This window comes from Caulobacter sp. S45 (genome assembly GCF_009765965.1).
Taxonomy (GTDB): Bacteria; Pseudomonadota; Alphaproteobacteria; order Caulobacterales; family Caulobacteraceae; genus CAHJWH01.
This window is the reverse complement of sequence record NZ_LMUL01000002.1, coordinates 1-56,258: the sequence shown is the minus strand read 5'-3', so window position 1 is coordinate 56,258 and position 56,258 is coordinate 1. Positions and strand designations below refer to the sequence as shown.

The following is a 56,258-nucleotide window of genomic DNA, read 5'->3' as shown; positions in this document are numbered from 1 at the left end:
TACTTCTTCGATCACCTGCGCCGTCATCTGCGCCAGAAGCCGTATCTGGACGCCTGATGCTGTACTTGCGCGAGTACCGGCCGAAGGCCACCCGGCTGTTCGACCATCTGCCATGGGTGGCCCTGATCGCGCCGGGCGTGGTGCTCAACAAGGACGGCAGCTTCCAGACCTCGCTGCGCTTCCGTGGACCCGACCTCGCCAGCGCCACCGACAGCCAATTGGTGGCCGCGCGGGCCCAGATGAACAACGCCTTGCGGCGCCTTGGATCGCGTTGGTGCCTCCATGTCGAGGCTGTTCGCGAGCCATCGCAGCACTACCCCGACGGCCGCTTCCCCGATCCGGTCTCGGCGCTGGTCGACGAAGAACGCCGCGCCGCCTTTGAATCGGAGGAGCGGCACTTCGAGAGCCGGTTCTTCCTAACCCTGACCTATCTGCCGCCCGAGGATTCCATCGGCCGCGCCGAGAGCCTGGTGGTGGAGAATTTGCCAAACGGGCGCGGCGCCGACGCCCTCTACCGGGCCGCGCTCAACGACTTTCGCGCCACGGTGCGCCAGCTCGCCGACATCCTCGCGGGCGTCATGCCCGAGGTCGCGCCGCTCAGCGACGACGAGACCCTGACCTATCTGCATGCCTGCATCTCGACCAAGCGCCACTGGGTCAAGACGCCCGACACGCCGGCGTATCTCGACGCCTTCCTGACCGACGACGACTTCCAGGGCGGCCTCTACCCGCGGCTCGGCAGCCACTACATGCGCACCCTGTCGATCCGGGCCTATCCGTCGGCGTCCTCGCCTGGGATCCTCGATCGGCTCAACACGCTAGGCGTGGGCTATCGCTGGGTCTGCCGCTATCTGCCCCTCGACAAGGAGGATGCGCGGGCCACCCTCAACACCATCCGCAAGCGCTGGTTCGCCAAGCGCAAGGGCGTGATGGCCCTGATCAAGGAGGCCGTCACCCGCGAGCCGACCGTGCTTGAGGATTCCGACGCCATCGCGCGAACCGAGGACGCCGATGCGGCCCTCGCCATCCTCGGTGGCGACGCGGCCTCGATGGGCTATTTCACCCCGACGGTGACCTTGACCGACCCCGATCCTGACCGCCTGGCGGCCAAGGTGCGCGAGGTCGAGGCCGCCATCCATCGGGTCGGCTTCGTCACCAAGGTGGAGGACGTCAACGCCGTGGATTCTTGGCTCGGGTCCCTGCCCGGCCAGGCCTATGCCGACCTGCGCCGACCGCTGGTCAGCACCTTGAACCTTTGCGACATGCTGCCGATGAGCGCGGTGTGGCCGGGCCCTCGGCGCAACGGCCACCTCTCCGAGGAGCTGCCCAAGCGCGGCCATCCGGGCGACCAACCGCCCCTGATGCACGCGCGGACCGCCGGCACCACGCCCTTCCGGCTGGACCTGCACCAGGGCGACGTCGGCCACACCATGATCGTTGGACCCACGGGCTCGGGGAAGTCGGTGCTGCTCAACACCTTGGCCCTGCAATGGCGCCGCTATCCCGAGGCCCAGGTCGTCATCTTCGACAAGGGGGCGAGTTCCCGCGCGGCCACGCTGCTGGCCGGCGGCGCCTTCTTCGATCTCGGACCCGGCGGCGATCTCGCCTTCCAGCCGCTGGCCGACGTGGACCAGCGCGAGAGCCGCACCTGGGCTCAGGAATGGGTGCAGGACCTGGTCGCAGCCCAGGGTGCGCCCGTCACCCCGGCGGTCAAGGAGGAGGTCTGGACGGCGCTGAACAACCTGGCCGCCGCGCCGCGGACCCAGCGGACCCTGACCATGCTGGCGGCGACTATCCAGGACCACGCCGTCAAGGCGGCTCTGCAGCCCTATACGCTGAGCGGACCGCACGGCGTCCTGCTCGACGCCCAGGAGGACACCCTGTCGGCGGCGTCCTGGCAGGCGTTCGAAATGGCCGACCTGATGGCCAACCGCTCCGCGGTCGTCCCGGTGCTGACCTACATCTTCCGCGCCCTAGAGGGTCGGTTCGACGGCCGCCCGACCCTCCTGGTGCTCGACGAGGCTTGGCTATTCCTCGACCAGGGCGCGTTCGCGGGCAAGATCCGCGAGTGGCTGAAGACCCTGCGCAAGCTCAATGTGGCCGTAGTGTTCGCCACCCAGAGCCTGGCGGATGTGGCGCAGTCGTCGATCGCGCCGGCCCTGATCGAGAGCTGCCCGACTCGCATTTTCCTGCCCAATCCGGACGCCCAGACCCCGCAGGTGGCGCGCTTCTATGAAGGGTTCGGACTGAATGCCCAGCAGATCCGCATCATCAGCCAGGCCGCGCCCAAGCGGGAATACTACTACCAGTCGACGGCCGGGAACCGCCTGTTCGAACTGGGCCTGGGTCCGGTCGCCCTGGCCGCCGTCGCCAGCAGCTCGCCCGGCGACCAGCAGATGATCGACCGCGTCCTTGAGCCCCACGACGGGGGGTTCGCCGCACGGTTCTTTGCCGCCAAAGGCCTGCCGGAGGTGGCCGCCTTTCTGGAGGGCGGATGAGGCCGGCCGCGCTCTCCAGCCAGGACGCCCGGAGGCTCGGCCGCCTCGCCAGGTTGCCGCCCGCGCTGACGCGCACGCCGCGTCGGCGGCGGATCACGCTGGTCGCGGCGGCCTCGCTGGCGGCGGGGACGGTGGCGATAGGCGTTGCCGCACACCGGCCCGCAGGGTTAGCCTCGGGCCTGTTTCTGGGCTGCGCCGTCGCCTGCGCCCGGTTCATCACTGAGCCACAGTTCGTCCGCCTCGAAGGCATGGGTCTGTGGCCGCCCCCCTCATTTGAACCGGAGCCAAAGGCATGACCCGCCTGACCCATGTCCGTCGTCTGACGGCCCTGTCCCTGACCCTCGCCCTGATCGCCGCGCCGAACGCCCACGCGCAGCTGACGGTTTACGATCCCGCCACCTACGGCCAGATGCTGTCTCAGGTCTCCAACAGCCTGAAACAGATCTCGCAGATGGAGACCCAGATCACCCAGGCCGAGTCGATGCTCGCCTCGATCCCGGGCGACGTCACCGGCCCCTTCCTGCAGATCCGCAATCAGGCCCTGCAAATCATGCAGCAGGCGCAGGGGCTGGGCTACCAGACCGCCAACCTCGCGTCGGGGTTCAACACCGCCTACCCGACATCGATGACCGGGCAGAGCGCGACCCAGATCAACGCGGCCCTGGCCGACTGGCAGGCGCGCACCCGCCAGACCCTGCAGGACGCCATGGCCATGCAGAACCAGGTGGTGGCGGGCCAGGCCACGACCTCCTCGGCGGTGAGCTCGGCCGTGACGTTGTCCCAGGCCGCCGGCGGCCAGACCGCGGCGGTGCAGGCGACCAACCAGCTCCTGGCCACGGTCTCCACGCAGCTGACCCAGTTGCAGAACCTGTTGATGACCACGGCGCGGGCGGCCCAGACCGCTCAGGCGGAGCAGCAGGCTCAGACCGCCGCCGCCCAGGCGGAATCCACGCGGGCGCTGACCTACACCGCGCCGGCGAGCCGCATCACCAACGCTGGGCACCTGTGATGCGGCGGCTGATCCTCATGCTTGGCGCCGCTGTGGGCTTGCTGTCCGCCTGCGGCCAGCCACACCCGTCCCACGACGTGGCCTACTACCGGGCCAACGCCGACGCCCGCCAGGCCGAGGTGGCGGACTGTTCGTCCAACCCCGGCGGCGCCAGCGCGTCGGACTGCCTCGCCGCGCTAAAGGCGGCGGGCGAGGCGGAATCGCAAAGGGCCCTGCCCTACCAGCCGCCGGCCAGCCGCTTGAAGAACCCGGGCCAGCTCTGATGGGCGCGAGGGGGAGGCATCGACATGGCCACCGCTGACTCTGCGGCGCTCGACGACTTTCTCAACACGTTCCGCACCCAGGTCGACTCGGGGTTTGGCCTGATCTCAGGCGACGTGGGTTCGGTGTTCGGCGTCCTGGTGGTGATCAGTGTGGCGATCACCGCCCTGCTCTGGGCCATCGACGAGACCCAGAACGTCACGGCGGCCTTCATCCGCAAGATCCTGTTGGTCGGCTTCTTCGCCTGGCTGATCAGCAGTTGGCACAGCCTGTCGGTGACCGTTGTCGAGGGGTTCACCGCGCTCGGCCTGAAGGCCGGCTCCGGCTCGCTCTCGATCTCCGACTTCATGACCTCGCCGTCCAAGATCGTCGGCGACGGGTTCAAGGACGCCTTCGCCCTCGTCCAGTACATCGGGCAGCTCTCGCAGCAGGGCTACGGCCTCGGCTTCTTCAACCACTTCGACGTCATCCTGGTCGCCGCCGTGGCCGCGATCGGCATCATCATCGCCTTCATCATCCTGGGCGTCGAACTGGCGGTCACGATCATCGAATTCCACATCGTCACCTTGATCGCCTTCGTGACGGTGCCGTTCGGGATCCTCGCCCAGACGGCCTTCATGTCTGAACGCGCCATCGGCTACGTGGTCTCGGTCGGCATCAAGCTGATGGCCCTGGCCCTGGTAGTCTCCATCGGCGAGAGCGTCTTCACCAGCTACACCGTCTCCGCTCAACCGACCGTGCCCGAAGAGTGCGGCCTGCTGCTGGCCAGCGTGGTCATGCTCATGCTGGCCCTGAAGATTCCCGGCATCGCCGGCGCCCTGATCAGCGGCGGCCCCCAGCTCAGCGGCGGCTCGACCATCGCGGGGGCGGCCGCCCTGGCCGCCGGGGTCGGCGGCATGGCGCTGGCCGGCCGCATGGCCGGGGCCGTCGTCGCGCGCGGCGTCGCCCAGGGCTCCGAGGGCGCCTCCAAGGTCAGCGCCGCCAATGCGGCGGCGGGCGCCGGCAGCGAAAGGTCCGGCTCCGCGCCGCCCGGCGGCGGCGGCGGTCCCAGCGTCGGTGGCGGCGGCGGTGGCGACGGCGACGGCGGTGGAGGCGGCGGCGGCGGCGGAGGCGGCTCGGGCGGGGGCGACACCCCCGGCGGCGGGCCAGCACCTGTCAGTCCGGCCGAAACGATCGCCTCGATCCGGCGTGCGCCCGTCCAGTCCCTCGTCGCCGCGGGCGTTCGGGGCCTCTCGGGCGGGGCGCGCGGCGCCGCGGCCGACGAAGACGAAGCGCCCTCGCCCCCGCCGCCTGAGCCCGCGCAAACCGTGGCCAATTTGAAGGCGCGCCGCTCGAACCTGTCCGATGTCGTGGCCATGGAAGGCGCCCGGATGGCGACCCAGGCGCACGAAGACGGCGGCGGCGCCGGCATGACCCCGACTCTGCATCCCAACGATCCGAAGAGCGAGTAACGCCATGGGAGCTTCCCCCCAGCCATGAAGTCGGCCTTCTCGCGACCCCAGGAGCGCTATGGCGACTCCACCCCCGTCGATACGCCCTATCGGCGCGCCGCCCAGGAGTGGGACCAGCGCATCGGCTCGTCCGTCGTCAGCGCGCGCAACTGGCGCATGATGGCCTTCGGTCTTCTGGCCCTCGAGCTGGCCACCTTCGGCGGCTATGTCTACGAGCGCCAGAACACCCACATCGCCACCTACGTGATTCCGGTCGACAAGTACGGACGGCCCGGCCGGATCGAGGTCGCCGGCGCGGGCTACAGCCCCAGCCAGGCCGAGTTGGGTTACTTCGTCGCCGACTGGGTGCGCCTGGTTCGCTCCAAGAGCACAGACCCGATCATCGTCCGGCAGAACTGGACCAACGCCTATCACTTCGTCTCCGCCGAGGCCGGGGTCCAGCTGACCGCCTACGCGCGGACCAACGACCCCTTCGCCAAGGTCGGCCAGGAGGCCGTCGACGTCGAGGTCGTCTCAGTGCTGCCGCGCTCGCCCAAGACCTACCAAGTCCAGTGGCGCGAGACGGTTTACGACCAGGGCGGCCGGGGCGAGACCTCCAACTGGACGGGCCTTTTCACCACCACGCAGAAGCCGCCGCTGAACGAAGCGGAGCTACGGGCCAACCCGCTCGGTCTGCTCATCACCTCATTCCAATGGAGTCGGGAGCTCTAAGCATGGCGACGCCCAGCACACTTCTCAGGGTCGCCGCCGTCGCGAGCCTTGCCCTTGCCGTCTCGCCCGTGGCTGACGCCGCGCCGGGGCCTATCCCGCCAGCTTCGGCGCCCGCGCCCGCAAACCTGCCGCCCGCGCCGGTCCCCTACGCGCGGTTGGCGACCGCGCCGGCCGCAACCCCGCCGCCCGCCGTCCCGCCGATGGCCAAGCGCCGCCGTGAGGCGGTCACGCCGCAGATGCGGGCCATTCGCGCCGCCAACGCCGCCGCCTTGTCTGGTCCGGCGCCCAATGCCTTCGTCAACGCCGCGCTGATCTATGACTACGAGGCGGGACGTCTTTATCGGATCGACGCCAGTCCCCGCTTCTTGACCACCATCGTGCTTCGGCCGGGCGAGCATCTGATCTCTAAGGCCGCGGGCGACACCATCCGCTGGTCGGTGGGCGAGACCAGCCAAGGAGCCGGCGACCGGGCGCAGGTCGAGGTGGTGCTCAAGCCCGTGCGCGGCGGCCAGCGGACCAACCTGGTGCTGACGACCGACCAACGAACCTATTTCCTGGAGGCGGTCAGCCACGACGAGCCGATCTACACCAGCGTCATCTCCTGGAATTATCCGCTCGACGACATGCGCGAGGCTCAGGCCGCCGCCGCTCAGGCCAAGCTCCTGGCCGAGACCGCGGCCGCCGCCCACGCCGCGCCGGTCGTGCAGGCGAACCTGCCGATCGACCGCCTGAACTTTGGCTACCGCATCGAGCATCCGAAGGCCAAGCATGCGCCGCCCTGGGAACCCTCGCGGGTGTTCGACGACGGATCCAAGACCTATCTGCAGTTTCCCGCCACCATGGGCTCGAGCGCTGCGCCGCCTCTGTTCTTGGTCGGCCCCGGCGGTCAGGCCGAGCTGGTCAACTACAGGGTCAAAGGCGACTTCTACATCGTCGATCGACTGATCGACGTGGCCGAGCTGCGCTTGGGCGAGAAGCCGCAGACCATCGTGCGCATCACCCGCACGGGGAGCCGCGGATGAGCGATACCGCCTCCGTCGGCGGGCCGGAGCCCAAGGCGCCGGCGGCCGCCATTCTCGGCGTGCCCCGCAACCCGGTCACCCGCTATCGCCGCCAGGTGGTCGCGGCCATTGCCGTGACGGTCCTGGTCATCTTCGCCGTCGCCCTGATGATCGGCTTTCGGCCGAACAAGCCCGTGGCCAAGGGGCCGGGCGATGCCGACAAGACCGCCACGCCGGGCGGAAGCCTCGCCGGGCCGGACTTCGGGACCCTGGCCAAGAGCTACGGCGATCCGAACGGGCCAATCGGCCAGGCGCCGGCGGCATCGAGCCTGCCGAACGGGGAGACGACGGCGCCGGGGAACGCGGCCACGGGTGCGACGCGGGTCCAGGCCCCCTCCCCCGACCAGCAGCAGTCGATCGACATGGCGCGCAACGCCCGCACAGCCAGCCCGTTTTTCGCACACGGGTCCGATGGCGTCCCAGCGCCGACCCAGGCGCCGGCCTACTCGGGTTTTCCCCTCGCGGTCCCTGCGCTGGCGCCAGGCGCGACGCCGTCCGGCCCAGCTGGCGGCGCGGGTGCGGCCGACCGGATGCTTCCAGCCAGCGCCGTCCAGAACATGCAGGATCAAAAGCGCGCCTTTATCGAAAGCGCCGGCCAAAAGGCTGACTACGTGGCCGACGCCTATCAGCACCCCGTCTCGCCCTTCGAAGTGAAGGCCGGCAGCATCATCCCGGCCGCGCTCATCACGGCGCTCAACTCGGATTTGCCGGGCGAGATCATCGCCCAGGTGACCGAAGGCGTTTTTGACCACGCCACGGGCCGGACTCTTCTTATCCCCCAGGGCGCCCGGCTGGTCGGCAAGTACGACAGCCAGGTCGCCTATGGCCAGAACCGTGCCCTGATCGTGTGGAACCGCATCATCCTGCCGGATGGGCGGTCCATCGATCTTGGTGTCATGACGGGCGCCGACCTGTCCGGCGCCAGCGGTCTCGCCGACCAGGTCGACAGCCACATCAGTCCCATGATGCGCGCGATCGCGCTTTCAACCGCGATCACCGTGGGCGGCGCCATCGCCGAGAACTCGGCGGCGCGCTCCAGCGGCAACCTGGTGCTCAACGACGCCGCCGGCGGGGTCTCCTCGCAGGCGTCGCAGGTTGGGCAGCGTTTCGTCGATCGCGAGCTGAACCGGCAGCCGACCATCAAGGTCCGCCCGGGCTGGCCGCTCACCGTTCTAGTCAGCAAGGACCTGGTGCTCGAACCCTACTGACTAAAGTTTTCCATACCCTCAGAAAGGACCGCTTATGGCGCGCACGCGTGACCAGGCCCATGTCGCCCTGCCCAAGATCGAGATCGACGAACCCAAGCACCTTCGGCTCAGCCTCAAAGGCCGCCTCTGTCAGGAGCTGGAGGCCTACCGGGCCGCCTACAAGGAAGCTTATGGCGTCGAGGTGGAGCTGGAGGCCCTGATCCCGCACATGCTGGAGACCTATATCCAATCGGACCGCGCGTTTCGGACGTGGCGCAATGGTCGCCAGCAGGCGGCAGCGGAATAGCGCCCAAACCATATGGTAGCTAGTAGCTAGCGGTCTGAAGATGGCTTCACGCGCGCCATGTCCGCAGCGTATTGCCCGAACACAACCCAGGCTTCACCATGGCGCCAAATGCGGAGCCTGGAATCGGTTTAGATCGATGGCCCGACGCGATGCGGGAGGGCCTGGTGTACCTAGAGAAACTCGGGCTCAAAAACTTCCGCTCCTTCGAGCAGACGGAAATCCCACTGTGCAAGGACCTGACAATCCTTGTCGGTGAGAACAATGGCGGCAAAAGCAACGCCATCGACGCGATCCGGCTCTTAACCCAGCCTCTCGGGGGCCGCCGGGAGATTTACTGCGAAACCACAGATATTCGGTTCGGCAGCTCAAACAGGATGTTTGAACTCAGCGGGGCCTTCACGGACCTGAGCCCCGGACAACGAGGGCGCTTGATTACCGCCGCGACCGATACGGCCATCTCGGGTTGTGTCTTCGGCGTGAAATACGACGAGACCACGGGACGCTTCCCCGTCCGACCCCAGGTGTGGGCCGGCAGCCAACGGGGCAACCCCGAGCCCGGCTGTCATGAGTGCGTTCGTCACGTCTATCTGCCGCCGCTCCGCGACGCCAAACGCGCGCTGGCGTCCGGCAATCCGACCCGGATCTATGCCTTGCTCAACCACTTCCTGGACGGCGGTTCGCCAGAGGAAGTCGCCAAGGCGCTGCGTCGAGGCGCCGACGCTGACATTCTCGGCAAGGTCGGCGGCGCGGTTGAAATTGGCCTGTCGGCGCTGACGGCGGGCGTTCGGCGCCAAGCCGCCTCGCTCGGCTTTGCGAGCGAGGAGAAGCTGATCGATATCGCTCGCGATCTCAGGTTCAAGCTGGCCGATCACGGGATCGAGCCGGAAGATCTGCGCTACTCCGGCCACGGCTACGCCAACCTTCTCTACATGGCCACCATCGCGGTGGAGCTGGAGAAGGTGAATGACGCGGACCTGACCCTGTTTCTGGTCGAAGAGCCCGAGGCGCACCTGCACCCGCAACTTCAGGCCGCGGTGTTGAGCTTCTTGGATGAACAGGCGACCAAGTCGCGTATCCCGCGCGAAGGTCACCAAGGACCCGCAGGTGAACTTCAGATCATTGTGGCGACCCATTCGCCCAATCTGTCCGCCTGGGTCGAGAGCCGGAAGCTCGTGTTCTTCCGGTCCCATTTGCCGCCAGCCCCCGACCCTGTTCCCGAGGTGGCGGCTGCGACAGAGGAGCCGGCCCAGCCCTTGGCTGGCGTCCCGGCCGAGATCATGCCCGAGATCGAGCCGAACCCCGTTATTGCGGCCGGTCGGCCCCGGCGGGTCACCCGGTGTATCCCGCTCGCGAAGCTGGCGCTGACCGACATCGAGCGGCGCAAGATCGACCGCTATCTCGATGTGACGAAGTCGGCCTTCCTGTTCGGAGGGCGGGTGTTGCTGGTGGAGGGCATCGCCGAAGCCCTGTTGCTGCCGGTGATCGCCAAGAAAATCATCCTGAAGGACGATGTCGAAAAGCTGCGGCTGTTCCGCTCGGCGGTGTTCGTCCCAATCGACGGCGTCGATTTCGACCCCTATGCGAAGTTGTTGCTCACCGCCTACGAGGACGTGCGTATCGCCGACCGGCTGGTCGTTTTGACCGATGGGGACGGCGGGGATGTAGCGGCCGGGCAGGAGACGCCGGGGGCCGCGCGCAAGCGTAAGCTGACCGCGTTGGCCAAGGGGTTGGGCGCCGAGGCGCTGCTCGACGTCATCGTCAATGACTATTCGCTGGAAAGCGAGCTAGTGCGCGCCGGTAATGCGGCCACGATGAAGGCGGCCTACGAAGTCCTTCATCCGCAATCAGGGGCGAAGTGGGACGCTGCGGTGAGTCAGGCCGGGGCTGCGCAGGCGGCCGCAGTTCAGAAGCTGTTCGAGACCACCCGGAAGGGCGACTACGCCCAGGTGTTGGCCGATGCGATCAACCAGGACGCCGCCTTCACCGTGCCCGGCTATCTAAAGCTGGCCATCGAGGCCTTGGTGGTGTGATCACCAAGCCGTTCAAGCCCACGGACGAACAGGCCCGCGTCATCGCGCACGGCGGTTCGGCCTTCGTGGCGGCCTGCCCAGGGGCGGGCAAGACCCGGGTGATGGTTGAACGGGCGCGGCGCTGCATGTCCGCCCGGGGATCGGGCCGCGGGATCGCGTTTCTGTCCTTCACCATCGCGGCGGTTTCGGAGCTTGAAGACAGGCTCCGCCGGGAAGGGCTAATCGACACGCCAGCCTTCCCGCATTTCATCGGCACCTTCGACGCCTTCCTGTGGCAACTTTTCATCGCGCCGTTCGGGATCGACGGCTGCGCGGAACGACCAAGGTTGATCCCCGACAAGGATGCCCGGGACATCCAGCCCTATGACGGGGCGCAGGTCCTGAAGTTGGACTGTTTCGATCGGTCGACCGGCGCGGCGATCGCGGAGAAACTCACCCGCGCCGGCTTTCGCGGAAGCATCAAGGCCCATGAGACGGCGGCTCGGAACCTGCGCCAACGGCTCCTTGACCGCGGCGAGCTCGATTTCGCCGACGCCCGGGAGGTCGCCTTGAAGCGGCTTCGTGACCCGGCGTGCGGCGCGGCGCTGGGTCCAGCCTTGGCTGGCCGCTTCCAAGAGCTGATCGTCGACGAAGCCCAGGACTGCAATCCCGTCGACCTTGAGATCATCGACTGGTTCCGCAAGGCAGGCACGCCGGTGAAAGTCATTTGCGATCCCAACCAGGCGATCTACGGCTTCCGCGGCGGGGTGACCCACGAGCTGATCCAGTTCGCCCAGAGCTTCCCCGACGCCGAGCGCCTGCCGATGTCGGGCAACTTTCGGTCCAGCCGGCACATCGCGCGGGGGATCGTCGCCCTGCGCCCGGCCCCTCAACGAGCCCTGATCGATGAGGCGCTCGGAGTGCACCGGGATGAGCCGACCGCGGTGCGGATCCTGTCCTATTCCGGCCGCGGCGTGCCTGCCGCCATCGGGGTGACGTTCCGCGAGCTGACGCACGCCCTGGGCCTCGCCGCGGAGGACTGCCCCGTGGTGGCCGCCACACGGCGGACCGGGGCCAACGCCTTGGGGCATCCCCCTGATGATGGCGTTCGCGACCTCAGCTACCGGCTGGCCGTCGCCATCAGCGACTTCCATTTCTCGTTCGAGATGGGAGGGCGCAAGGAGGCCTTGGAGGCGATCCATCGGATCATGCTCCAGGTTGCCGGCCAGCTTGGGGTCAAGACCTACCATCAGCATCTGAGCGAGGCAGATATCGAGCCCGCAGACTGGCGCCCGAGCGCGCTCGCGATCGCCGACGCCTTGAAGTTCCGCGCCGAGCGGTTCGCGACGGCGCAGGCGTGGCTCGATGAAGCACGCCGCCTTTTCGAGCCCCTGCTCCCGCTCGGGGGCGGAACGATCAAGCAAAAGCTCCGATCGAACGATGACCTGGGCAAGGCCCTTGCCGCTGGACCCCCGAACGGCCACCCGGCGCGGACCATCCACAGCGTCAAGGGCATGGAGTTTCCCGCCGTTTGCGTCGTGATGACCACGACGGCCAAGGGGATCATCGATCATCTGACGGCCGGCGGCGCGGCCGCCGACAATGAGGAGGCGCGGAAAATCTATGTGGGCGCCTCGCGGGCGGAGCGGCTGTTGGTGATCGCCTTGCCGCGAACCCAGGCCGAACGGCTCCGGGCGCTGATAGCCGGCACGGGCGCCAGCGTCTCTGTGACCCAGATCTGACCGCGCCGGCCTACTCGGCGGCGGCGGCGCCCTTCGGAGACCGGTCATAGGCCAGCAGGGCTTGGATTTGGGCTCTGCTGTCAGCAGGGGACGGCGGAGATGGTCGCGGTAAAGTGGGGATGAGGGGGAAGGCGCCGTCGTCGTCCGGGACATCGAAATCGAGGTTCGCGAGAGCCCCCGCGCCGTCGTACCGACGATTGAACACGGCGACCGGATGTTTCAGGAAGTGCTGGTCGAACATCGTGGCCATTCCCGACGCCGACAATCGCGCAAGTTCCGCGCGGACGTCGGGACCGGTCTTCCAACCGATGGCGTACCGGCGCGTTTTGGAGCGCGCTTCCTCCAGCCGGGCGACCGCGGCATCAGTGAATCCGCCGCTGGTCCAGAACTCGAAGTGGATTTCAGAGCTGTTGAATCGATCCTCCGACTTGGTGGCCCGGTAGAGCCCGGGCACCGTGTCCGTCAGCCACTTATCGATCTCCTCGACATCTATCAGGTGATCGGGCTGGTAGCCCTTGCACTCGTAGATCCAGACCTCGCCGGCGACGATCCGGCGCACATCGATCTCGGCGCGGAAATCGTCGAGACGGACGAGGTGGTTGATGTCGATCGAGCCGCCGAAGCGCGCCTGTACGACGTGGCCGACGACGAGTTCGAACAAGGAGCCGCGCAGATTTCGATCGGCCCCATGGATGCTGCCCAGCTTGTCGAAGAGCTCGCCGATCACTTCCGGCTTGGCGACCGCGATCGCGGCAGCCTTGCTGAGGGTCTCAAGTAGCGTGGCCAAGCCGACGGCGACGTCCCGGCCGAACAGATTCTTCGGTGTCGCCAGCATCAGACCCTTTTGGCGGCCGAGATTGAACGCCTCCTGGGTGAAGCCGTCCGCCATCAGGATCGGCAGGAACGGGGGCAGGTTCTTCAGGTAGCTCGACAGGGTGAACTTGCGAACGAAGGCCGCGACGGCGTGTTCGTTGACGGCCGCCCCGGCGATCACATCGGCGACGAGAAATCCCGGCTGGGGAGCGCCGTCTTTTCGGCGGCGGACAATCGGCGTCATATAGGACGGTCCGCAGAGATCCCAGTTGAAGGTCCCGAAGGTGGGCAGGTGATCGGCCTCCCCGCGGATTTCGATCTTGTCGTAGCTGGCCACGCCGAGCCGCCTCGCCCAGTCCCGTAGCGCCAGCAGCAGCATCTTCTCGACCAGGATCCGAGCCCTCAGCCGCTGATAGTTCGGGTGGCCAAGGTATCCATCCGCCCGCAGCGAAACGACGGGGCCCAGACCCTGCAGTTCCCCTCGTTCGACGAGGTGAACCGCTTCGAGGCGCTGCAGGACCGTTTCGCTGGAGACCTGGCCCTTTTGCCGGATCGGCGATCCGCTGATGATCGAAAACTCGTCCAATGGGACGACACCATCGCGCGCCTGCAGCGCCGCCAAGGCCGGACCGTAGGCTGGGCTGGCCTCGTGGATGTCGCGCGCCAGCGAGCGCCAGTAGACTTCCTTGCCGTCGTGCTTGACGTGGTAGAGGAACCTTGCGTTTCGAGGAAACACCAATCCCATGAGACGATGAACATTGGGGCCCGCGCGGCTGATCCGCTGCCGCGCCACATCGGGGGACATGCCTTGCGCCACCAGCTTACGGGCGATGTCGGATGAGAGCCCGGGGCCTTCGTTCAGAAGGATCATTTCGACCGGATTCAAAGGAAGACCCTCCTTGTCACACTGCGCTATTTATAATGATACTACAGGGCGAGGCTTCCATTGTCGCGTCGGTCGCGCAAGTGGTATTAAGGCAATGAATTCAGATGCATAAAGTTCGGTGATGGCGGGCGTTCGGCCGCCCCGTGTCACGGTCGCTGTCACACGGGTGATAGCGAGCCCGGTTCGCGGTGGATTTTATGCCTCAACGACACCGGGCTATGCGCCGAGCTGATCCTCCTGGTGGACAAGTTCTTGGGCGAGCTTGACGACATGCCGGCGCAAGCGGCGGCTCTTCAACATGGTGAAGGCCTCAGCCAGATCGGCCCCTTCGTCGGTGGCGGCGAGGAGGTCGATCGCGGTCGGTGGCACGCCTTGGAGCGCGTCTCTTGAGAGTGTCAGGAAGTCGGTGATCGGCGCCTTCATGATAACCGCCAACTCCAGCAACTGAACGGCGGAGATCGCGGCGGCGCCGCGCTCGAAGGCGCCGATTCGGCGTTTGCTCAGCTGCAGCCGATCGGCGAGCGCCTGACGGGTCAGGCCGGCGGCGGTGCGGCAGGCCCGCAGCCGCGTCCCGAGTCTGAGCCGTTCCATGTTCAGCTGTTGCTGTTCCATCGTCTGCCCCGTGGAGCCGTGTCGCCCGGTCGGCGGGCCAGGATGCACCCATACCGAAGCTGACCGCAAAGACGCTAGAGATAAGTCACTATAGTGACTGGCGAAGATCGGCGTTCCGCCAGTCCGTGCGGTATGCGTCTGAGTAAAGCGTTCGGTCAGAACGTCCGACAGTTGAGGAAGAAGAAGGGCCTGTCGATCGAGGCGTTGGCGGATGATGTCCGCGTGGCCACCACCTATGTCGGCCAGCTGGAGCGCGGTCAGCGCAATCCCACCTTGGCGATGGTCGAGAAGTTCGCCGAGGTCCTGGGCGCGGAGCCTCTGGATCTGTTGAAGACGCCCGCCGTCGAGCCGGACGCGAAGGCTTAGGTCTTCGCCGGGCGGGCGGGCAGACTTACGTCTGCGCACGGTCTCGTGCGGGAGGACCCGCCATGGACCCGTCGGACTATCCTGAAGACTATGACGAACCTGATCAGAGCCCCGATTGGGCGGACGCCGCGACCTTGGATCCCGGCGCCTTTACCGCCGCCCTGCGGCAACTGACGATGCTGGGGAGCGACCCCTTCCTCAGCATGCAGGTGACCAATCTCGGCCTGGTCGACACCTTCATCAATCTGCTTGAGAGCCGGCTGATGCGCGAGCGGATGACGCAAGACGGGACCCCGCCCGACACCGCTTTCGTGCTTGCCCAGTCGCAGATGTGGATATTCGCGGCCTACGAGTTGCTGCGCACCTGGAAGCAGCGGGTGAAGGACACGATGAAGCTGATCAAGGAAGGCCGCGTCGAGGCGCGCCTCGCGCAGCTGGAAAAGCCCCTCTCCTACCGGCACACCGCCCGCGAGATGCGCGCAAGCCAGCTGCGGACCATCGCCGCGCTTCCCAACGCGCTGGACGTCCTCGATGCGGACCTACGGCGGATCCATGTGACCTTCGGTCTGATGGAGGCCCTGCGCATGGCGCTGGCCAAGCATGAGGTGCCCAAGCAGCGGGACTCAGTGGCGTTCGCACCGGGCTATGGCCGGATCAATCTGTGGAACGGGTCGATCGACTTCGAGCTGTCGACGGACGCGGGGATTTTGGGGACGACCAGTCACCGCGAATTGGCCGAAGGGCTTCGCGCCATGTTCCAGGAGCCGCCGCAGAGCTGGGACGAGCTTGCGGGGTTCGACGCCTACCTGAAGGGACCACCCGCCCCGCCGTTCTGACCCGCAGGCCTACGGGTTGCATCCCGCGCAGACCTGGTCTTTCGAGGGCTGGCGGCCTCTTGGCGCCGCTTCAGAACGAATAGGCCTGCAGCCGCACCATGGACGATGCGCCCACCCTTTTCGGTCTTGCCGTCATCGCCGCCTATATCGCCCATGAAGTGGTGTTGGTCTGGCTGATCTTCGATCGCCGGCAGGTCTTCGAGCGGCGCACCTTTCGCCTGTATCTTGGCTCTCAGGTCGTGATGGCCATCCTCGCGCTGGCGGCCTTCTGGTCTTTGATCATCCATTCGGCTGATCTGTTCTTCGCCTTGGGCGCGGTCTCGATCGGGCTCTACGTCACGCGCGAAGTCCTGCTGGGTGCGGCGGGGCGTGCGGAGGTGACGGCCAAGGGCCCCTCCCTGTTCAAGCGGCGACCCCGAGACTGACCTGGGACCCTGAAGCCTACGGGTGGCGGGCTCTGACGGACATGGTTTCCTGGTCTGACGCAGGCTGGAGGGGGAGGTCTCCCCCTGCGGCCGAGCCCCGTCTCGTCCGACCCCCTCTGCGGGCGGACCCGCAACGCCCCGGGAGCAGGAGGAAGGGACCTGGGTGGCGGACGTTTGAAGGAGGTCGCCAGCCATGTCCCTGGTTCAGATCGTGCGCGCGCTTGGAGGGGAGCTCTATGAGGGCGGCCGGCGGGCCAATGTGCCCGCGCCCGGCCACAGCCGGTTCGACCGCTCGGTGTCGCTGCTCTATGAAAACGAGCGGGTGGTGGCCCACTGCTTTGGCGACGGCGACTGGAAGGCCGTGCTGGACGACCTGCGCGGCCGCGGCCTGATCGACGGCGAGAACCGCCCGACCAGCCTGGTGATCGGCTCCGCCGCGCCCCGCATCAGCGCACCGCCCGCCTCGCGGACTCTGCGCGTCGCCACGGCCCAGCGCCTGTGGGAGACCGGCCGCCCGCTCGGCCGCTCGCCGGCGGCGCAGTATCTGCGCCGGCGCGGCGTGACCCGCGCCCTACCCGGCCCCGACGCCGCCCGCTATCTGGCCGAGGCGCCGACCGCGGCCTACGCCGCCAAGAGCCGCACCCGCCCCGCGCTGATGTTGGGCGTGCGAGGGCCGGACGGGGGTTTGAGCGCCATTGAGCTGACCTACCTGACCCCTGGCGGCCATCGCGCCACGGACCTGAAGCTCTCGCGCAAGACCGTTGGGGTCATGCCGCAGGCCAGCGCGGTGCGCTTCGATACGCCGGGTCCCAAGCTGCTGGTGGCCGAGGGCGGGGTGACCACGTTGGTGGCGAGCCAGCGCTTCGGCCTGCCGGCTTGGGCGCTGCTGTCCACCTCCAACCTGCGCGGCTGGATCGCCCCGGAGGGCGTGGAAGCGGTGCTGATCGCCGGCGACAACGGGTCCGACGGCGAGGCCTCAGCGGCGCGCTTGGCCGTTCGGCTGGAAGATCAGGGCGTGGCGGCGGAGATGGTCTTCCCGCCCGCGCCGCACGGGGACTGGCCCGACTTGGCCATGGCCGAGACAGGGGGCCGGCGGCTGCTCTGAAAGGAGAGAGGAAGGGATCGGTGGGGTGCGCCGAAGGGGCAGGATGACCCTCGCCCAGGCGCTGGAGCCTGATCCTGATGACCGACGTTGTGACCGACACCGCTTCCCCTGCCGCCGCGCCCGCCGCCATGGCCCGCATCCAGGTGCGCCTGGGCGACCTGGGCCTGGCCAAGGAGAATCTGCGCTTCCACGAACCGGCCGACGACGGCGTGCCGCAGCTGGCCGACACCATCGCCGCCGCCGGCGTGGTGATCCCGCCGATCGTTCGCCCTGGCAAGAAGTCCGAGCAGGCCTTCATGGCCCTGGATGGGCGTCGCCGCCGCTTCGCCCTGATCGTGCTGCGCGAGCGCGGCGAGATTGACGACGACTACCTGGTGGACTGCCTGCTGGCCGAAACCCCGGCTCAGCAGATGGCCGCCATCGTCCTGCCCAACACCGAGCACGCCCCGGTCCACATCGCCGACGTGATCGTCGCCATCGGCAAGCTGCGCAAGGCCAAGATGGACACTCGCGCCATCTCCGCCGCCCTGGGCTACGCCGAACTGGAGATCAAGCGGCTGGAGGCGCTGTCGGGCGTGCACATCAAGGTGCTGACGGCGCTGCGCGGCGGCAAGCTGACCTTGAAGCAGGTGCGCTTGTTCGCGCGCCTGCCCGACAAGAAGCAGCAGGCCGAGATTGCCCAGTCGGCGCTCGACGGCCACCTGCAGGACTACCAGCTGCGCGCCATGCTGCATCAGGACAAGGTCACGGTGGAGGACGCGAGGTTCGCCCTAGTGGGCATGGATCGTTACGTCGCCGCCGGCGGCCGGGTCTCTTCGGACCTGTTCGGCGAGTTTCCTGACGCCTTGCTCGATCCGGAGATCCTGCAGACCGTTTGGCGCGACCGGGTCCAGCCCCTCGTCGACCATCTGCAGGCCGAGGCCCTGGCCGTGTTCGTCGGCGCCGATGGCGGGTTCGGGGCGCCGGACGGGTTCAACCGGGTGCCCTACCTCTACGAGCACCGGCTGAGCGACGAAGAGACGACCGCCCTGGAGGAAGCGCGCTACCGGGTGACGCAGGTTTCCAGCGCCCTGCAGGATCTCGATCCCGAGGCCGATGACGCGCCGGTGGCGCTCGGCCCGCTTCTCATGGCGATGGCGGCCGAGGCCGGCGTGGGATTGGTTCACGCCAAGATCGGCGCAGTGCTGATCTCGCCAGCCGCCGAAGGCTATGGGGTAAAGGCGACCTTCTACGCCGAGCCCCTGCCGATAGACGACCTGGCGGACGAGACCGAGGAGGACGGCGACGACGAGCCGGACGCGACCGTCACGCGCTACGGCCGTCAGGCCTACGACGACGTCGAGGTGCCCAAGGCCGATGTCGAGGTGGAGGGCTCCAGCCACGTCCTGCATGAGACCCGCACCGACGTCGCCACCCGCGGTCTGATCCGCGACCTGGCCGATGATCCGGGCGCGGCTCTGACCGTGCTGGTGGCCCAGCTCTTCAAGCAACTGGCCCTGCACAGCGCGGGCAGCCTGGAGGGGTCGGCCGCCCACATCTCGGCGACAGCCTATCGGCGCGGGAACACCTCGCCGATTGCGGCTCTGGACGGCGAGGTGCGCGATCGATTGGACGCCCGGCGCGCCGCGTACCGCGCGTCGGGACTTCGCCCCATCGCCTGGGTGGAAACCCTGCCGCACGGGCAGAAGATGGCGCTGATGGCCGAGCTGGTGGCCGTATCGCTGAACCTGCGTGAAGACCGGACCACCTCGATTCGCCACGCCGCCCGGGCCGAGGCCGCCGAGATCGCCGCGCTGTGCGCCGCGGATATCTCGGCCCATTGGACCCCCGATCACCCGTACCTCGCCGTCCACTCCAAGAAGCAGCTGACCGCGCTCCTGGAAGAGATGGGGATAGAGGACGACCGGGCGAAGACCTTGAAGAAGGACGACCTGGTGACCTTCGTCGCCGAGGCGGCGGCCGAGCGGCAATGGGCGCCGGCGGCGTTGTCCTGGGAGACGCCGGTTGTGGAGCAGGCGGTTGAGGCGAGCGCCGAGGCCGATGCCGCTCCAGACGATGCCGAGGTGCTGGCGGTCGCGGCCTAACCGCTCGGGGCCTTCACCCTTGAGCCCCCGCTTCACGGTGTGGGCTCTTTTTTTGCCCCGGCTGATGGTCGTGACTCCATGCTGTCGCGGGACCTGACCCCCAATGGAGACCCCCATGACCAATCTTGACGGCCGAGAAGACGAAGACTTGGCGATCCTGTTCCGCATCGCGCGCCATCCCCTGCCCGCCCCGCGCGACCCGCAGCTGGCCGCCGGTTGGGCCCACCTTGGCGTGGGACCCGAGCAACAGGCGGGCGACGCCGTCGCCGCCCTGGCCCGTGCGGCCACGGACCCCCTCCGCTCGCCGGCCAATCGCGCGCGGGCCGAGACCTATCTGGAGCGCCTGGCCGCCGCGTAAGGGGAGGAGGAGGCAGGGAGGGGACGGGGCGAGCCCGTCGGGACTGGAGGGAGGCGCCCTCCGCCGCGGGTGATCTGGACCCCGGTCATGAACGCTCTGCTTCCGCTCTTCACCATAGCCGCCGCCGGCGCGGACCATCATGCCGCCAACCTTCTTGCCGCCGCCCGCGCGCTGACCCCTCACCTCAACCGGTCGCGCGCGCTGGACCGCAAACTGGTGGCCGGCGTCATGACCACCACCTTCGGCGGATCCGACGCCGAAGGCGCCTGGTTGTGGCGGGACGCCTATGACGCCATCGAGGCGGCCTTGGTGTTCCAGCTGCGCCGGTTGGCGCCGCAGATCGGCCGCCTGGAGGACGCGCCCGCCGACATCGTCGCGCTTCTGGCCAACCTGTCCGGCCTGACCCTCACCCACACCCGCCGCTCGGAGGAGCAGGTGGCGTTGGACCAGTTCTCCACCCCGCCCGAGCTGGGCGCGCTGGCGGTTCTGGCGGCCCAAGTGCGTGCGGGGGACCTGGTCCTGGAGCCGTCCGCCGGCACCGGCCTTCTGGCCATTCTGGCCGAGGCCTGTGGCGGGACGCTGAGCTTGAACGAACGTGCGGCGAGCCGCTACGCCCTGCTCGAAGGTCTCTTCCCCCTGGCTGACCGCTCCCAGCACGACGCCGTCCACCTGCCGGACCTCCTGAAGACCTCGGGTGCGTTCCACGTCGCCCTGGTCAATCCGCCCTTCCAGCATCTTGAGGCCCATCTGGACGCCGCCTTGAATGGCCTGGCCGACGGCGGCCGACTGGCGGCCATAGTGCCGGCGCGTCTGTTCGACGACGCGGCGGCGTTGCGCGCGCTCGCCGCCCGCGGCCGCGTCGTGCTTCGCCTGCGGTTTCCCGAGCGGGCCTACGCCAAGCACGGGACCTCGGTGGAGACGGGCCTGCTGGTGGTCGACCGGGGCGGCGAGGCCGAGCCGATGGCGCCGGTGATCTCGGCCGACACCCTGGCCGACGCGGCCAAGTCGGCGGCTGGGATCGTCGCGCGACCGAGCGCCCAGGCGCGGCAGTTCCGCTCGCTCAACACGGTGGCCATCCTGGCGCCCCGGGCCCGCGCCCTCGCCGCGCCGGCGGGCCGATTGGCGTTCCTCGCCGATACTGCTCCGGTCGCCTACGAGACCTGTCCCTGGTCAGGCGAAGGCCACGACGTCGGCCTCTACCAGGCTTACCGGCTGGGCAGGGTGGTGTTCGCGCATTGCGCGCCCCACCCCTCCCCGCTCGTGGAATCTGGACCGATGGCCTCGGTGGCGCCGCCGGCGCCGACCTACCGGCCCATCTTGCCGACTGGCCTGGTCGCGGAGTCCAAGGTCTCCGACGCCCAACTGGAGACAGTGATCTACGCCGGCGAGGCGCACAGCCAACTGCTGCCGGGGGCGTGGATCCTCGGCGAGGCTCCGCACCTGGTGGTGCTGACCGCCGACGACCATCCGGGCGCAGTGCGCTTCCGCAAGGGCCACTTCCTCGGCGACGGCACCGGGTGCGGCAAGGGCCGGGAGATCGCCGGCGTGATCGCCGACAACCTGGCCCAGGGCCGTCGCCGCGCGGTCTGGCTGTCGAAGAACGATCCCCTGCTGGAGGACGCGCGGCGCGACTGGATGGCCATCGGCGGGACCGCGGCGGACATCACCCCGCAGTCGGCCTGGAAGCAGGCGGACGCCATCCGCATGGACCAGGGCGTCCTTTACACCACCTACGCCACCCTTCGGCAGCCGGCCCGAGGCGATCGGCCCTCGCGGCTCGACCAGATCGTCACTTGGCTGGGCGCGGACTTCGACGGGGTGATCGTGTTCGACGAGGCCCACGCGATGGCCAACGCCGCCGGCGGCGGCAAGGGTGCGCGCGGGACCAAGAAGGCTTCCCAGCAAGGCATGGCGGGACTGGCGCTGCAGAACCGCCTGCCCAATGCGCGGATCCTCTATGTCTCGGCGACCGGGGCCACCACGGCCGAAAACCTAGCCTACGCAGCCCGGCTCGGCCTTTGGGGCGGCCCTGAGGCCCCCTTCCCCACCCGCGACGCCTTCATGAACGCGGTCGAAACCGGCGGGGTCGCGGTCATGGAGCTGATCGCGCGGGAGCTGAAGGCCATGGGCCTCTACATCGCCCGCTCTCTGTCGTTCGAGGGGGTCGAGTACGAGGCGCTTCGCCATCCCCTCTCGGAAAACGACATCGGCGTCTGGGACGCCTGGGCCGACGCTTACCAGCTGATCCACAGGAACCTGCGCGCCGCCCTGGACGCGGTCGGGGTCAGCGAGGACGGCAAGCCCAAGTCCGGCCAAGCGGCGTCGGCGGTGATGTCGGCGTTCGAGGGGGCGAAGCTCCGCTTCTTCGGCCATTTGCTCTCGGGCCTGAAGGCCCCGTCCCTAGTGGCCTCGATCCGGGAGGACCTGGCGGCCGGCCGTTCCGCCGTGGTCCAGGTGGTCTCGACCAACGAGGCGGTGATGGAGCGGCGCCTGGCGGAAATCCCGCCTGAGGAGTGGAACAACCTCGCCGTCGACCTGACGCCCAAGGACCAGGTGCTCGACTATCTCATGGGTGCCTTCCCCGTGATGGCGATGCAGGCCGTGGAGGATGACAGCGGCGCGGTGACCATGGTCCCGGTGACCGACGAGGCCGGGCGGCCGGTGGCCAGCCAGGAGGCCCTCCGGCTTCGCGACGAGCTTGTCACCAACCTCGCCTGTCTGCCGGCCGTGCCCGGGGTGCTGGACGCGGTGCTGGACCACCTCGGGACCGAACAGGTCGCCGAGATCACCGGACGCTCGCGCCGAGTGATCGTCCGCGACGGCCGGCGCGTGGTTGAGCGCCGTAGCGCCTCGGCCGCCAAGGCCGAGACCGACGCCTTCATGGCGGGCAAGAAGCGGGTGCTGGTGTTCTCCGACGCCGGCGGCACGGGACGCAGCTACCACGCCGACCTTGCTGCCCAGAACCAGCAACGCAGGGTCCACTATCTGGTCGAGCCGGGCTGGCGCGCCGACTCCGCGATCCAGGGCCTTGGCCGGTCGCACCGGACCAATCAGGCTTGTGCGCCGCTGTTTCGGCCGGTGACGACGGATATCCACGGCGAGAAGCGGTTCACCTCGACCATAGCTCGGCGTCTCGACAGCCTGGGCGCCCTGACCCGGGGCGAGCGGCGGACGGCGGGCAACGGCCTTTTCCGCGCCGAGGACAATCTGGAAAGCCCCTTCGCGCACCGCGCCCTGCAGGCCTTCTACGTCGGCCTGCACTTTGGCAACGTCGAGGCGATGTCTCGGCCAACCTTTGAGGAGAAGACCGGTCTGCGGTTGCTCGATCATGAGGGCAATCTCAAGGACGCCGACGACATGCCGCCAATGAACACCTTCCTCAATCGCCTGTTGGCGCTGAGGATCGCCGACCAGAACGCGCTGTTCGCGGCCTTTGACGCGATCCTGTCCTCGATCCTGGAGCGGGCCGCTCAGTCCGGTCTCCTGGACCGGGGGATGGAGGACATCGTCGCCGACGACGTGGCGATCTTGGACGAGGAAGTGGTTCGCACAGATGCCGTGACCGGGGCCCAGACCAAGCTTCTGCGCTTCCAGGTGCGCACCCGGCGCGAGCTGACCTCGCCCGACGAGGCCCTGGCGGGTCTCGAGCGCGACGGCGTTGTGTTCGCGGTGAACAGCAAGTCCGGCCGCGCCGCCCTCGTGGTCCAAGGCCTGACCACAACGGACGACCAGGACCACCTGATCCCGGCCGTGCGCCTGATCCGCCCCGAGAAGCGGACGATCGCGTCGTTGAAGGGGTTCGAGGAATCGGCCTGGGAGGCGACCGGCGAGGCCGCGTGGCGCGGGGCCTGGGACAAGGAGGTGGCGGAGGCCGATCCGTGGATCACCCGCGACCTGGTGTTGGTCTCGGGCCTGCTGCTGCCGATCTGGACCCACCTGCCGGACAAGGGGACCTCGGTGCGGCGGTTGAAGGCTCCGGATGGGCGCCGTTGGCTCGGCCGCTTGATCGATCCTGGGCAGGTCCCCGCCCTGAAGGTGGCGCTCGGACTGTCCGACGTCGCCAACGCTTACGGCGATCCGCACCAGGTCTCCCGGCTCATCCTCGAAGACGGCGTGGCGCTCTGCCTGGCCGGCGGCCTGTGGCTGCGCCGCGCCAAGGTGATGGACCGTATGCGGATCGAGGTGGTGGGGGCTGCGTCCCAGCGGTCGTCCTTCGCGGCGCTTGGCTGTTTCACCGAGATCATCGCCTACACGCCGCGGGTGTTCGTGCCGGTGGAGCAGGCGCAGGTGCTGGCGGCGGTGCTGGCCAAATGGCCGCCGCAGTCGGTGCTGCCGAAGGCGGCGTAGGGAGCTTGGAGGAAGGGGTCCGGGAGGCGAGCCGGGCTGGGGAATGGTCCCCGCCCGACGCGGACGCCGGCCATGCTCTACCCCTTCCCGCCCAAGCCTGGGAGCTCCTCGCCGTGGGGCCCGATCCAAACCGTCACCCCGCTGGGGCCTGAGGCGGTGTCTGTAACGACCGCCTCGCATGGGGGCCTGCGCGTGTCCCTGACCGCGCTGGCCCGGATGCCCGATCCGGTCCGCTCGACCGCCTACAGCTGCGACGGCTGGTTCGAGGAAGATTGCGACTGGGCCCTGCCTTACCTCGCGCTGGGTCTGGACGCCTTCGAGGTGGACGCGGCGCGCGCCGCGGAGGTGTGGGCGGCTGCGGTCCGCACGGTCCAGCGTTACCACCCGTACCACGCCCAGTTGCTCGGCGTCGCCGCCTCGGCCGGAGAGCGGGCCGATGACTGAGCAAGGCGACCTATTCGCGGGCGGCGTCGCCGAGGCGTCGTCCAGGCCCGCCTTCGGGGGGGTTATTGGCTGCATCGACCTGCAACAGCGCTTCGTCGCCAGCGGCGTCGAAGGGCTCGATGAAGGCGACACCCTCGCCTTGGTGCTCTCGCGGTGCCTTGCGCCCGGCGCCGATCCTATCTTGGCGGCGGATGCGCTGCTTGGCCGCTTCGGCGGCGTCGGGCGGATCCTCGGTGCGGCCGAGGCGGATTTGGCCAGGGTGATTGGCGTGGACGCGGCGCGTCAGCTCAGCTTGCTGCACGCTCTGCTCCAGCGCGCGCTGGAGTATCCCCTGCGCCAGCGCACGGTGCTGTCCTCGTTCGATGCGGTCAGGTCCTACCTGCGGGTGCGTCTTGCGGCCTTGCCGCGGGAGGTCTTCCACGTGCTGTTCCTGGACAAGCGCAATTGCCTGATCGCCGACGAGTGTTTGGGCGTCGGCAGCGTCGACCACGCTCCGGTCTATCCGCGCGAGGTGGTGCGCCGGGCGTTGGAGCTGTCGGCCAGTGCGATCCTGCTGGCCCATAATCATCCTTCGGGCGACCCCACGCCCTCCCGAGCCGACATCGACATGACCAAGCTGGTGGTGGAGGCCGCCAAGGCGCTGCAGATCGTCGTGCACGATCATCTCGTGGTCGCGGGCGGCCAGGTGGCGAGCCTGAGGTCCCTTGGGCTGATGTAGGCGGTCTCCTCCGCGGGGAGGTGGAGGAAGGGCGGGGCTGGGTGCGCTCGATCCGAGCGCGTCTGGAGGATTCTCCCATGTCCGACCTCGCCTGGTCCGACGACCGTGTCACTACCCTCTCGAAGCTCTGGCTCGACGGGCTGTCTGCCGCGCAGATCGCAAAGCAGCTGGGCGGAGTCACCCGCAACGCCGTCATCGGCAAGGTCCATCGTTTGGGGCTGGGCGGTCGCGCGGTTCCCTCACGCCCAACCAAGCCGGCCAAGGTCCGGTCGGCCAGGCCAGCGGCTCCCGTCAGACGGCGCCTCGAACCACGACCGGTGTCGCCGACGCCCGCACCGTCGATGGAGGGCCCGGGTCTGATCACGTCGATGACCGCGCTGGGCGCCCACACCTGCAAATGGCCGATCGGCGATCCGAAGGCGGACGACTTCAGCTTCTGCGGGCGGCTGGCCCACGGCCCCTACTGCCCGTCTCATCGCGCCCAGGGGGTACGGGCGGGCGCGGCCTGGCGGGCGGATCGCGACCCGGTGGTTCGTCGGGCCTTGGCGGGTCTCGTTTAGGGCGCGCCCGACTGTCGGGTGCGGCGAGGCAGGTCAGGCCTTTGGGTGAGGCGCAAGCCCTTTGGCTCGAATGACCTCGCCACCATCCGGCGCCCGCCACAAGGGACGCTGCGCTCAAAGCCCTTGTGGCGAACGCCGTCTGTCGGCGCGGGCGGTCACGAGCCGACGGGCTCCCCCTCCAACCGACAGGACGATCCCATGCCCCTTCTCTCCCCCCTCCCTACAGACGACCGCTTGACGCTCTTCGAGTCCCAAGCGCTCGAACTGGAGGATCCGCGACCCTATCCGCAGGAAGACGCCTTGCTGCAGCTGGGCCATGGCCTGATGAACGAGGTTCTGGACCTGGTGACCGAGACCGCCCTGGAGGATGTCGCGGGCGTCGTCTGCGAAGCGCTGATCGGCGCCTTCCACTCCGCGGCGCAGCGCATCGAGCGCGACGGCGACAAAGCGCGAGACACCCTCAATGGTCTGGTGCGGGATTTCGATGGGTCGGAAATCCTCGACGTCGAGATCCAGGAAGCGACCCGCCGGGCCCGCGCGGCCGATGTGGCCACCCTGGCCCTGGAGCTGATCCGCGATGCGGCTTCGGCGAGCTACACCACCACCACGGGCGAGGTCTGGAGCCCCTGGAAGGGCTCGGTGAAGGCGTCGCGTACCACGGCCGCCCAGATTGACGCGCGCGAGGCTCTGCGGGCCCAGAAGGCCCGCAAACACCAGATCGCCCACCCGGGCTCAACGATCGTCGCCTTTCGCGCCGCGCCACAGGCCGATACGGCCGAGGACGCCGGGCGCATCTTCGATGCTCTGAACTGGGCGCGCAGCCAATGGCCCGACATGGCGCTCGCCACCTCGGGCGCGCGAGGCGGCGAGAAGCTGGCCATCAAGTGGGCCAACCAGAAGGGCGTCACCTTGGTGCTGGCCAAGGCGGACTTCGACGGCAACGGCCGGGCGGCCCCGTTCCGGGCCAACGATCAGATGCTCGAGCTGGATCCGGTCTGCGTCCTCACCCTGGCCAATTCGGTCAACCCGGGTCGAAGCGAGGGCATGCATGACTTCGGACCTGCTTTGAACCTGGGTCAGAAGGCCAACGAACGGGGCATTCGTCACCATCCGGTTCGGGCCAAGGCCTGACACCCCGGCGAGGCGGCGGCCGAGAGGTCGCCGTTTTTCGCGTTTTCGAAGCCGGTTGGTGTTCCGCGAGGGGCCTACCAAGGCGCCGAGGTTTCTCCGGCCAGGGCGCGGGCTGACCGCGATCGACATGCAAACCTGGAACGGGGCCGTCCGGCCACAAGGCGACCTCGCTTGGCGAGGCGGCGTCGGCGGACCCTCCGGCCTTCCGTTGCTGCGCGCCGTGCAGGCCGGTTTCCGCCGCCGCCGACCTTGTGGCCGGCCCCTCTCCCCGCCCCGGCCGGTCGCATGATCGCGGGATGAGCCCGCAGATCCAGACGGGAGATGGACGATGGCGAGCATGGCGATGGCGCAGGCGGTGTTGGAACACGCCAATCAATTCTACGACGTTGACTGCTGGTACGTGGTCGCCGAGTGCTGGGACGTCTGGTCGGTGCTCGAGGAGCTGGACCGGCAGGAAGAGATCACCTGCACGATCTTTCAACTCGAGGCGGGCGCCATTTCGCATTTCGCCAAGCTGATCGCGGTCGATCGAACCCTTCACTGAGGGGGCGCGGACGGCTCTGATGGCGGCACTCTCGGGCGCCGCCGTCGTTGTGTTGTTGAACAGGCGGGGAACACTTTCCAACGGCTAGGGGGTCAGGCCGGGTGGGGCGCCGCCGGTTGAGGTTGGTGATTCGTTCTGTCGGCGGTTCAGTCCGCCGGGCTTTGCGCCGCCCGTTTCCCCGCCGGCGAGGATGGCAGGCGGTGGCGCGATGGGGCCGGCGTCGCCAGAAGGTGCCCGAGCTTGCGGGCTTCGGTGGAGGGTGGCCCCCCATATCCTGGCGGAATTCACGGCGGCCAAGTGGGTGGGGGCGTTGGTGAAGGTCTTCGGTGGAGCAGCCTTGGCCCGGTTAGGGGTCTGGGTTTCCTGCCCGGGGTGGCCGGTTCATCCCAGGTCCGGTCGGTTTGGCGTTGCGCCCTCCCCTTCCCTCTCGTGGCGCCTGTGCCTTTCGTCGCTGGATCGCCAGGGTGGCCTTGGCCGATTGCGGCTCTGATCTCGGGCGGCGAAGGTTCAGTGGGGCGTTGAGGCCCGCTTTCGCTCTTCCCCGGTCAGCCGCGGCGGCAGACGTTCCCGCGCGATCAATCACGTAAACCTAGGCCGGGTCGCTCGGGGTTGAAGCCGACCTCGCCAGCGAGGCGGCCGGCCCGGACCCTCCGGTCTTCGCAGCTAGCGCCGCTGCAGACCGGTTTCCAGCCCCGCCGAGCTTCATCCCCTCCCTTGTCCCCGTCCTGGGCGGTCTCGTGATCGCGGCAGGGACCGCGGGCCGCCCGGGCTCTTCTGGGCGGAAGATGGAGAAAGACGATGCTCAACAAGGTCCAACTGATCGGCTTCACCGGCGCCGAAGCTGAAGTCCGCACCACGGCGGGCGGCAAGAAGGTGGCGACCCTGCGGGTGGCGACGAGCCGCTACACCAAGAAGGAAGGGGCGAAGAAGGACTACACGACCTGGCACACCGTGGAGGTCTGGAACGCCGGCACCGTGAAGTGGCTGGAAGGCTGCAGCCTGCCGACCGGGACCAAGGTGTTCGTCGAAGGCGAGATCCGTCACGACCGCTACACCGACAAGGACGGCGTCGAGCGCTTCTTTTCCAAGGTGGTGGTGGCCACGCCGCAGCACGAGTTGAAGTCCCTCGACAAGCCCGACCAGAAAGAGGTCGTCGAAGCGGCATGAGCCCCCTGCCCTGCCCCGCCCGGCGTTCGCCGGGCGGGGTTTTCGGTGGCAAGCGAAGTCAAGTGGTCGGAATAGTAGCTACTAGATAGCTACCGGGAAGCGTCCTGTTAGGGGCTTCCGAGGGCGGGCCGAATCGTCTAGGGTCGTCAGGAGGTTATCAGCGTCTTTGCCGCTTGGAATGGGTCACCTTCTCGGGGCTATTAAACTGGTAGCTACCAGATAGCGGGCTTCCAGATAGCTTCTCGAAAGCTTCCGGTAACCTTTCCGAAAGCTTTCGAGTTGATAGGCTTCCTGGAAGCTATCGGTTGTCGAGGCAAGGTGGCGAGTGCCGCCGGGCTCAGAGAATCGGTGGATACTAGATAGCTACCTGGTAGCGACCAGGCGGCGGCGCGGAGGTCCTTATGCCAACGATCGCCTTCATCTCGCCCAAGGGCGGGGTCGGAAAAACCACAGCGGCCACCATCCTGGCGACCCAGCTGGCGCGCCGCGCCCCGGTCATCATGATCGATGCGGATCCCAACCAGCCCGTGGATTCCTGGGCCAAGCTCGGCAATACGCCCGAGAATCTGTCTGTGGTCACGAAGGTCACCCAGGAGACCATCCTCGACCAGATCGATGAGGCGGCCACCAAGGCCCCGTTCGTCATCGTCGACTGCGAGGGCACCTCGTCCCTGACTGTGGCCTATGCGATCAGTGCGGCGGACCTGGTGATCGTGCCGACCCAAGGCTCGCAGCTCGACGCCAAGGAAGCTGCGCGCGCGCTGTCGCTGGTCAAGAAGCAGGAACGCACGACGCGGCGCACCATCCTGCATGCGGTGTTGCTCACCCGCACGGCCGTGGCGGTGCGCTCGCGCAGCCTGGCCCACGTGCAGAGCGAACTGAAGAAGCATGGGGTGCGGATGTTCGAGTCCGAATTGAACGAGCGCGAAGCCTTCCGGGCGATGTTTTCGTTCGGCGGAGCCCTGGAGACGCTGGACCCGGCCGCAGTGCGCAACATCGAGAAGGCCGTGGCCAACGCGCGCACCTTCACCAACGAGGTCCTGAGGCTGCTTCGCGAAGCGGCGGAATCGGCGGAAGCCGAGGGTAGGGGAGGGCAGGCGGCATGACCGAGCGGGCATCGATCTTCAGCGACGACGAAGACGACCTGGACGTCGCCGGGTTCAAACCCGCCGCGGCGCCCCGTCCGCGCGACCCGCAAGCGGTCGCCGCCGTGCGCCAAACCGCCGAATCCAGGGGCTTCGTGAGCCGCGAGGCCGCGCCGGCTGCGGCACCTAGGCCGGTCGCCATCGCCGCGCCGGCCGCCGAGCCGATCGCGCAGGAGGCCCGTCTGCGCCGGCGGCGCACCGGGCGTGACAAGCAGTTGAACGTCAAGGTGACGGACGCCTGCCTCAATCAGTTCTACGCGCTGGCCGACGCCAATGGCTGGGGCCTGGGCGAGACGTTCGAGCGGGCCCTGGCCGCGCTCGAGGGCCAGATTACCGGCAAGACCGTCTGATGACGCAGCGCCAGGATCCGCATCCCATCCGCGACTTCTTCGTGGGCGACCTGGTCGACTATGCGCCCAAGGACAGCCGCGACATGATGGAGCGGCCGTTCTTCTCGCTGCAGAAGCGCAAGCGCAACATCCCGATCGAGTACGAGAGCGAGGACAAAAGCGTCTATGTGAAGGTCACGCCGAACCCCAACTACGGCATGGCGACGATCTGGGACGCCGACATCCTGATCTGGTGTATTTCCAAGATCATGGCCGACATCGACCGGGGTCGAAACGACATCGAGCGGACCATCTACACGACGCCTTACGAGCTGCTGAAGGGCATCGCTCGCGGCACCAGCGGGGCCGACTATCGCGACCTGATGAACGCGCTTCGGCGCCTGCGAAACACCGAAGTCGAAACCAACATCCGGCCCGGTCCGCGGCGCAAATACGCGGCCTTCAAGTGGATCGAGGACACCGAAGGGGAGGGGGCTGACCCCAACGATCCGACCCAGCTGCGATCCATCTCGCTCACCATCCCGCGCTGGCTGTTCAACGGCCTGCGCGAGTCCGGCGGCGTGCTCACCCTGGACCGCGAATATTTCCTCCTCACCGGGGGTCTGGAGAAGGCGGTTTACCGCATCGCCCGCAAGCACGCCGGCTCGCAGGAGCAGGGCTGGACGGTCAAGATCAAGACGCTGCAGCAGAAGACCGGCAGCGAGGAAGTCGTGCGCAATTTTGCCCTCAGGGTGCGCAAATTGGCCGCCAAGGAAGGCACCGAGCAGCAGCTCCCGCGCTATCGGATGACGATGACCAAGACCAACGATGGCAGTGAGGCGGTGCACTTCGTGGACCGCGACATCGCCGATGCCGTGGCCTTGATGAAACAGGAAAAAGCCCGCGAGGCGCGTCAGGCCCGCATCGCTCAAGAGGATGCGCGCGCTGCCTTAATCGACGGGGGAAAAAACCCGCGACAACTGACACTTACGGGAATTGATGAAGCTGCCGTGGCGACACGGCGGCGGCGCTGAGGGCGCCGAAAGAGGCTGAAAAAGCCGACGTGGTTTCGAGTGCAAGCAGCGCTCGAAAGGCGATTTCTCGTCAGGCGAAAGGTCAGGATACCGCCTTTGTCAGCCACGATTCTGGGCGGGAGTCCACGCCGGCAGGCCGGCCAGGGTCATTCCGACCGCCGAAATGGCGGTTTTCGCCTCCAACGGGGCCTAACCCCATCGTGGTATCGAGTGCAGGCCGCCGACAGCGCCCGCGCTGGCTCGGTCAGGCGCGCCGTCGTGGTTTCGAGTGCAGCCGATTCGCGACCTTGGACGGCCGGACACTCGTGGTTTCAGATGCAGCCATGGATTTCGGGGTGGGCGCGGACGCATCGTGGTTTCAGGTGCAGGGCATGTCGTGGTTTCGGATGCAGCCCCACTCGTGGGAACAGGTGCAGGACTATTCGTGGTTTCAGGTGCAGCCCGATTTTGAGATTTTGCCGTGTTATCGGATGCAGTTGAGCGCGTGGTTTCAGATGCGGGCGCTTCGTGTCTTCGAATGCAATAGCACGTGGTATCGAAGGCGCCCCCGTCGCCCAACCCGTTGATTTACGGGTAGAAAACGGCCTAGTTTCCGGGCTTAACCTTCTAACTTCCCTATATCTAACAGAATCTCTCTAACTGCGACCGCCTGTGGAAAACCCAGCCGAAGGACTCTTTTATCTCCGCCTCTTGGGGGCTACGCCCCCGCCGGCTCGCTCGCAAAGCTCGCCCCAGAACGCTTCGCGTTCTTCCCACCCGGCAACCCCCAGGATCGTAGAAAGACCCAAGACCAAAACCCAAAACCAGCAACCGACACAACCGTCGCAATTGCCTTCGAGGAAGGCAGCGTTTTCTGTCGGTGTGAGGCTGGGGAGGTCAGCGGCGGCGGAAACGGCGCTGTGGGTCGGAATCCGGGGCGTGCGCCCTGGTCGCCGTCTTTTTCGGGGTGGTGGTGAGGGCGGAGCATGAACCGGCCTCTACGACGCTTGTTTTCGACGGGCGATCTGGCCCGGCGCCGCAGAGGACACTCACCAACCCTGCATCTTGGCTTTGGCGATGGGATTCGGCCGCGCGAAAATCGTCTGTGGCTGGGGGCAGCCCTGACTGTCGGGGTTTTGACGGCCGCAAGCGGCCCATTGGCGGGTCCGGCGCCGCTGGTGCTGGTCAACATCACGCCGAGCGAGCCGCCCGGCCTCTATCTGCGGGCCGCGGGACCCGTGCGATTGGACGCGCTGATCGCCTTTGCGCCGCCTGCCGTGGCAAACCGGGTGGGCGACGGCCACCTCCGGCGATTTCATAGTTTTCTCAAGCGCGTGGCGGCCGTCGGCGGCGACCATGTGTGCTCGGATGGGCGGACCGCCCGGATAAACGGCGCCCTGGCCGGTCCTGTCGCGCAACAGGACGCGAGGGGCCAGCCGCTACCCCGTTGGATAGGGTGTCGCCGTCTTGCGCTGGGCGAGGTCTTCGTCCTCTCCACCCGCGTGCCCAACAGCTTCGACAGCCGATATTTCGGGCCCGTGCCGGTCGGCGCCGTGATCGGCGTCTACCGGCCGCTCTGGGTGCGCGCGTGAGGTTGCGGCCCCTCATGACGCTTGCCGTCGGCGCCGCCGCCGCGATGCTCGGCGCCTCGAACGCCATCGCCGCCACACCGTCCCTGACGTTGAGCCTAGAAGACCGCGACGCGCTGACGCGCGTCGCGGTGGCTGAGGCGGGCAACCAGGGCGACAGCGGGATCGCCGCCGTGGTGCAGACCATCCTCAATCGGCTCGTGTCGGGCGGATGGGGCGTGACTGTTGAGGCGGTCGTCGATGCGCCCCACCAGTTTGAACCGGTGGCGCGGGTCGGCGGAGATTGGCGGCGCCTACCGGCGCCCACGCAGGCCCAAAGCGCCCGTGTCGACACCATTCTGGCGCTGGTCGCCGACGGACGGATGCCGGACTTCGTCGGCGGCGCGCTCTACTTCCAGAACCCGAGGATCGTGGCGTCGCGTATCGCGGCGGGGACCACACCGGCGGACCGCTTGAATTTTGGCGGGCGAGCGCCGCTGGCCGTGGTGGGAGATCACGCATTTTACGGTGGCCCGGTCCCGCAGGATCGGATCGACAAGACCGTGGCGGCCGATCCGATCTTCATCGGCAAGCCGGCGCAGGCGATCCCACCCGCTGAGGCCCAGGACGCGACGACACAAGCGCCGCCGACCCCGCCCGAACGCGGGATTTTCATTCTTGCGAACGGTCGCCTGACGGAGGACCTACCGCGTCCGGCGAGCGATCACTGACGTTGTCCTTGGTGATCCGGAGCCCCTTGTAGTCAGGGTGGACGCGGCCTCCGCGGACCGTGGTCGAGCGCGCGGACTTAGGGATCAGAGTGTCGAAGTCGGGCAGGGCAGGGGGCTCGGCGCCTTGACCCGCTTCCTCGCGGACCGGCTGCAGATCGATCCCGAACGCTTCCAGAATAGCCAGCCGGTCCTGCGGCCGCTCGACCCGCCGATCGAGGATGTCGCGAAACCGGTCGAGTAGGTCCGCGTCGCCAAGGTCGCGCGCCTCCGCATAGAGCGCCGCGCCCATGACGATCTTGGCGCGGGTTTCTCGCTTGCGGTTGAGCTTGGAGAGTACGGCTTCGAGCCGTTCCACCCGCGCTTTCAGCACCTCCAGTCGGCGCTCCGGATCTTCGATCTGTGAGAGCGGGGTGATTGAGCCGTGGCGATTGCGCGGGAGCGAGCCGGTGGCGGCGGCGATCTCCTGGCGGGCCCGGCGTTCACGTTCGGCGAGTTGCACGGCCAGGCGGGCGAGGCGGCGTTGCCGCTGCTCTTCGGTCTCGCGGTCTTTGCGGCGTCTCGGCTCGGCGCCGATCTGGGGCAGGCTCAGCGGGCGGGCGGCGGTGTCAGCCATGCTTTGCGGACTCCAACGGCGGCGAGAATCCCCCCATGGTCGGACGGGTTCTGGCGTGCGGTGTTGACAATGGCGCAGTTACAGGTTGCTGTGCAACCCCTGCGGTCGGGCGATCCCGACACCCCTCGATCCCCGCCCGTTGGCGAGGTCGAGCCAAGGGGCGGGCCCCTTAGCGATCCAGAGCGGCGATAGGCGCCGTTCAAGCCAGGGAGCCGATCTCGCCGATGGCGCTCTATCGTCTGGAAGTGCAGGGGATTCAGCGCGCCCAGGGGCGCTCGGCGGTGGCGGCTGCGGCTTACCGCGCCGGCGCCGCCCTCTACGATCAGCGCCTGGAGATGGCCTTCGACTATTCGGCGCGGGGCGGCGTCGAGCACACCGAAATCATGGCCCCTGAAGGCGCCCCCGCCGCGCTGCTCGATCGCCAAGGCCTGTGGAACGCCGCAGAGCTCTCGGACAAGCGGTCGGATTCGCGGCCGGCGCGCGAGATCCTTCTGGCTCTGCCGCACGAGCTGGACGCTGAGCAACGCCTGGCCTTGGTTCGGGCGTTCGTGGCCGAGCATGTCGTCGCCCATGGCATGATCGCCGATGTCGCGTTGCATGGCCCGGACAAGGCGGGCGATCAGCGTAACCACCACGCCCACATCCTGGTCACGACCCGCGAGATGACGCCGGAGGGGTTCGGCCGGAAGGTCGAGGCCTGGACCAAACCGGAGTTGGTCCGCCACTGGCGTGAAGGCTGGGCGCGGGTGCAGAACGAGCACCTGCAAAGGGCGCTAGGCCGGACGGCGCCGCAGGTCACCGACAAGAGCCTGGCCGACCAGGGGATCGAGCGCGATCCAACCATCCATCTGGGTCCGTCCGCGTCGGGCATGGAGCGGCGCGGCGAGCGGTCGGATCGGGGCGATGTGAACCGCGCCATCCATGAGACTGCGGCCGAGCGCCAGAGCCTCGAGAAGGACCTCGGCAAGACCGAGGACGAAGTGGTCGGCAAGGCGCCGAAATCGGCCCGCGGCGCGCAGGCGCTCGCCGACGAGTTCGCCGCGCTGCATGGCGATCTTCTACGCGAGCATGGAAGACTGTCCCAGGCCCGCGAAGCTATCGTGGTATCGGGTGCGAAAAGCCCCCGCGCCGTGGCGGCCGAGGTGCTGCAGCCGGCGCGTCGGGAACAGGTGCTGGCCAAGGCCCGATTGGAGCGCGTGGAGGGCCGGGTCGGATCGGTACGGACGCGGCGAAATGCCCTGGCCCGATGGGTGCGAAATCCAGCCCGGATGATTTGGGCCAAGCACGCCGAGCTGAACGCGATTGCGGAGGCCAAAGCGGCCCTCCGGCTGGCCTCGGCGCGGCTCGCCGCTCGGCAGGCCTGGCTGCGGTCAGAGCCGGGGCAGATCTACGTCGCTAAAAACATCGCGCCGGCGGGTCTTTCGGCGCAGGACGCCTATCGCCAGAAGCGCACCTTGGAGCGACGGATGAAGCGCATCGCCAAGCGCGCCGAGGCGGTCGAGAACGTGAGGGTCAAGGCCCTGATCGCGCGCGAGCTGGGACACCACACCCTTGAGGTCCCCTCCAAGACGGGGGGGACCACCCAGTTCGTTCGGGCGATGGACGCCTCCACCCTGTCGGCGATCCGCCAGCATACCCCCGACGCCCAGCGCCGCGCCTACGACCGAGTGAAGGCCCAGCAGCGCGTCCGACCCCGCGGGCCCGTTCCCGACCTCTAGGGCGATCAAATCAAAGGCGTAGCGCGCGCTCCAGATCGGCGTGCTCGAAGGCGCTCGACATGCGCTTGATCTCGGCTTGCCGCGCGCCGCGCCCTTCGGCCGCTTTGCGCCACCCCGCCACGACACGCCCGACTTCGCCGACGATCGCATTTGCGTCGGCCGGCGCCAGGGCGAAGAACTCGGCCACCTGCAGCACCAGGTCGAGGTCACAGGTCCCATCGTCGACGTCGATGTTGGTGGTGAGAATCCGTGGCTTCAGGTCGGTCGGCGTGGGGTTGAGATCGTAGGCGGGGGAGAGCACCCAGCCGCCCGCGCCGCGCCACAGGAAGCCGTGGTTGCGCAGATGGTCGTCGACGTTGGAGACCAGCACGTTGAAGACCATCCGTCGGTAAAGCTGGGCAGCGTCGGCGCGGGCGTCGGCGCCGTGCTGCGTGAGCACGTCGACCAGCTCGGGATAGGAGGCGTGTTCGCCGTCCTTCAAGCCCATCATCGAAAGGGCCGACAGGAAGGGGATACGGGCCTCTCCCTCGCGGTCGAATCGGCGCGACAGCAGGACAGCGCGGCCGCCGACCTCGAGCAGCTCGTGTTCGGAGGTGCGGACGCCGGCAGCGCCCGCCAGATCGAGCGCGATCGCCTCCCAGCGCTCGACCGAATAGTCGTCGGTCTCCTTCGGGAATTTGGCGATGGCCAGACGACCATGCTGGTCGATCACCGAGGCCTTGGGCCGGGCGCCGCCGAGGGACGAGCCCGGGGCGAAGATCAGCTGGAGGTCCTCGTCGGTCTCTTCGTCGCGTAGAATGCGCTCCGTGACGCCCATCAGGCGGCCCAGATCGATCAGTCCCGGCACGCCGGCGGCGGTCGGCGCCTGGAACACGTCCTGGCCGACCTCGCGGAAGCGCAAGGCGCCGAGCCGAGAGACATCGGAGACTCCCAGCAGATAGTCGGCTTCGGCCAGGGTCCGAGGTGGGCGTCCCTCCTGGTCCGCGCGGCGCCGTTCGGCGCGCTGCATCAGGCGCCGGCCCCAGGTGTCGGGCGCCGAGTCGCCGATCGAACCGAAGAAGCTTTGGCCAGCGGCGGGCACGAAGGGGCCGGGGCCCATGGCTAGGGCCGGCTCGAGCGAGAAGCGCTGCGGGTCGGCCAGCCAGTCGGCGTGGTACTCGAAGACCACGCTCTCGCCGCCGCGCCGCGGCGTGCGACGCAGGGTCCCGACGCGCCTCGGGCCGCCGGGCAGTTCGATGTGGACCTCGATGTCGCTCATTGGGGGCTCGTCTTGGAGCGGCGGACCCGCACGCGTTCGGGCAGTTTGTCGGCCGAGAGTTGCTGGCCGACAGTGTCGCGCGCGGGATCGGCCAGGGTGCCCAGGTGGTCCAGCAGGCCCAGGGCGTTGAGGACGGCGGCGTAGATGCCGATGCCGACGCCGTCGTCGCCTTCCTCGATCCGCTGCAGGGTGGGGCGGCTGGTGAAGGCGCGTTCGGCGACGATCTCGGCGGTGAGGCCGCGGCGTTTGCGTGCGTCGCGCAGATCGCCGCCCAGCTTCTGTAGGGCGCGACGGACAGCGAGGGGCGGGCGGTGAGGTGTCGGCATGTCAACATCGCTTTGCGGTAAGTCTGGTTAGTGCAATACGATGTTTACACGAAGAAGAAGTTAGCGGGAAGCCGCCGCCAAGCCGAGGGAGCCGGCGCACCCGCAGGGCTGCGGGTTGCGAACTTAGCCGAAGGCGGGTCCGCTGGCGACGGAGGTCGATCATGGCGGCGAAACCCGCGCGCGTGCTCATCGGCGCGGCGGCCTTGCTGCTCGTGGCCGGGATCGTCGCCACCCAGACGGTGGCGGCGCGCTTCCACTATCCGATCGAGTTCGGCGGCGGCCTGATCGACGTCGCTCGCCAGCGGATCTACGCGCCCTGGAGCTTCCTGGTCTGGTACGGCCGCTATCAGAAGGCCTACTCCCATGCCTTCGACGGCGCCGCCTTGGCGGGCTTCGCCGTGATCGCCCTGCCATGCCTGGTTCTGATCGCGCGCTCCCGCCGCAGCCGCCCAACGCCTTCGGCCTTCGGCCAGGGGGCTTGGGCGCAGCTGGCCGACGTGCGCCGCGCCGGCTTCATCCGGCCTGATGGCGCGCCGGCCGGCCGTGTGCTCGGCCGGTTCGAGGGCAAGCTCCTCACTTACCAGGGGGTCGAGCACGGGATCATCGTCGCCCCGTCGCGCTCGGGGAAAGGCGCCGGCCACGTGGTGCCGACCGCCTGCGCCTGGGCCCAGAGCGCGATGATCTACGACCGCAAGGGCGAGCTGTGGCACATCACAGCGGACCATCGCCGCCGCTTCAGCCACACCTTCTACTTCGCCCCCACGGACCCGGACACGGCCCGCTGGAACCCGCTGTTCGAGGTCAGGAAGGGGCCGTTGGAGATTGCCGACATCCAAAACCTGGTCGGGATCCTGGTCGATCCCCTCGGCGCCAAGCAAGGCGCCTTGGACTTTTGGGACAAGAGCGCCAAGGCCTTCTTCGTCGCCGTCATCCTGCACGTCCTCTACTCGGCGCCGGACGACAAGAAAAACCTGACCCACGTCCGCCAGCTCTTGATGAACATCGAGCCGACGCTGGACGCCATGCTGAGCACCCAGCATCGCTACAAGCCGGACCTGTCGGCGCCGGGCGTGCTGGAGCACGATGCGCGCGGCGAGCCGATCCCCGAGGTGCATCCGGAAGTATGGATGGGCGCCACAGCTTTCCGAGGCATGGACGACCGGGTCAGCTCCAACGTGCTGTCGACCGCCCAGACGGCGCTGGAGCTGTTCGCCGACCCCTTGGTGGCGCGGGCCACCAGCTGGTCGGACTTCTGCCTGGGCGACCTTGTCTGCGCCGAGGCGCCGGTCAGCTTTTACTTGATCACCCCCCAGGCCCACGCCGACCGGCTGGCCTTCCTGGTCCGGGTGATGCTGCGCGCCACGTTCAACAGCCTGATGGAGGACGCGCACCTGGACAGCCGCGGCCGCGCGAAGAAGCACCATCTGCTGCTGCTGCTGGACGAGTTTCCCAAGCTGGGCGCCTTGCCGTTCATCGAAAATGGGCTGGGCGAAATGGCTGGCTACGGCCTGACCGCGCACCTGGTCTGCCAAAGCTTCAACGACGTCTACAAGGCCTACGGCCAGAACACCTCGCTGTTCGACAACATGCACGTGACCTGCTGCTTCGCCACTTCCGAGCCGAACAGCATCCGCGGGATCGTCACCCGGGCGGGACGGGCCACGGAGATGCGTGAAAGCTTCAGCGCGCCGTCGACGATTTTCGGGCGCGCTCACTACAGCCGTTCCCTGAGCGAGCAGCGGCGCGAGATCTTGTCGGAGAACGATGTGCGCGAGCTGCCCGCCACCCAGCAGCTGCTGTTCGTCAACAACACCAAGCCGATCCTCGCCGACAAGCTGCGCTACTACGAGGACCCCTGGTTCAAGACGGTGACGACAGACTATTTCCACGGCAAGCGCGCTAGCGTGCGCCAGACCCCCGAAGCCCTCGACGTCCCCGCTCGCCCGCCAATCGACTGGATCGGGGTGCGCCCCGTCGGCGCCGTCGTGCGCGCCGCCACGGCGGCGGACGCCGCTGGCGCCGAGGCGCCGGATGACGGCGCCTTCCAGGCGGCGCTACGACCGCTGGACGACGGCGGACTGACGATGGGCCGCATCTGATGCCCCAGACCCACCCGCAGGTGGTCGATCGCAAAGCTGAAGCGCTTCGCCAAGCGATGGGCCCGGTAATCGCCTCGGCCTTGGCCGAACCGCGCGTTGTGGAGGTGATGGTCAATCCGGACGGCAAGATCTGGGTCGACCGGGTGGGGGAGGGCCGGCGCTATTCGGGCGAGACCCTTGGCGCCGACGACGCCGAACGCATTCTGCGCCTGCTGGCCGACCATAGCGGGGAGGTGGTTACCCGCGATCGGCCGCGCGTCAGCGCGACCCTGCCAGTGACGGGCGACCGCTTCCAGGGCGAGTTCATGCCCCTGGTTACGGCGCCATCGTTCGCCATCCGCAAGCGCCCGGAGCTGGTCTTCACCCTGGACGACTATCTGCGCGACGGGGTGATGGACGCGGGCCAGGCCCAGCAGATCCGCGCGGCCTTGGTGGCACGCGAAAACCTGCTCATTGCGGGCGGCACAGGAAGCGGCAAGACCACCTTGGCCAATGCGCTTTTGGCCGAACCGGCGTTTGCAGAGGACCGGGTCGTGCTCATCGAAGATACGGCGGAGCTGCAGTGCTCGGCGGCCGACAAGGTGGCGCTCCTGACCAAGCGCAGCGAGCCTGTGGTGACCATGACCGATCTGGTGCGTGACACCCTGCGCTTGCGGCCGGACCGGATCGTCATCGGCGAGGTGCGCGACGGCTCGGCGCTGGATCTCCTGAAGGCCTGGAACACTGGCCACCCGGGCGGATTGGCCACCATCCACGCCAACAGCGCGGATGAGGCGTTGACCCGGCTTGAGGACCTGATCGGCGAGGTGACCGCCCGGATCCCCTACCGCGCCATCGCCCAGGCGGTAAACCTGATCCTGTTCATCGAGCGCACGCCCTCGGGCCGGCGCCTGAAGGCCGCCAGGCGGGTCGTGGGATGGGGTGCAGACGGCTATGAAGTTGTGGATGCCTAGGGCCTCCGCCTATCGGAAATCCCGGGCTTTCTGCTTGAGCGTGTCGATGTGCAGATCGGGGACGTAGATGTCCCTCGCCGGTCGGGGGCCGCGAGGGTCCGGCCCGTTTGGGCCTCGGTGGCCTTCGTCGGCGCGGCTATGGGCGAGTGGGAAGGGCGCGTCGCGCTGGCCGAGACTGGACAGCATCGGCGTCAGGTCTTCCAGTTTATAGGCGATCAAGTGGACCACCTCGCCCTCTCGCTGAATGCGCCCGTCGATCATCAACATTGATCCGGTCAGGACAGTGCGCCGGTATTTCTCGAACACCTTCTCCCAGACCACTAGGTTGGTGACGCCGGTCTCGTCTTCGACGGTGATGAACATCACCCCCTTGGCCGAGCCCGGCCGTTGGCGCACCAGGACGATGCCAGCGGCCTTGAGGAAGCGGCCGTCGCGCGCGGTCGTGGCCTCGCCGCAGCTGACGATGCCGCGGGCCTTCAGCTCGGTGCGCAGGAAGCTGACCGGGTGGGCGCGCAGGCTGAGCCCCGTGGTCCCGTAGTCCTCCACCACCTCACGGCCGGCGGTCATGGGCTTTAGGGCCATGTCGGGTTCTGGCAGTTGGGCGAGATCTTCGCCGTCTGCGGCGAGGTCGAACAAGGGCAGGGGGGCCTCGCGCAGGCCCTTGATCGTCCAAAGCGCCTCGCGCCGGGCAAGCTTCAGGGCCGGTCGGAAGGCGTCAGCCTCGGCCAGGCGGTCCAGGGCCGATCGTGTGAGACCGGCGCGCCGCCAAAGCTCGGGCAAGGATTGGAACGGGGTTTCGTCGCGGCTCAGGACCAGCTTGGCGCCGTCGGCGTTGCGCAGGCCACGCACCATGCGCAGGCCTAGGCGCACGGCGAAGCGATCCTCACGGTCGGTGGGTTCCAAGGTGCAGTCCCAACGGCTGGCGTTGACGCAGACGGGCCGCACCTGGACGCCATGTTCACGCGCGTCGCGCACGATCTGGGCCGGTTCGTAGAAGCCCATGGGCTGGGCGTTGAGCAGGGCGGCGCAGAAGACATCGGGGTGGTGACACTTCAGCCAAGACGAGGCGTAGGCGATCAGGGCAAAGGAGGCGGCGTGGCTTTCAGGGAAGCCGTAGGAGCCGAAGCCCTCTAGTTGACTGAACGTCCGATCGGCGAACTCGGGCGTGTAGCCGCGCGCGATCATGCCGCCCACGAGCTTGTCCTTGAAGTGCGAGACGCCGCCGGTGAATTTGAAGGTGGCCATGGCGCGGCGCAGCTGGTCGGCCTCGCCGGCGGTGAACCCGGCGCATTCTATGGCCACCCGCATGGCCTGTTCCTGGAAGAGCGGCACGCCTAGGGTCTTGCCGAGCACCCGCTCCAGCTCCGGGGTCGGATAGTCGACCGGCTCCTTGCCCTCGCGCCGGCGCAGATAGGGGTGCACCATGTCGCCCTGGATAGGACCCGGGCGCACGATCGCCACCTCGATGACCAGGTCGTAGAAGGTCTGGGGCTTGATGCGCGGAAGCATGGCCATCTGCGCGCGGCTCTCGATCTGGAAGACACCGAGGGTGTCGGCCTTCTGGATCATCCGGTAGGTGCGCCAGTCTTCGGCCGGGATGGTGGCCAGGTCGTGGTCGACGCCCTTGTGTGCGCGCAGCAGGTCCAGGCCGCGCTTCATGCAGCTCATCATGCCCAGCGCCAGGCAGTCGACCTTCATGAACTTGAGGGCGTCGATGTCGTCCTTGTCCCATTCGATGACCTGACGGTCGACCATGCGGGCCGGCTCGATCGGGACCAGCTCGTCCAGCCGGTCGCGGGTCAGGACGAAGCCGCCTGGATGCTGGGACAGGTGACGCGGCGTGCCGTGGAGTTCGCGCGCCAGCTCGAGCGTGCGGTTGAGACGCCAGTCGGCGGTGTCGAGGTTCAATTCCTTCGCGTGCTTGTCCTCAATGCCTTCCTTTGACCAGGCCCACGTCTGGCCCGATAGCGCCTTGATCATATCCTCGGGCAGGCCCAGCGCCTTGCCGACGTCGCGGATGGCGCCGCGGGCCCTATAGCGGATCACCGTCGAGCAGAGGGCCGCGTGGTCGCGGCCGTAGGTCTCGAACACCCACTGCATGACAATCTCGCGCCGCTCGTGCTCGAAGTCGACGTCGATGTCGGGCGGTTCTTTGCGCTCCTGGCTGATGAAGCGCTCGAACAGCAGGTCATTGCGGTCGGGGTCGATGGAGGTGATGCCGAGCACGTAGCAGACCGCGGAATTGGCGGCCGAGCCGCGCCCCTGGCAGAGGATGTCGCGGCTGCGGGCGAACCGGACGATGGAGTTCACGGTCAAGAAGTACGGGGCGTAATCCAAGGACTCGATCAGGCCGAGTTCGTGCTTCAGTAGCCGGATCACCTTGGGCGGCAGTCCTTCGGGGTAGCGCCGCGCGGCCCCTTCCCAGGTCAGCTTGGCCAAGGTCTCCTGCGGCGTCTCGCCAGGTTCGGAGACCTCGTCGGGGTACTGGTAAGCCAACTCCTCCAGGCTGAAGCGCAGGCGGTCCGCCAGGGCGACGGTGCGGGCCAGGGCCTCGGGGTAGGCTCGGAACAGGCGTGCCATCTCCGCCGGAGGCTTCAGGGCGTTGCCGTCCTGGCTTTCGCGGCGAAGGCCCAGCTCATCGACGGTGCATTTGAGACGGGTGCAGGCCATCACGTCCTGCAGCGGCTGGCGGGCCGGTTCGTGGAAGAGGACGTTGTTGGTGACAATGGTTGCGACCCCAGCCGCGAGCGCGAGGTTGGAGAGGGTGTGAAGCCGCAAGGCGTCACCTGGCCGGTATCGGCGCGACAGGGCCAAGTAGGCGTTGTCGCCATAGGTCTGGCGCAGGCGCTTTAGGCGCAGCGCGCAAAGCGCGTCGGCCTCGATGGTGATGAGGACTGCGGCCGAGCCCTCGGCGTAGTGGGCGAGATCGGGCCAGTCGATCTTGCAGGCGCCCTTGCCGCCGCGGGACTTGCCCAGGGACAGCAGACGGCAAAGGCGACCGTAGCCAGCCCGGTCCAGGGGGTAGATCAGGATTCCCGTGCCATCGGTAAGATCGAGGCGGCAGCCGACGATCAGGCGCACGCCCGTGACCTTGGCGGCCTCATGGGCGCGGACGATGCCGGCGATCGAGTTGTGATCGCAGACCGCCAACGCCTCAATGCCGCACAGGGCAGCCTGGCTGAACAGCTCCTCGCAGCTGGAGGCGCCGCGTAGGAAGCTGAAGTGGGAGGTCACCTGCAGCTCGGCGTACCGGACATTCTGGCCAGTTGTCATAGGACAGAATGTCCGATATGGTCCGGACATGATGTCCAGCGTCGAGTTTGTCGAGCACTTGTCCGTCTTGCGGTTATCTCAGGCCGAGGCGTCTCAGCTGCTTGGCATTTCGGACCGGACGCTGCGGCGTTGGGCGGAGGGGGAGAGTGTCCCGGGACCGGTCGAAGCGGCCTTGCGGGCCTGGCGCAGCCTTGATCAGCGGCAATTGCCTTGGAAACCGGACACCATGTCTCTGCTCGCAAATGATCAGGATCAGATGGAACGCATGGAAGCTTACGACCGAGACTTGGCGCAGGTTCTGATAGAGGTCGAGGCGCGTGGCGGCCCCGCCAACCCTTGGACCGTCGACTTGGCCAAGGACACCGCCTCGTTCGGACCCGCCGAGGTAGGGTTCTACCGTTTACGGAACGGCGGGTTCTCTCCGACCACTTATCGACGGCGCGACCGCACGCCCAGCATCGACGATAACCCGGACATTCAGGATGCGGTCTATTGGATCGCCGACTCCTTCTCCAAGGCGCGGGCCTCAAACAAGGCGCTGATCGCCATTGCCGACTACGTCCGGCGTCACGCTGCGACAACTGTTCGCGATGGGCCAGCTCTGGCCACGCCGGCGGACAAGGCTCGCACCACCCAGCACGTCGCCTTAATCGCCGATGAGTTGGACGCGCTCGCGGTGTCGGCCCTGGACGGGAAAGCGCGCTATGCGCAGTTCGAAGGTCTGCTCGGCCAGCTGCACCGTCTCGGCTTCTTTCCCGAAATCTCGCTCGTGTCCGGCGTCGCTCAGAGCATGGTTGGCCTGCCTCGCTCTGCGTTGAACCAATAAACACCTCTGCGCGATGGGGTTTGGTCCTCATCCGAACAGCCCGTGCATGTACCAGCTGAGGTCGCCGGACGGCGCCCACTCGCCGTCGCCCCGGCGGAACACCCAGAAGCGCTCGCCGCTGTCGGTCTCGAGCTGAAAGTAGTCGCGGCAGGCCCAGAGCTCGCCGGGCTGGCGCCACCACTCGCCATGCACTCGTTCGGGCCCGTCGGCGCGGAGCACCCGCCGCCGCTGGCCGCGCCAGGTGAAGGCGGTCGGCGGCTGGTCAGGCAGCAGCGCCATAGCGGTGACCGGCTCGGGCTTGGCCAGCAGGCGGGTGGGCCGGGGCCAGTTGAGCGGCCAGGCCAACTCGGAGGCCGGGGCGCTCGGCGTCACCATCCGCACCGAGCGCTCGGGCACGAAGCTGTCGCCGGGGTCCAGACGATAGAGTCGCCCCGAACGCCCCAGGCGATTGGCCAGGGTGTCGATCAAGTCGCTGACATCCGGCGCGGCCGTGGTGGTCAGGTCGTTGGCTTGGGGCTTCCATACCAGAGGTTCGGTCGCGATGGCGGCCAACACCATCTGTTCTACCCCAAATCCCGGATCAATGGTCTCGATCTTGTCGCATAGCAGGCGCGACAGGCGTTTGAGATCGCGGATCGGCTTGGCGGTGGCGACGCGAACCGCCTCGATGCGGTTGTCGACCCGATAGAAGCGCAGGTCGGCGATGCGGACCCCAAGGCCGCGGTCTTCCAGGGCAGCGCAGAGGGCCTCGACCAGCTTGATCGTATATCGGGCCAGGGTCTCGGGCGCGCCGATCGGCTCGGGTGCAAAGGCGCGGCGGACCTGGACCAGCTCGGGCGCCTCAACGGGCTCAATTGGCTCGGCGGAGCGACCGTAGGCTTGGTCGAGCCGGCGGATGACCTCGGGTCCGAAGCGATGGACGAGCGGCGCGCGAGCGCTGGCTTCCAGCTCGCCGACGATGTCGAAGCCGACCTTGGAGAGGCCATCGATGGTCTCGTAGGGCAGGCGCAGCGCCCGCGTGGGTAGATGGGCCATCGCGCGGCCGCTGTCGGCGCTATCGGCGATGATGGTCGGGTTGGCGACGTAGCGGGCCAAGGCGTGGGCCGAGCCCCAGCTGCCGCTCATCGCCGCTCGGGCGGCCACGTCGACCTCGGCCAAGCGGCGGACCAAGTCCTTCAAGTAAGCGGCTTCGCCCCCCTTGAGGTGGGCGGCGCCGGTGGCGTCGATCACCAGGCCATCAGGCGGGTCCGGCGCGACTATCGGGGAAAATGTCTTGAGGGCCCAGAGGGCCAGTTTTTCCAAGCCTTCGCGATCGCCCTCCAAATCCGCGTCCTGGATGATCAGCTCGGCCGCTACGGCCTGGGCCCGGGCGGCCGCAGCGCCGGGGTAGATTCCGAGTCCCCTGGCGGCGTCATTGGCCGCCAGCACCAGCCGCTTAGATCCTGAGCGACCGATCAGGACGACGGGGGCCTCAGCCGGCGGCGCGTCTTTCCCAAGACGGCGCCGCCATCGGTCCGTCGGCCACGTCGGCAGGTAGAGCGAGACGACCCGCCGCATCACAAGCTTCCAATTCGAACTCCGCACGCTCGCCCGCCTTGCAGCGGATGAGCTCAATGAACCATCGCGCCCGGCCGACCCCCGTGGTCGGCAGGGGCGAAGAGGGCAGGGGGCTGACCCGCCAGCGGGTGTTGGCCGCTGTCGGTTGGCCGAAGTCGGCCGCGTCGGCTTGGCGACGCCAGCGCCGCACGACAATCCCCAGGGTGGACCCGGTCTCGGCCGCCAGCTGCAGGCGCCGCGAGGCGGTCTGGGAGAGGCGCGAAACCTCACCCACCACGGCGCCGAGGCCGCCGTGCCGCAGGCCTTCCTCGCAGCAGGCCAGGACGGTCTTCTCGTCGCCGGCCTCCAGGAAAATCACCCTTTCCGGCGCCAGGCCCGCCTGAAAGAGGGCCGGGGCGAACAGATCCGCGCGGGTGACGCACCAGAGCACTTGGCCGACTGTCCGCGCGGCGAGGCCGGCGGCGAACAGCGCCGAGGCTGCGCCATCCACCGCGCCGGACCCGCCGCCGGCGACCTCGTGTAGGGCGCCGAGCGGCAGCCCCCCGCCGGGGAGGCGGGCATCGAGGTCCGCAACCCCGAAGGGGAGCACCCCCTTGCCCACGCGCCCACCCGCCTCAATCTTGGCGATCTCGGTGCGGAGCGCATCAAAGGCGCGATGGGCGGGGTCTGCGAGCATAGGCTCCGGAGCGGCGGGTCAGGGTTCATGTTCCTTATTTGTTCCGCCCGAGACGTCATGGAGTCAAGCGCGATGTCAGCTTGTCCACGGGGCTGAACTAGGCGAGCAGCGCCAATCGGCCGTCCGGACCCACTTCGACCGGGTCTTTCCAGAAGTCGATGAGCACCGGCTCGGACGTCACAAGACTTGTTGCGCAATGGTCTTCGGGCAACAGGTCGGTCAGAAACAGGCAGATCGGCGTCATCAGCGGTTTGCCGAGTTCAGCGAACACGATTTCGATCTTCACCTCGAGCCACCGGTCCCGGTTGCTGAAGCCGGCAAAGAGCCGTGCTTTGTGCCCAGACGGCATCGTGATCGAGGATCCGTGCATCACCGAGAGCGCATGAAGAGCGACAAAGGTGCGCGCCTGCGCCAGTCTCGCCTGCTCTAAAGGCTCAATCAGGCCGACCCGGATAAGCAGCCTGCCGAGTTCATCGATCAATTGATCGGCCGAAAAGGCCGGCCGCCAGACGAAGCGATTACCGAGATAGTCCAGCGCTCGGGCCTCAGCCTCGGACATGGAGTGGCCGCGACCGATCTTTTCCAGCGCGCTCTCGACGCGCTTGCGCGCCCGGGCGCGCCCGCACCCGCACCCCGCCTTGACCTGGTCTTCGGTGGCCAGGCGCAGATTGGCGTCGGCGGCGCGGCCGAGATCAGCCAAAGTGGCCTTCAGGCCGCGCATCGCCATGCTCCAGACGTCGACGCTGGTGAACACGTCCCGGCCGACCTGAGTGATCAGGCCTTTGTCGCGCGTGTCGCGGTGGGCGACGAAGTCGCCGATTTCCCGCACAGCGTCAAAGCCGCGGGCCCGGGCGCGTATGCCGAGGTACAACCGGTCCAGGTCGCCGACCCGATGATCGCCATTGAGAAGGCGCCGGGCCCGCCGCTGCAAATCCTCGTCAAACAGCGTGGTGGTGGTCATGCGTGGCGGTGGACTCTGGGACGGCGTGGACTATATTCGGGTTCATCGTTTGTTCCGGCCTCGGCCGAGGAGATTAAAGAGCATCGCATGGGCTTGGCTGTGCAGAATACGGATATCCGCGAGACGGAGACCATTCCGGCCGGCCGACCGACGCAGCTGAAGCGGCGACCGGAAAAGGAAATCCGCAGCTTCAGGCCTTGGATGATCGGCGCCGACACGATCGGGACCTTGCTCGATAACGGCTGGTCGCTGGGGATTTGCTGCCGCGACTGCCCGCGGACCATCGAGATGAAGCCCGAGGCCATCGCCGAGCGCTTCGGCGCCTATCGCCACCTGAAACTGATCGACCTGCTGCCGAAGCTCGTCTGCGGCGAGCCGGCGGGCTGCGGTTCGCACGACATGGTGCTGTTTCCGTGGGCGGTGAAGCCGAGCGCCATCAAGCCCGAGCCGGAGGCGCTTCTCGCCGCCGAGCTGCCCTTCTGAGGTCTGGCTAAAGGAGCAGGCCCTCCGGCTCCCTCTTTGGCGGCGCCGGCACGATCACCAGGGCGCCGTCCTCCATCGGCCGCTGCAGGTGCTTGACCTCGTCCCAGGGCGCGCCGCTCAGCCACAGGTCGCGGTCCTTGGCTGTGGTGAGGATCACCGGCATGGCCTTGCGGTGATAGGTCTTGACCGGTTCGGCCGCGTCCGTGGTCAAGAAGCCGTAGGCCTCGATCTCCTCCCAGCCCTTGCTCTTCATCCGGACGCAGGCATGGGGTGTCCAGATTCCGGCGAAGAAGGCGAGCGGCTGATCTTCGGCCAAAGCGAACCAGATCGGTTTGCGGGTCTGCTCGAAGTCCTGGTCCGGCTCGCTGAAGCTGGTGAAGGGCACCAGGCAGCGGTTGGCGGCGCCGAGCCAGGGCGCCCAATGGGCATTCGTCCGGCCGGTCGTGGGGCTGGTGGTGTTACGGACGTTGGTGGTGCCTTTGTCGGGCTCCATCTTCAGCAGCTCGGCGAACTCGAACTCGGTGCCCTTCTTGCGAAGGCCGTCGGCGCGCTTGGTTGCTGCATCCATCAGCGCCTTCTTCGAGCTGGGCATTCCCCAGCGCAGGTCGCGCATCTCCCTCTGACCGTCTTCTCCGACAAGGACGACGGGGGCTGGGTAGTCCGGGTAGACGCCTGGGCTTGGCGGTTGATTGTTGTTCTTGTCGCGCATAGCGCCGGCTGCGGTGGCCGCCTCGGCTCGGGCGCGCATCATGGCGTAGAGATTACACACGCGCGCTCGCCTCCATGATCGCTTGGGTTCATTGAAAGATTACGGCGGGAGAAAGTCAAAGGCGACCATGGTGGAACACTACGTCCAGCTCGATCACCTGAATGGTCGGATCGGAACTTGGGAGTTCACGGACCGAGACTGTGTCCGGATCGACACTACGCCCGGGCGCGGCGGCATGTATCACTTCACAGCGCCGGACGGGGTCGACCTGTGGGACTTCATCGGTGAGAAATGCGCCTGGTTCCGGGAGGGGCCGAACGCGACATTCCAAAAGTTGGACCTCGCTCCGGGCCAGTATCACCCGAGGATGGCGCGCCCTAGCGCGCCCGACATGCTTGGCGAGGTCGGCTTCTGTCCTGGCGAGGACGAGGACCGGATCGCGATCGCCAAAATCCGGGGTCAATTGTCGGTCCTCACCCGAACGCTAGAGGAGCTTTGCCAGACGGTGCATCCCGAGGGTGCGAACCTGGACGTCTACGGTCATGATATTCGCAACCTGCTGATACTCGCCTGCACCGAAGTCGAAGCGCACTGGCGCGGGATTTTACAGGCCAACGGCCTGAAGCCCGACCGGCCAAACACGGCCGACTACGTCAAGCTCTGCCGACCCATGCGGCTGACTGACTACGCGATCTCCATTGCCGCGTTCCCGTGGCTCGAGCCCATCGCCCCGTTTCGGACCTGGGGCGCCAGCGACAAGCCTAGCCAGGATTTGCCGTGGTATCAGGCCTACAACGACACCAAACATGACCGCGATGGCCGGTTCGCTCGGGCCACGCTGCGCAGTGCAATTGAAGCTGTGCTGGCCAGCGTGGTGATGGCGGTGGCGCAGTTCGGCCTCGAGCGCGCGTTGGGTGACGGCGCATTGCTCATCGCCAACTACACCTTCGTCGAGGCGCCGATGTGGAAGGTCGGCGAGATCTACACGCCAGCCTATGACGTTGCGGGCTGGCAATCGGTGGATTTCAAGTTTGCGCCCGCTGACCCATTGGCTGGGAACTCCTAGGCCACGCCCGGATTCTCCAGACCAAAGGAGCATCTGTCATGTCCAAGCGCGAAGAGATCGAGCCCAACCCCGGCGACAAACGCTACGTGCGCCGTGACGACCAAGGCCAGTTCAAGAGCGAGGTCGACGAAGGAAAATCACTCTCCGACGACGCTCGTCACAAGGCCAAGCACGACGCTGGGCCTGGCCAGGGCGACCGCGGCGACCATCACCGCCACTAACGGCTCCGATCGGACGGGCGCAGGCCCGCTACAGGGCGAACGCGGCCTGCTCGCCGTTGCCGCCGGTCAAAACTCACGCTGCAGCCGTGTCCAGGCCCGCAGCGAGGACGCTTCAGCCGCGCTTTCAACCAAATCGATGAGGTGGTCCCAAACACCGACCAGGTCGGCGAACTTGGTCCGCGCGTCGTCCCGATCAACAGCCTTGGCCAAGGCGGCGACGAAGGCTTTCATGACCTCGGCCTTCCCTTCGACCTCGCCCTGGTAGGTGTCGGCACCGGCGACATATCCGGTCCATCGGACTGGCCGGAGAGCACCATCGACGGCCAGGGCCTCGAGGCCGAGGTAAAGCTCGATTCCCGCAGCGAGGCCGTTGACGTCCATTTCGTGGCGGCCCTGCGGCCCTACCGTGGGGTAACGCTTCGCGGTCGAGCAGTCAGGCAAGCGCGTCACAATGATGTTGGGTGGCAAGGCTAATGCGGAGGCTTGCCGGAAGGCCTGAATGCCGGCCGCGTCGTTGTCGAAGATCGCGATCATCCGGTTGGTGATGTTCGCTGCGGCGAACGCTTTCAGGAATTTGACCAGATAGGCCGCGCCCCCGTCGACGGAGAGTTCGGCGTGATTGAAGAACGAGAAATAGTCGACCAGTTCAGGATGCAGCACAGGCAAAGTTGAGCGCAACACCATGATATCGGTACTGCCTTCGGCGAGGATGAGGGTGGGCGTGAGGGGGTTGTAAGAGGCAAAGACGCTTCGCCTCGCTTCAGCCTCGAGAGGACTTTCCGTCTCGTAGTAACCGGCCTCAACCACGTCCGTCATGTCGAGCGTGACCCACTGCACATCCACGCAAGCGTCGAGCATGGCCCGCAGCGAAAACAGCGATCCATAGGCGTCGAACGATAACCAGTCGTCCTGCAGCTCGCGCATGTGCCGGTCGATTTCATCGACGGGTTCACGCTCTGTGGCGTCGTGCAGATACCGGGTCGCCAGGACCTCGGGGACCCGGCGGCTCCATTCGGCTAGCGAAAGCGCTTGGGCGGCGGCGGAGACACCCTGGCCCCACCCGTCCTCAGCATAGCTGCCCCACGTCTCCCGGAGATCCTTGAGCCACGTTTCGAAGGATTCGATGGCGGCCTCGCGCGTCGCGCCGAGAAGGGCGAGACGGCGCAGGATCGTCTCGCGGGAAGCCTTGTACCGGAAGCTCGCGCACGCCTCCTCGTCGGATTCATCGCTGAGTCGGCGAGCCTGGTCACGGTCGCCTTCCTGAAAAAGCGCGGCAAAGTCGTCCGGCACGTAGGACTTCGCTGTGACGATCTCCATGTCGTCAAATTGGATGGCGCAGTAGCTTCCCATAGGCGTCGCGTAATCTCAGTGCAGCGGCAGCTGAATCGCTGCGTCGCCCCCGCTAGGTTGAACTAGCAGGTAATCTTGACGGCTCTCGCCCAGATATACGCGTCCGGCTTTTGCCCATCGTGCGTCCGCTTAAGCTCAGTCACCCGAAGGCACACGCCGCCGGCGTAGTTGGTGCGAATGGGCTGAGCGCCCCCTGCACCCTGCCGACCGATGTGAAGGCCGCTCCCAAGCGTCACCATGGTGGTGCCCGGAAGCTGATCCAATGCGGCCTCGGGGGCGGAGCCGCCGCTCCAGGCGGGGTGCTGGAAGGGTTCGCTCCCGAAGGTCCCACCCTTGATGGCGCCGATGTAGTACCAGGCGCCCGGGTCCGTGTGCATCTCGAACCAGGTGCGCGCCGTCGGGAAATACAATCCAACGAAGCCCGCGATGGCGAGGAGCAGGGCGACAAACTTTGCGATTTCGCCGAAATCTTTGATCAGGCCGATGAAGTTGTTCCAGTGGCGCTGCAACGGCGGGAGTGGCTCGGCCGGAGCCGGCTGAGGCGGCGCGGCGGCGGGCGCGGCGGGTGGTGCTCCAGCGGGTGCAGGCTCTGGGTCTGCACCAGGCTGCGGGTCCGCCGCTCCGAGGTCGGGTTCAGGTTTTGCATCTGACATCGAAGTGGACCTCTGAGCGGCGAAGACGGACTATCTCGTCAGTCTCCCGACGCAATCAACCGTAAAGCTGGGCGGGAACGAGGACAGCTTGTGAAGGTTCTGAATACTCGCGTTCATTGCGCGTGCTGAGCCGGCGCCCCGTGAAGTTCGCAACATTCAACATCAACAACGTCAATCGCAGGCTCAACAACCTGCTGGCCTGGCTGGGGGCGGCGCAGCCCGACGTCGTCTGCCTGCAGGAGCTGAAGTCCGAAGAGCTGGCCTTCCCGCTCGCTGAGATCGAGGCGGCCGGCTACGGCGCCGCCTGGGTCGGGCAAAAGACATGGAACGGGGTCGCCATCTTAGCGCGCGACACCGATCCGATCGTGACCCGCACCCGACTGCCGGGCGATCCCGCCGACAGCCAGGCGCGCTATCTCGAGGCGGCCGTGAACGGAGTCCTCGTCGCCTCGATCTACCTGCCCAATGGCAATCCGAACCCGGGTCCGAAGTTTGACTACAAGATGGCCTGGATGGAGCGGCTGCTCCTCCATACCGCGGCCCTGCTGGAGACGGGCGCGCCGGTCGTGCTGGCCGGCGACTACAATGTCGTTCCGACCGAGGCCGACATCTATCAGCCCAACAAGTGGGCCGGCGACGCCTTGGTCGACCCGGAGGCGCGTGAAGCCTTCCAGAGACTGTTGGGGCAGGGCTGGACCGATAGCCTACGCGCCATCCATCCCCAGGGGCCACTCTGGACCTTTTGGGCCTATCTCCGGAACCGTTGGCCGAACGACAAAGGACTGCGTCTCGATCACCTGCTGCTATCCCCGAACCTCGCTAAGCAACTGGTCGGTGCCGGCGTCGATCGCGCGGTTCGCGGCGTAGATGGCGCCAGTGACCACGCCCCGGCGTGGATTGAGCTTGACCGGTGAGGGGGGAGGGGCATCCCGTGACGCCGGATGGTCGGTATTTTGTCGTTCGCGGGCGCCTTTGGCGTCGGAGCAATCCTGCGCTGGAGGAGGACAATCGCTCGGCGCTCGTACACCGTTTGATGGCGGCGCGTCGGGCGGTCCGCGATGCGTTGACGCGGGAAGATCGCGAGGCCGAGGCAAAGGCTCGAGCCGAGGTCGACAACACCAAGATCGCCCTCGGCGAACGCGGCCCGGTCTGGTGGACGGACGGATCGCCGGATCTCAACCGCCACATGGCCAGGACCACGATCTATGCAGGCTGGCTGGCCAGCCTCGACCTGCCCCGTCCGCCCGGCTAGTGAACCGGCGTGGCTCAAACATCCGATCCCTTTCCCCGCGTTGCACTGTCCGAGACCTGGTCTCGGGAGGACCTTGTCGCGCGGCCCTGCCCAGCGCCGACAGTTGCGGGGGTCTACGCCTGGTTCTTTTCCCCCGTCCCCGTCGGCATCGATGCCAGTGGCTGCTACATCGTCGACGGCTGGACGCTGCTCTACGTGGGTATTTCGCCCAAGGAGCCGCCGACGAACGGCCGGGCGCCGTCGCGTTCGACCCTACGCCAGAGGCTGCGCACGCACTTCGCCGGCAACGCCGCCGGGTCGACACTGCGCAAAACGCTGGGCTGTCTTCTGGCTGACGAGCTCGGTATCGCCCTGCGCCGCGTCGGGAGCGGGGATCGCTACACCCTGACCAATCCCGGCGAGCAGCGCCTCGACGCCTGGATGGCTGACCATTGCCGCGTAGCCTGGCGGCCGGTCGCCGACCCCTGGCGTCTGGAGCGGGAGATTTTGGCCTCGGGTCTGCCACTGCCGCTCAACATCCGTGACAATCCCTGTCTGGCGCACACATCCGTCGTCCAGGCCGCGCGGGCGTCCGCCATGCGGTCCGCCGATGCGCTGCCGGTTATTGGAGACAGTGGCGGGCCCCGGCGAGCGCGATGAGCGCGTCGCCGGGCCTCGTCAGGCTACTTGAGGTGCTAGCTAGCCACCCGGCGCAGCGCGCGACCGCCTTTTCCGAACCAGACTTCGTGGCGTTGAGGGAATACGTCCAGGTCCGCTTCCCAGGGGTTGGCGCCAAGGACGGTCTTAACTTCGCTCTCAGCGCCGCCCTCGACCGACTGGGTGTCGGCCGTCGGCCTGGCGCGCAGCCCGCGGACGTCGCGAGGGCGGCGACGCGGTTGGAAGACGCCTTCCAGGCGACCCACATCGAGCGGGTCCACCTTTGCCCCCTGGACACCGCCGACGAGCTCCCCGACCTCCGCTTTGGTCCCAACAGCGTCACCTGCCTGTCCATGGAGGCGCTGCAGGAGGTGCTGGCGCCGATCGGCCCCGGCGCGGCGGCGGTCGATCCGCGCTTCACTGAGTTTCGCTGGCTTGTTGTTCGAGAGCGCGTCGCGATCGAACACGAGCCTGGCCGCCGCGCTTTTCCGCTCTTCTTCGACATGACGCAGGACTTCGCGCGGATCGAGCCCCATAAGCGCCGGTTCCCACTGGCGGTCGAGCAGGCGATTTTCGCGCTGCTGCTCGCCCCTTGGGAGGATCTGGTCGACCATGCCGACTTCGACTGGCGGGCCTTCCGGATCCCCTGGGTCTACACGGTGGAAGATGATCTTTTTGTCCGGCCAGCCGCCTTGGCGTCGGCCGACAGCCTGACCTGGGACACGCAGTTCCACGATGATGGGACTGCGGAGGGCGTGGAGTACGAGCGCCCGGCGGCCTACCGCTTCCAGCCGCCGATCGGCAGCCTCGACGGCGTGGTCAGTGACGAGCGCTGGCGCGCCGTCGAGCATGCTTTGGCGTCGGATCTGTTCTCGACCCCGGTTGTGCATTTTCTCGTCTCTGCGTTCCTGGGCGAGGGTATCGACGAGTTCATCGGCCACCTGACCGCGCTTGAGGCCAGCCTGGGCCTGCGCGCCGACATCTCGAGGGAGAAAGTTCTAAGCGCGCGGGTGAGTGCATTGCTTCAGGACTCCGCGGCCGCCGCGACCTACGGCGAGCTGTTCAATTTGCGCAGCGAGTATGTCCACGGTCGGTCGATGGAAGCGATTAGCGGGGCCGCGCGCGTCGCGGCGCGGCGCTTGGCCCGGCAGGTCGCCGACGCGCTTGTCCGGTCGGCTGCCGGGCTACCAGATGATCGACAGGCGTTCTTGCAGGGCCTTGCGCCGAGCAGACTACCCAAGACGCCGAAGGTTTTGAGGCTGAGCATTGCCCGGCCGCGCTAGTCGTCGCCCCAATTCTTGAGCGTAGCGGCTTTGGACAGCGGCTCGCCGTTCAGATCGACCCACACTGATCATTCGCGATCCCAGCTGACGGCGATCAACTGGGCGCCGCCTTCGAACCTGAACCAGCCGCGGATCACACGGCCGTCTTTGGGCGCGGTCTCGGCGGGGTGGGTGGCGATCATTGGCCCGTTGTAGGCTACCGAATCGTCAACGCCAGATCGGCTATCGCGCGAGCCAGATGTTTCGCCTTTGTTCTTGTGCTAGTTCTGGTCGTCATGACCGAGGCGCCAGTCCGCAAGATCATCCACGTCGACATGGACGCCTTCTATGCGTCGGTGGAACAGCGCGACGATCCGAGCCTGAAGGGAAAGCCGGTCGCGGTCGGCTACCCCGAGCGGCGCGGGGTCGTGGCGGCGGCGAGCTACGAGGCGCGTCAGTTCGGGGTGCGCTCGGCGTTGCCCTCGGTGACGGCGGTAAAGAAGTGCCCGGACCTCATTTTCAGACCGCCACGGTTCGACGTCTACAAGGCGGTCTCACGCCAGATCCACGAGATCTTCGCCGACTACACGCCGCTGATCGAGCCACTGTCGCTCGATGAGGCCTATCTTGACGTCACCGAGAACCTCCGCGGCATCGCGACAGCCTCGGCGACTGCCAAAGTAATCCGGGCGCGCATTCTGGAGGAGACCGGCCTGACGGCTTCGGCCGGCATCTCCTATTGCAAGTTCATCGCGAAGCTGGCCTCGGATTTTCGCAAGCCCAATGGCCAGTATGTGGTCCCGCCCGAAATGGGGCCGGCGTTCGTCGAAGCGCTGCCGGTCACCAAGTTCTACGGCGTCGGGCCGGTGACGGCGGCCAAGATGCACAGGCTGGGCATCCAGACTGGCGCTGACTTGCGCAACCAGTCGCTGGAATTCCTGCAGCACC

53 protein-coding genes (1 of these 53 running past the window's edge) are annotated in these 56,258 nt (G+C 67.6%); 41 read left to right on the top strand and 12 right to left on the bottom strand.

The features are described 5' to 3' along the window. The 11 genes from GSQ87_RS01285 to GSQ87_RS01235 form a co-directional block, all read left to right on the top strand. Window positions 1–57, top strand: the final stretch of a protein-coding gene (locus tag GSQ87_RS01285) for a VirB3 family type IV secretion system protein (RefSeq protein ID WP_158912764.1). The gene continues 207 nt to the left of window position 1, outside the view; 57 of the gene's 264 nt are visible here — the last part of the coding sequence; the start codon falls outside the window, past its left edge; the stop codon is at window positions 55–57. Continuing rightward, a complete protein-coding gene (trbE, locus tag GSQ87_RS01280) occupies window positions 57–2,498 on the top strand; it encodes a conjugal transfer protein TrbE (RefSeq protein WP_158912763.1) in 2,442 nt (813 codons plus the stop codon). Before GSQ87_RS01285 ends, trbE begins: the two co-directional genes overlap by 1 nt. Window positions 2,499–2,790: 292 nt before the next feature. Beyond that, entirely contained in the window at window positions 2,791–3,507 is a 717-nt protein-coding gene (locus tag GSQ87_RS01275) for a conjugal transfer protein TrbJ (protein ID WP_158912762.1), read from the top strand. Continuing rightward, window positions 3,507–3,770 carry an EexN family lipoprotein gene (locus GSQ87_RS01270; RefSeq protein ID WP_158912761.1) on the top strand — a complete coding sequence of 88 codons (264 nt, stop codon included), beginning with the start codon at window positions 3,507–3,509 and terminating at the stop codon, window positions 3,768–3,770. The genes GSQ87_RS01275 and GSQ87_RS01270 overlap by 1 nt, the downstream gene beginning before the upstream one ends. A 24-nt stretch (window positions 3,771–3,794) precedes the next feature. After that, on the top strand, window positions 3,795–5,219 hold the full coding sequence (gene trbL, locus GSQ87_RS22970; protein WP_158912760.1) for a P-type conjugative transfer protein TrbL: 1,425 nt from the start codon (window positions 3,795–3,797) through the stop codon (window positions 5,217–5,219). A 24-nt stretch (window positions 5,220–5,243) separates the two neighbouring features. Beyond that, complete coding sequence (gene trbF, locus GSQ87_RS01260) at window positions 5,244–5,930, top strand: conjugal transfer protein TrbF (protein ID WP_158912759.1); 687 nt, start codon at window positions 5,244–5,246, stop codon at window positions 5,928–5,930. Between the two features lie 2 nt (window positions 5,931–5,932). Further along, window positions 5,933–6,952, top strand: a complete 1,020-nt coding sequence (gene trbG, locus GSQ87_RS01255) for a P-type conjugative transfer protein TrbG (RefSeq protein WP_158912758.1) — start codon at window positions 5,933–5,935, stop codon at window positions 6,950–6,952. After that, window positions 6,949–8,199 (top strand): TrbI/VirB10 family protein, encoded by a 1,251-nt coding sequence (locus tag GSQ87_RS01250; RefSeq protein WP_158912757.1) that lies wholly within the window; start codon window positions 6,949–6,951, stop codon window positions 8,197–8,199. Before trbG ends, GSQ87_RS01250 begins: the two co-directional genes overlap by 4 nt. A gap of 34 nt (window positions 8,200–8,233) precedes the next feature. Next, on the top strand, window positions 8,234–8,485 hold the full coding sequence (locus GSQ87_RS01245) for a DUF2274 domain-containing protein (RefSeq protein WP_158912756.1): 252 nt from the start codon (window positions 8,234–8,236) through the stop codon (window positions 8,483–8,485). Window positions 8,486–8,634: 149 nt separating this feature from the next. Next, on the top strand, window positions 8,635–10,515 hold the full coding sequence (locus GSQ87_RS01240; RefSeq protein ID WP_216838906.1) for an ATP-dependent endonuclease: 1,881 nt from the start codon (window positions 8,635–8,637) through the stop codon (window positions 10,513–10,515). Further along, window positions 10,512–12,236: a UvrD-helicase domain-containing protein gene (locus GSQ87_RS01235; RefSeq protein WP_216838904.1), complete on the top strand. Its 1,725-nt coding sequence runs from the start codon at window positions 10,512–10,514 to the stop codon at window positions 12,234–12,236. The genes GSQ87_RS01240 and GSQ87_RS01235 overlap by 4 nt, the downstream gene beginning before the upstream one ends. 10 nt (window positions 12,237–12,246) lie before the next feature. Here GSQ87_RS01235 and GSQ87_RS01230 read toward each other — a convergent pair whose 3' ends face one another. Together GSQ87_RS01230 and GSQ87_RS01225 are read right to left on the bottom strand one after the other, a co-directional pair. Then, window positions 12,247–13,671: a hypothetical protein gene (locus GSQ87_RS01230; RefSeq protein WP_158912755.1), complete on the bottom strand. Its 1,425-nt coding sequence runs from the start codon at window positions 13,669–13,671 to the stop codon at window positions 12,247–12,249. Window positions 13,672–14,151: 480 nt separating this feature from the next. Next, the gene (locus tag GSQ87_RS01225; RefSeq protein WP_158912754.1) at window positions 14,152–14,547 is read right to left on the bottom strand and encodes a helix-turn-helix domain-containing protein; all 396 of its coding nucleotides are present in this window, start codon (window positions 14,545–14,547) and stop codon (window positions 14,152–14,154) included. 132 nt (window positions 14,548–14,679) lie between these two features. Between GSQ87_RS01225 and GSQ87_RS01220 the strand changes: the two genes are divergently transcribed. From GSQ87_RS01220 to GSQ87_RS01135, 18 genes are all read left to right on the top strand, one after another. Further along, window positions 14,680–14,913, top strand: a complete 234-nt coding sequence (locus GSQ87_RS01220) for a helix-turn-helix domain-containing protein (RefSeq protein ID WP_158912753.1) — start codon at window positions 14,680–14,682, stop codon at window positions 14,911–14,913. Between the two features lie 62 nt (window positions 14,914–14,975). Further along, window positions 14,976–15,749, top strand: a complete 774-nt coding sequence (locus GSQ87_RS01215) for a hypothetical protein (RefSeq protein WP_158912752.1) — start codon at window positions 14,976–14,978, stop codon at window positions 15,747–15,749. A gap of 98 nt (window positions 15,750–15,847) precedes the next feature. Continuing rightward, window positions 15,848–16,174: a hypothetical protein gene (locus GSQ87_RS01210; protein WP_158912751.1), complete on the top strand. Its 327-nt coding sequence runs from the start codon at window positions 15,848–15,850 to the stop codon at window positions 16,172–16,174. Between the two features lie 193 nt (window positions 16,175–16,367). Continuing rightward, window positions 16,368–17,279, top strand: coding sequence for a toprim domain-containing protein (locus GSQ87_RS01205; protein WP_158912750.1), 912 nt, complete (start codon window positions 16,368–16,370; stop codon window positions 17,277–17,279). 77 nt (window positions 17,280–17,356) lie between these two features. After that, complete coding sequence (locus GSQ87_RS01200; RefSeq protein ID WP_158912749.1) at window positions 17,357–19,363, top strand: ParB/RepB/Spo0J family partition protein; 2,007 nt, start codon at window positions 17,357–17,359, stop codon at window positions 19,361–19,363. Window positions 19,364–19,478: 115 nt separating this feature from the next. Continuing rightward, window positions 19,479–19,721, top strand: a complete 243-nt coding sequence (locus tag GSQ87_RS01195; protein ID WP_158912748.1) for a hypothetical protein — start codon at window positions 19,479–19,481, stop codon at window positions 19,719–19,721. Between the two features lie 87 nt (window positions 19,722–19,808). Beyond that, window positions 19,809–24,068 (top strand): strawberry notch family protein, encoded by a 4,260-nt coding sequence (locus GSQ87_RS01190; RefSeq protein ID WP_158912747.1) that lies wholly within the window; start codon window positions 19,809–19,811, stop codon window positions 24,066–24,068. 72 nt (window positions 24,069–24,140) lie between these two features. Beyond that, a complete protein-coding gene (locus tag GSQ87_RS01185; protein ID WP_158912746.1) occupies window positions 24,141–24,512 on the top strand; it encodes a hypothetical protein in 372 nt (123 codons plus the stop codon). Then, entirely contained in the window at window positions 24,505–25,230 is a 726-nt protein-coding gene (radC, locus tag GSQ87_RS01180; RefSeq protein WP_158912745.1) for a DNA repair protein RadC, read from the top strand. Before GSQ87_RS01185 ends, radC begins: the two co-directional genes overlap by 8 nt. 77 nt (window positions 25,231–25,307) lie before the next feature. Then, the gene (locus GSQ87_RS01175; protein WP_158912744.1) at window positions 25,308–25,790 is read left to right on the top strand and encodes a GcrA family cell cycle regulator; all 483 of its coding nucleotides are present in this window, start codon (window positions 25,308–25,310) and stop codon (window positions 25,788–25,790) included. Window positions 25,791–25,988: 198 nt separating this feature from the next. Next, window positions 25,989–26,921, top strand: a complete 933-nt coding sequence (locus GSQ87_RS01170; RefSeq protein WP_158912743.1) for a DUF2493 domain-containing protein — start codon at window positions 25,989–25,991, stop codon at window positions 26,919–26,921. 328 nt (window positions 26,922–27,249) lie between these two features. Continuing rightward, entirely contained in the window at window positions 27,250–27,465 is a 216-nt protein-coding gene (locus GSQ87_RS01165; RefSeq protein ID WP_158912742.1) for a hypothetical protein, read from the top strand. Between the two features lie 798 nt (window positions 27,466–28,263). Continuing rightward, window positions 28,264–28,632, top strand: coding sequence for a single-stranded DNA-binding protein (locus tag GSQ87_RS01160; RefSeq protein WP_158912741.1), 369 nt, complete (start codon window positions 28,264–28,266; stop codon window positions 28,630–28,632). Between the two features lie 401 nt (window positions 28,633–29,033). After that, window positions 29,034–29,738 (top strand): ParA family protein, encoded by a 705-nt coding sequence (locus tag GSQ87_RS01155; protein WP_158912740.1) that lies wholly within the window; start codon window positions 29,034–29,036, stop codon window positions 29,736–29,738. After that, window positions 29,735–30,127, top strand: a complete 393-nt coding sequence (locus GSQ87_RS01150) for a stability/partitioning determinant (RefSeq protein ID WP_158912739.1) — start codon at window positions 29,735–29,737, stop codon at window positions 30,125–30,127. Before GSQ87_RS01155 ends, GSQ87_RS01150 begins: the two co-directional genes overlap by 4 nt. Continuing rightward, complete coding sequence (locus GSQ87_RS01145; RefSeq protein ID WP_158912738.1) at window positions 30,127–31,140, top strand: replication initiator protein A; 1,014 nt, start codon at window positions 30,127–30,129, stop codon at window positions 31,138–31,140. The genes GSQ87_RS01150 and GSQ87_RS01145 overlap by 1 nt, the downstream gene beginning before the upstream one ends. Window positions 31,141–32,297: 1,157 nt before the next feature. Next, window positions 32,298–32,711: a S26 family signal peptidase gene (locus GSQ87_RS01140; RefSeq protein WP_254062687.1), complete on the top strand. Its 414-nt coding sequence runs from the start codon at window positions 32,298–32,300 to the stop codon at window positions 32,709–32,711. 14 nt (window positions 32,712–32,725) lie between these two features. Continuing rightward, on the top strand, window positions 32,726–33,418 hold the full coding sequence (locus GSQ87_RS01135; protein WP_158912736.1) for a cell wall hydrolase: 693 nt from the start codon (window positions 32,726–32,728) through the stop codon (window positions 33,416–33,418). Here GSQ87_RS01135 and GSQ87_RS01130 read toward each other — a convergent pair. Continuing rightward, window positions 33,360–34,031, bottom strand: coding sequence for a hypothetical protein (locus GSQ87_RS01130; RefSeq protein ID WP_158912735.1), 672 nt, complete (start codon window positions 34,029–34,031; stop codon window positions 33,360–33,362). The two genes, GSQ87_RS01135 and GSQ87_RS01130, sit on opposite strands and share 59 nt — an antisense overlap. Window positions 34,032–34,255: 224 nt before the next feature. On the opposite strand from GSQ87_RS01130, the gene mobQ reads away from it, so the two are divergent. After that, a complete protein-coding gene (gene mobQ / locus GSQ87_RS01125) occupies window positions 34,256–35,749 on the top strand; it encodes a MobQ family relaxase (RefSeq protein ID WP_158912734.1) in 1,494 nt (497 codons plus the stop codon). Between the two features lie 10 nt (window positions 35,750–35,759). On the opposite strand, the gene GSQ87_RS01120 is transcribed toward mobQ, so the two are convergent. Further along, window positions 35,760–37,007 carry a type II toxin-antitoxin system HipA family toxin gene (locus GSQ87_RS01120; RefSeq protein ID WP_158912733.1) on the bottom strand — a complete coding sequence of 416 codons (1,248 nt, stop codon included), beginning with the start codon at window positions 37,005–37,007 and terminating at the stop codon, window positions 35,760–35,762. Further along, window positions 37,004–37,333 carry a helix-turn-helix domain-containing protein gene (locus tag GSQ87_RS01115; protein ID WP_158912732.1) on the bottom strand — a complete coding sequence of 110 codons (330 nt, stop codon included), beginning with the start codon at window positions 37,331–37,333 and terminating at the stop codon, window positions 37,004–37,006. Before GSQ87_RS01115 ends, GSQ87_RS01120 begins: the two co-directional genes overlap by 4 nt. A 161-nt stretch (window positions 37,334–37,494) precedes the next feature. Here GSQ87_RS01115 and GSQ87_RS01110 point away from each other — a divergent pair, with 161 nt between their 5' ends. Beyond that, on the top strand, window positions 37,495–39,432 hold the full coding sequence (locus tag GSQ87_RS01110) for a type IV secretory system conjugative DNA transfer family protein (RefSeq protein ID WP_158912731.1): 1,938 nt from the start codon (window positions 37,495–37,497) through the stop codon (window positions 39,430–39,432). After that, window positions 39,432–40,385, top strand: coding sequence for a P-type conjugative transfer ATPase TrbB (trbB, locus tag GSQ87_RS01105; RefSeq protein WP_158912730.1), 954 nt, complete (start codon window positions 39,432–39,434; stop codon window positions 40,383–40,385). Before GSQ87_RS01110 ends, trbB begins: the two co-directional genes overlap by 1 nt. A 9-nt stretch (window positions 40,386–40,394) precedes the next feature. Here the strand turns inward: trbB and GSQ87_RS01100 are convergent, their stop codons facing one another. Beyond that, window positions 40,395–43,658 (bottom strand): error-prone DNA polymerase, encoded by a 3,264-nt coding sequence (locus GSQ87_RS01100; RefSeq protein WP_158912729.1) that lies wholly within the window; start codon window positions 43,656–43,658, stop codon window positions 40,395–40,397. A 28-nt stretch (window positions 43,659–43,686) separates the two neighbouring features. On the opposite strand from GSQ87_RS01100, the gene GSQ87_RS01095 reads away from it, so the two are divergent. Next, window positions 43,687–44,484 (top strand): DNA-binding transcriptional regulator, encoded by a 798-nt coding sequence (locus GSQ87_RS01095; RefSeq protein WP_158912728.1) that lies wholly within the window; start codon window positions 43,687–43,689, stop codon window positions 44,482–44,484. A 27-nt stretch (window positions 44,485–44,511) separates the two neighbouring features. Here GSQ87_RS01095 and GSQ87_RS01090 read toward each other — a convergent pair whose 3' ends face one another. The 3 genes from GSQ87_RS01090 to GSQ87_RS01080 form a co-directional block, all read right to left on the bottom strand. Further along, entirely contained in the window at window positions 44,512–46,041 is a 1,530-nt protein-coding gene (locus GSQ87_RS01090) for a DNA polymerase Y family protein (RefSeq protein WP_158912727.1), read from the bottom strand. After that, window positions 45,956–46,717 carry an ImuA family protein gene (locus GSQ87_RS01085; protein WP_158912726.1) on the bottom strand — a complete coding sequence of 254 codons (762 nt, stop codon included), beginning with the start codon at window positions 46,715–46,717 and terminating at the stop codon, window positions 45,956–45,958. The genes GSQ87_RS01090 and GSQ87_RS01085 overlap by 86 nt, the downstream gene beginning before the upstream one ends. Before the next feature lie 97 nt (window positions 46,718–46,814). Then, window positions 46,815–47,678 (bottom strand): hypothetical protein, encoded by an 864-nt coding sequence (locus GSQ87_RS01080; RefSeq protein WP_158912725.1) that lies wholly within the window; start codon window positions 47,676–47,678, stop codon window positions 46,815–46,817. Window positions 47,679–47,765: 87 nt separating this feature from the next. Between GSQ87_RS01080 and GSQ87_RS01075 the strand changes: the two genes are divergently transcribed. Next, window positions 47,766–48,161, top strand: a complete 396-nt coding sequence (locus tag GSQ87_RS01075) for a hypothetical protein (protein ID WP_158912724.1) — start codon at window positions 47,766–47,768, stop codon at window positions 48,159–48,161. A 7-nt stretch (window positions 48,162–48,168) separates the two neighbouring features. Here GSQ87_RS01075 and GSQ87_RS01070 read toward each other — a convergent pair whose 3' ends face one another. Then, window positions 48,169–48,930 carry an SOS response-associated peptidase family protein gene (locus GSQ87_RS01070; protein ID WP_216838902.1) on the bottom strand — a complete coding sequence of 254 codons (762 nt, stop codon included), beginning with the start codon at window positions 48,928–48,930 and terminating at the stop codon, window positions 48,169–48,171. Window positions 48,931–49,000: 70 nt separating this feature from the next. On the opposite strand from GSQ87_RS01070, the gene GSQ87_RS01065 reads away from it, so the two are divergent. Then, window positions 49,001–49,936 (top strand): hypothetical protein, encoded by a 936-nt coding sequence (locus GSQ87_RS01065; RefSeq protein WP_158912723.1) that lies wholly within the window; start codon window positions 49,001–49,003, stop codon window positions 49,934–49,936. Window positions 49,937–49,974: 38 nt separating this feature from the next. Further along, window positions 49,975–50,157 carry a hypothetical protein gene (locus GSQ87_RS01060; protein ID WP_158912722.1) on the top strand — a complete coding sequence of 61 codons (183 nt, stop codon included), beginning with the start codon at window positions 49,975–49,977 and terminating at the stop codon, window positions 50,155–50,157. A gap of 66 nt (window positions 50,158–50,223) precedes the next feature. On the opposite strand, the gene GSQ87_RS01055 is transcribed toward GSQ87_RS01060, so the two are convergent. Then, window positions 50,224–51,507 (bottom strand): HEPN/Toprim-associated domain-containing protein, encoded by a 1,284-nt coding sequence (locus tag GSQ87_RS01055; RefSeq protein ID WP_158912721.1) that lies wholly within the window; start codon window positions 51,505–51,507, stop codon window positions 50,224–50,226. Window positions 51,508–51,569: 62 nt separating this feature from the next. Continuing rightward, window positions 51,570–52,016, bottom strand: a complete 447-nt coding sequence (locus tag GSQ87_RS01050) for a hypothetical protein (RefSeq protein WP_158912720.1) — start codon at window positions 52,014–52,016, stop codon at window positions 51,570–51,572. A gap of 266 nt (window positions 52,017–52,282) precedes the next feature. Between GSQ87_RS01050 and GSQ87_RS01045 the strand changes: the two genes are divergently transcribed. The 5 genes from GSQ87_RS01045 to dinB form a co-directional block, all read left to right on the top strand. Further along, complete coding sequence (locus GSQ87_RS01045; RefSeq protein ID WP_254062691.1) at window positions 52,283–53,074, top strand: exodeoxyribonuclease III; 792 nt, start codon at window positions 52,283–52,285, stop codon at window positions 53,072–53,074. A 119-nt stretch (window positions 53,075–53,193) separates the two neighbouring features. Beyond that, window positions 53,194–53,412 carry a hypothetical protein gene (locus GSQ87_RS22610; protein WP_254062686.1) on the top strand — a complete coding sequence of 73 codons (219 nt, stop codon included), beginning with the start codon at window positions 53,194–53,196 and terminating at the stop codon, window positions 53,410–53,412. Window positions 53,413–53,421: 9 nt separating this feature from the next. After that, complete coding sequence (locus GSQ87_RS01035) at window positions 53,422–54,051, top strand: GIY-YIG nuclease family protein (protein ID WP_216838898.1); 630 nt, start codon at window positions 53,422–53,424, stop codon at window positions 54,049–54,051. Continuing rightward, window positions 54,048–55,331: a hypothetical protein gene (locus GSQ87_RS01030; RefSeq protein WP_158912718.1), complete on the top strand. Its 1,284-nt coding sequence runs from the start codon at window positions 54,048–54,050 to the stop codon at window positions 55,329–55,331. Before GSQ87_RS01035 ends, GSQ87_RS01030 begins: the two co-directional genes overlap by 4 nt. Before the next feature lie 275 nt (window positions 55,332–55,606). Then, the coding region (gene dinB, locus GSQ87_RS01025; protein ID WP_158912717.1) for a DNA polymerase IV at window positions 55,607–56,258 on the top strand (652 nt) is incomplete at its 3' end.

Bases quoted from the DNA above. Each gene is read 5' to 3' on its own strand.
- GSQ87_RS01220 (WP_158912753.1), top strand. From the start codon at position 14,680: ATGCGTCTGAGTAAAGCGTTCGGTCAGAACGTCCGACAGTTGAGGAAG.
- GSQ87_RS01060 (WP_158912722.1), top strand. From the start codon at position 49,975: ATGTCCAAGCGCGAAGAGATCGAGCCCAACCCCGGCGACAAACGCTAC.
- GSQ87_RS01120 (WP_158912733.1), bottom strand. From the start codon at position 37,007: ATGAGCGACATCGAGGTCCACATCGAACTGCCCGGCGGCCCGAGGCGC.
- GSQ87_RS01130 (WP_158912735.1), bottom strand. From the start codon at position 34,031: ATGGCTGACACCGCCGCCCGCCCGCTGAGCCTGCCCCAGATCGGCGCC.
- GSQ87_RS01150 (WP_158912739.1), top strand. From the start codon at position 29,735: ATGACCGAGCGGGCATCGATCTTCAGCGACGACGAAGACGACCTGGAC.
- trbE (WP_158912763.1), top strand. From the start codon at position 57: ATGCTGTACTTGCGCGAGTACCGGCCGAAGGCCACCCGGCTGTTCGAC.
- GSQ87_RS01200 (WP_158912749.1), top strand. From the start codon at position 17,357: ATGACCGACGTTGTGACCGACACCGCTTCCCCTGCCGCCGCGCCCGCC.
- GSQ87_RS01145 (WP_158912738.1), top strand. From the start codon at position 30,127: ATGACGCAGCGCCAGGATCCGCATCCCATCCGCGACTTCTTCGTGGGC.
- GSQ87_RS01095 (WP_158912728.1), top strand. From the start codon at position 43,687: ATGATGTCCAGCGTCGAGTTTGTCGAGCACTTGTCCGTCTTGCGGTTA.
- mobQ (WP_158912734.1), top strand. From the start codon at position 34,256: ATGGCGCTCTATCGTCTGGAAGTGCAGGGGATTCAGCGCGCCCAGGGG.
- GSQ87_RS01190 (WP_158912747.1), top strand. From the start codon at position 19,809: ATGAACGCTCTGCTTCCGCTCTTCACCATAGCCGCCGCCGGCGCGGAC.
- GSQ87_RS01240 (WP_216838906.1), top strand. From the start codon at position 8,635: ATGCGGGAGGGCCTGGTGTACCTAGAGAAACTCGGGCTCAAAAACTTC.
- GSQ87_RS22610 (WP_254062686.1), top strand. From the start codon at position 53,194: ATGGCGGCGCGTCGGGCGGTCCGCGATGCGTTGACGCGGGAAGATCGC.
- trbL (WP_158912760.1), top strand. From the start codon at position 3,795: ATGGCCACCGCTGACTCTGCGGCGCTCGACGACTTTCTCAACACGTTC.
- GSQ87_RS01170 (WP_158912743.1), top strand. From the start codon at position 25,989: ATGCCCCTTCTCTCCCCCCTCCCTACAGACGACCGCTTGACGCTCTTC.
- GSQ87_RS01210 (WP_158912751.1), top strand. From the start codon at position 15,848: ATGGACGATGCGCCCACCCTTTTCGGTCTTGCCGTCATCGCCGCCTAT.
- GSQ87_RS01250 (WP_158912757.1), top strand. From the start codon at position 6,949: ATGAGCGATACCGCCTCCGTCGGCGGGCCGGAGCCCAAGGCGCCGGCG.
- GSQ87_RS01080 (WP_158912725.1), bottom strand. From the start codon at position 47,678: ATGACCACCACCACGCTGTTTGACGAGGATTTGCAGCGGCGGGCCCGG.
- trbF (WP_158912759.1), top strand. From the start codon at position 5,244: ATGAAGTCGGCCTTCTCGCGACCCCAGGAGCGCTATGGCGACTCCACC.
- GSQ87_RS01205 (WP_158912750.1), top strand. From the start codon at position 16,368: ATGTCCCTGGTTCAGATCGTGCGCGCGCTTGGAGGGGAGCTCTATGAG.
- GSQ87_RS01030 (WP_158912718.1), top strand. From the start codon at position 54,048: ATGAGCGCGTCGCCGGGCCTCGTCAGGCTACTTGAGGTGCTAGCTAGC.
- GSQ87_RS01090 (WP_158912727.1), bottom strand. From the start codon at position 46,041: ATGCGGCGGGTCGTCTCGCTCTACCTGCCGACGTGGCCGACGGACCGA.
- GSQ87_RS01160 (WP_158912741.1), top strand. From the start codon at position 28,264: ATGCTCAACAAGGTCCAACTGATCGGCTTCACCGGCGCCGAAGCTGAA.
- trbB (WP_158912730.1), top strand. From the start codon at position 39,432: ATGCCCCAGACCCACCCGCAGGTGGTCGATCGCAAAGCTGAAGCGCTT.
- GSQ87_RS01275 (WP_158912762.1), top strand. From the start codon at position 2,791: ATGACCCGCCTGACCCATGTCCGTCGTCTGACGGCCCTGTCCCTGACC.
- GSQ87_RS01195 (WP_158912748.1), top strand. From the start codon at position 19,479: ATGACCAATCTTGACGGCCGAGAAGACGAAGACTTGGCGATCCTGTTC.
- GSQ87_RS01085 (WP_158912726.1), bottom strand. From the start codon at position 46,717: ATGCTCGCAGACCCCGCCCATCGCGCCTTTGATGCGCTCCGCACCGAG.
- GSQ87_RS01185 (WP_158912746.1), top strand. From the start codon at position 24,141: ATGCTCTACCCCTTCCCGCCCAAGCCTGGGAGCTCCTCGCCGTGGGGC.
- trbG (WP_158912758.1), top strand. From the start codon at position 5,933: ATGGCGACGCCCAGCACACTTCTCAGGGTCGCCGCCGTCGCGAGCCTT.
- GSQ87_RS01100 (WP_158912729.1), bottom strand. From the start codon at position 43,658: ATGACAACTGGCCAGAATGTCCGGTACGCCGAGCTGCAGGTGACCTCC.
- GSQ87_RS01115 (WP_158912732.1), bottom strand. From the start codon at position 37,333: ATGCCGACACCTCACCGCCCGCCCCTCGCTGTCCGTCGCGCCCTACAG.
- GSQ87_RS01135 (WP_158912736.1), top strand. From the start codon at position 32,726: ATGACGCTTGCCGTCGGCGCCGCCGCCGCGATGCTCGGCGCCTCGAAC.
- GSQ87_RS01075 (WP_158912724.1), top strand. From the start codon at position 47,766: ATGGGCTTGGCTGTGCAGAATACGGATATCCGCGAGACGGAGACCATT.
- GSQ87_RS01225 (WP_158912754.1), bottom strand. From the start codon at position 14,547: ATGGAACAGCAACAGCTGAACATGGAACGGCTCAGACTCGGGACGCGG.
- GSQ87_RS01110 (WP_158912731.1), top strand. From the start codon at position 37,495: ATGGCGGCGAAACCCGCGCGCGTGCTCATCGGCGCGGCGGCCTTGCTG.
- GSQ87_RS01155 (WP_158912740.1), top strand. From the start codon at position 29,034: ATGCCAACGATCGCCTTCATCTCGCCCAAGGGCGGGGTCGGAAAAACC.
- GSQ87_RS01245 (WP_158912756.1), top strand. From the start codon at position 8,234: ATGGCGCGCACGCGTGACCAGGCCCATGTCGCCCTGCCCAAGATCGAG.
- GSQ87_RS01175 (WP_158912744.1), top strand. From the start codon at position 25,308: ATGTCCGACCTCGCCTGGTCCGACGACCGTGTCACTACCCTCTCGAAG.
- GSQ87_RS01215 (WP_158912752.1), top strand. From the start codon at position 14,976: ATGGACCCGTCGGACTATCCTGAAGACTATGACGAACCTGATCAGAGC.
- GSQ87_RS01055 (WP_158912721.1), bottom strand. From the start codon at position 51,507: ATGGGAAGCTACTGCGCCATCCAATTTGACGACATGGAGATCGTCACA.
- radC (WP_158912745.1), top strand. From the start codon at position 24,505: ATGACTGAGCAAGGCGACCTATTCGCGGGCGGCGTCGCCGAGGCGTCG.
- GSQ87_RS01270 (WP_158912761.1), top strand. From the start codon at position 3,507: ATGCGGCGGCTGATCCTCATGCTTGGCGCCGCTGTGGGCTTGCTGTCC.
- GSQ87_RS01165 (WP_158912742.1), top strand. From the start codon at position 27,250: ATGGCGAGCATGGCGATGGCGCAGGCGGTGTTGGAACACGCCAATCAA.